A 57,671-nucleotide genomic window follows, 5' to 3' on the forward strand; every position below is an offset into this window, starting at 1 on the left:
TTTCACCACCGTCTTTATCACACAAGGAAATGTCGGGAAAGCCATCTGCTTTCTCACCCGTGATCATCACATAAGGCACATCCAGCGGGAAAATATCGTGAAGTCTCATGTCAACCATGTCCGGATACATGAAGAGCACGCCTAATGGCTGCTGGTCAAGAGCAGCGTTCAGCGTATGTCTGATATCCACGACCTTGTTGGTCTCAGGCACACAAATAGTAACCGCCAATCCTTTTTCACGAGCCTTCTGCTCTATGCCACCAAGCATAAGAGTGGGGCCAAGCTGCGATGAATCGATGGCAATAACTGCGATGGACGGATTGATCTCGCTTGCCAAAGCCTGTGCTATACGACTAGGCCTATAGTGCAATCGGTTTACTGCATCGCCGATTCGCTTGCGATTCGCGCTACTGACATAACCGCCATTGAGAAAGCGGGAGACGGAAGAGATGGAAACATTGGCCATTTCTGCCACGTCCTTTATAGAAGCGCTTTGCTTGTTATGTCTCTTCACAGCCACCTACCATCATCAAGGTCATATCTTGTCTTGCCCTGGCAAAAAGCCGAAAAACAAAGCCAGGAAATGCCACAACCAATGTAACTGGACTTCACCAATTATAGGTTTTTATTGGCAGACCCCTTGCTGATCCGATTTTGAGAATTCAGCAAGGGGCCTCTCTAGTACCGAGAATTACACCAATCTCTACTTGACTGCTCCTCCGGTAATGCCAGAGATTATCTTCTTCTGGGCAACCGCGAAAATAATCAGCAGCGGAAGGCTCATTAAGATAATGTAGGCAAAAATCAAATGCCAATTGTTAAGGTGCAAGCCAGCGCTAGCCACGTTATACAGATTGAGCGGCAGGGTATCTAGCTTCCCTGACAAAATGAACAGGGCATAGAAGACATCATTCCATATATAAAGTATCAACAGTATGGTCGCAGCCGACAAAGTTGGCCCGAGCAACGGCAGAACAATGGTGAAGAAAATTCTCATCGGCGACGCACCGTCCAACCTGGCCGATTCCTCAAGGGATATGGGGATGGTCCTTATGAAGCCGGTAACGAAGAAAATAACCGTCGACAGATAAATGCCGACGTATATGCAGATCATGCCAATCGCGGTACCAGCCAGACCCATCATTTTTAATAACATCATTACCGACACCACTGCCGGAGGTAAAATCAACCCGGAGATGCAGAGTGCGTAAACAATAGACATGGCTTTAGTTGTTCGCCTGGCAAGAATCCAGGAAGCCATGGCGCCAAAAATCAAAGCAAGCACCACTGATGGAACAGTCACCAGAATACTACCGAAGAAGGCGGGGATCATTTTCCCCTCAGTGATGACCGTTCTGAAATTATCAATAAGGTACCAATGGGTGGGCAATGACAAAGAAAGCTTCAAGGCCTCGGCCTGATTCTTCCCTGCAGTGATAATCAGCAGATAGAACGGCAGCCCAAGAGCCAAAACCACTAGCACGACGAGCATGATCGTATGCAGCAGGTGCCTGCCTTTAACCTGTTTGCTCTTATTAGGCACACCTTTAGATGGCTCCTTGCGCAACCCCTGCGAACCATATGATGCCATGGTCATAATATCTTCTCCTCACGCTTGCGAAGATAGGTGATTACGGGAACGGCCATAATCATCACCACAAGGAATAGAATCAGACTCATCGTCGTTGACTGGGCATAGGTACCTTGGCCAAATGTCCTCCAAACGAAGAGATTGAAAATCTCAGTCGAACCGCCCGGGCCACCATCGGTCATAGCCTGGATAGTGTCGAAACCGTTCATGGATCCCAGCAGTGCAGTTGCCGCATTGAAGGTGACCGCAGGCGCAAGCAACGGAAACTTGATCTTCCAGAACATTTGAAAAGAGTTTGCACCGTCTACTGTGGCAGCTTCCAATACTTCAGGGTCAATTGTCTTCAGACCGGCGAGATAAATAATCATGGCCAAGCCTGCCCATTTCCATCCTTGAATCGCCGAGACAAGAACAATGGTCCAAGTAGTGCTACCTAGCCAAGCGATACTGATTGCGTGACCTGAGATAGCTCCCAAAAGTTGGTTCAACGCTCCATGAGGTTGAAGGATGGCCTGCCAAACATAACCGACTGCAAGAGCCGACATCAGCACAGGAATGAAAAAGAGCACCCGGGCAATCTTGTTCTGGACAGTATCTTCTTCCAAGAAGACGGCGAGAGCCAAACCAAAGACATTTTGGAAGAAAGCCTCGCATATAGCAAAAACAAGCGTGGTCCTCAAGTCTCTTAGAAGCATGCCATTTTTGAAAAGAGCAGCAAAATTATCAAAGCCGTTAAAGGATATAGACGGATTAAAAGACGACCAGTTAGTAAAGGCAAGAACAAAATTCACCAAAGTGGGCAGCAAAAAGAACACCAGGAGCATGATTCCAGCCGGTGCCAGGAACCGCAAGGGATAGTTCTGACGAAGCAATGTCAGTCTGTTGTGTCGCACCTGGGAGGTACCAATACGACCCGTGTGCCACGTCTTGTGTAACTGCATGATAGAAACCTCTTAAGCCAGGTAATACGGGAAACGGTGACGGACAAAGCTACCTATTTTCTTGGGCACTATGCCCGCCACCATGTGTTAAGGAACATCAATCAGAACCCACTGACCCCCTGGGCCTTGGCGACCTCATCAAACTGGTCCTGCGTGGTCTGCGCCACTTGCTGTGCACTCATTGTGCCATTGACCATATTGGCCAAGTTGATGTATAGGTCAGGATTCGCCAAAGCAAGCGACTGCATAGAACCGACACTGTTGCTTATGGAGTCATTGGCATCAATCAAAGCCTGCGGCACGGATCCCGGCGTCTTTACCGTGGAGAGTATGGAAGTGGTGTTCTGGCTGTTGATGAAGTCACTATACCCGTCTCCCATCAGATAAGCCAGGAACTGACGTGACGCCGCTTCACGCTTGGCATCGCCGGTCTTGAAGGTAACAAGTCCATTGGTCTCCTCAGGGACCACAGTAGCTATTGTTCCCTTTTTGGAAATGGGGAAGAAACCGATTTTCTGATCCAGGACCTGTTTACTGTTGCCTGCCATAGCCGCAACACCAAGGAAGAGGCTGAGGTTACCGAAGATCATGCCTGTCTTGCCATTCAATAGGGCTTGCTCTTCCATCACATCAGTTGCAGAACCGATATCAGCGTTGAACAGCTTCCTCTTCTCGATCATATCGCGATATTCCTCGATGGCTGACATCACGTTGGTATCGGTGAATTTCTCTTTGCGAGTATTGATGCGGTTCCAAAGTCCTTTCTTGGCGGCTTCCGCCAGTTGAACTTGAACAGCCCACTGCGTACCCCATTGGGCTCCACCCATGTCATAGAAAGGCGATTCGACCCCTGCAGGCGGATTCTGTTTTATTTTCTCAGCTGTGTCTATCAGTTCATCCCAATTCTTGGGCAGCTTATCGACACCCGCAGCTTTGAACACCTCTTTGTTGTAATAGACTCCTAATACCGAAGGTGCAGTGAATAACACGGAATACCGTGACTTCTTATAGACACCTGCCGCATTAGCAAATCCCTTTTTATAATTCTTGACGAATGGAGCGCTATCTAGTTTTTGGATCTTGTTCTGCGATACCAAACCTGCCAACATTGAAGCAGTTGGCTGCCAGACACCGATATCGGGTACATCCCCAGTGGCAATTTTCGTCTGTGCATTATTTTTGTACACATCGGCGATGACGGAGATCTTTACCTGAGCACCTGTCTTGGCTTCAAAGTTTTTAACTACCTTATCGAAAGTGGTCTTCGAGTTGGGGGACACCCACAAAACCAGCTTTGTGCCATCCAATTTAGTGCTAGCAGCCGGCCAGTCACCTTCGTTATCAGAATCTGAACCTTTGGCTGCCGTCGGATTGGAACAGCCTGATCCCAAAAGCAACATAGAGCACGCTAATGCTCCTATCAAGGCGATTTTGCCTTTCTTAAAGAGGGAATTTTGAGATATCATCATTGATTTCCTTTCTTTTAATCTTGTCCGCGGCAATTCCCCCGAATGCTGCTTGCGGCTCGAATAAGCAACGATGCTGCTGCACCGTTGAATTCCTCACTGTGAAAGATCGATCGAAAAAAGTCGCGCCGCATACTGGCGGGAAGGTAGAGAAATCGACAATGTGCCGGATTCTACATTCCAGGAATAACGCCATGGTCTGTTATCCAAGGAAGTCGGGAAAATGATCCGAACATTTCCTTTTCGGCCAGCGCCATTAGGAATCGGCAACGTGATATTTGAACGTTCTGTTCCCCTGACCCAGACTGCAAGCAGACAAACTTCACCATCCATCATCCCCAGTGTCACTATGTCATCGGTCCACTGCGGCAATCCCAACGGCCAGCAGGGCGAGGAGTTGATCAGATGAGGCCTCACCGCAGTCTTATAGACATCAATGGATTGTCGAATCAGCGCTTTTTGAGACGCTGTAAACGTGTTGAGATATCCAGACAGAAAATAATGACCAAGCATAGTGTTCATCAATGCGAAGGCAAAGTTTTCATCATCCATGGACTGCTCAGGATAAGCCCAATTGCCTGCCTGTTCTGGCAACATAGTCATTGGCGCTGCCGTAGAAATTGTCGGGTATAGCCGATAATCCTGCTGATCCGATGTGGACAAGAGCTGAAAGTGTGAAGCCTGGGCAAAGTCAGTACGCATACCTCCAGCGGAGCAGCTTTCCAGAATCAGCTTCGGATGCCGTCTGTACAAGCCATCTATCCAGCGCAGATAAGCCCTGTTATGCTCCAGGAGCCCATCACCTGAGCTATCCGAATCATAAGTCGTGCCAGAGCCTGGACGGATGTTAAAATCAAATTTGAAATAACCTATATCGTAGTCTTCAATTAGACGGTCAATTACATCATCCATTCGTTTCACAACTGCAGGGTTTCTGTAATCGAGCATTAATCTTTTCTGCTCTATAAGCCGTTTGCCATCGTGTTGAAAGAAACAGGAGTCCGACAATTCGGAGGCTATCGGGCTATCGATGCCGACGGATTCGGGCTCAAGCCACAGCCCAGGAATCATTCCACGATCACGTATGGCATCGACAACCTGATGCAAGCCATTGGGAAAACGTTTCAAGGAAGGCACCCACTCGCCTACAGAGGGCCACCAATCACCAGAGTCGTCATACCATCCGCAATCGATGCAAAACACATCGATATCCAGAGATCCTGCCTCCTCGATCAAGGGCATCAGTTTTTCTGTGGTCGGATCCCCGTTGATGGTATTCATATAATCATTAAAAATAATGAGCGATTGGGATGCTCTCCCCATCTGCTTCCTGATAATGCGCCGATAACTTGTCAGTGCTTCGATTGCGGAGTCGAAGGAATCCCCCAATGTGACAGACACAGGGACCGATGTGAACTGTTCACCACTCCGCAGGCACTTAGACCATGTATGGTTCTTCCAATTGGGGCCTGAAAGAGCAAAATATCCATCTTCCCTGTCTTGACCGATCTCCCATCTCCAAGCGCCGTTATGCTCGATCTGAAAAGCCCAGCACATATGCAGCTTCTTTGATTCCAATACACCAACAGGAGATGAGGTACCCGTCGAAAAGGTTCCTTCGGATATGACGGCATGACAGCCTTGTGGATCACGTTTTGCGAGCGAGGCATGCAAATCAGGGCAGTAATGGCGGACGGGGGTGCGAGTCCATCTACCCTCGCCAGTACACTCATTGGTACATTCGTAAACCGCCCAAGATGATAAGTCAGTAATTCCGCTGTCGTCCGTAGTCCCGAAAGATGCGCTCCACGGCACAACGGATTCCAATATCAAAGAGTCGTCACCAATATTGGTCACATCCACTATGGACCGTACGGTCCGTTGACCTCGAGGAACAAACAAATGCAGATGGACAGCAATATCAAAACTGGGACTATTCATGTCCAGATAACAGTGACTTCCGTCCGATTCCTCAAGGCACTTGCATGATGTATACCGTAGAGACTGGCCAAGAGTAGTTTGCACTGATCGAGTATTGGTGATCCAGTGCCCTGTACCACGTCCAGAAGCCATGATTTCAACTAGAGGAATGGCATGAGGCAAGGTTACCGACAAGCTCCGTTCAGCATCTTTCCTGCTTTCCACTTCTACATGAGCCAAAGATATAGGGAACGAATCGCCATACACAAATGTCAGCGAAATGCGACCTGCCTGCCATTCGATTTGTTGTTTCATGTTCTGACCTTCCGGATAGCCTGCCTGTTCCCTTAGCAACATTGGCGGGATTACTGTCTACATGCTCGATATAAAGGAAACGCTTCCATATAGAGGACGTTTCCCAGTTATTAAACTTCTCTTACATTTACTAATGTTTCATACTCTTTATCAGCTCTCCTTTGTAGCACTAACTACAATAAACTGGAAGCGCTTCCATGTCAAATCCAGCTATTCGTGCCTTCACCCGGATTAAAAACACCGATTGGGCGCCTCAGACGGTTTGCAAGCCGTGGTGGCGACCATATATTGTCACTTAACGAGACCAATCAATATCGAGCTGCACTCTGACATCGGCAAGAAAAGCAAGACTGCATCTCTGCTCAGGAGTGATTTAATATATGCGGCGATCGACTCTAAGTGCGCCGAACGCTATTCTGTGCATTTCTGTATGATCTCGACTCTTATTCAGCATTTTTCAACGAAATTCAACAGACCGGAGCCATATCTCGGATATTCGCGCATCATGTATGCCTACAGCACATATATTCTGCCCCAGCAAATCAAACATCTAGTTTTTTACTCCTATCAATCTTGCAAAAGATAAATAACTTCGATTATTCAAGCTCCTGATATTGACCTGACCAAGCCAAGCAAACCAAGTGAAAAAGGCTGGGGATTGAATTCGGTTTACTGAATATATCGTGTCGTTTGCAAGAATGCCGACTTATTAGAAGACGGTGTCAGAGCCAACATGTAAAGCCCATCATCAACCTAAAATTTATTATACCCGGAAAGAAGAGATCAACAAATGCGTTGACAGCTCTCGAACAGACGAGGCTTTATTCGATGACCCAATGCAAAAACGAGTCATCAGAGTTCGCGGCTCTCCATATCAAAGAACACAGCTAGAAGATTTACTCCCCCCAATTTGAGCAAACAGCTACAAATAGCATATATACAGACAAGATCTAAAAGGCTCTTAGTCCGTGTCCCTAAGCATAGCGAAGCGCCGACAATAAGTCAGCACTTTTGGACGTAGAAAGTACTGAATGGGCTTTCCTCATCTACAATTCTGCCAATGATCATCCCCACAGAAGTGAGGAGCGCAGTCCAGCAGGCGGAGACTCTGAGAGGAGAAAATGAATGACGGATATCAGCTTTGATGCCATGATGGCAGATGCCCGCCAATGCCTGGAAATAATCCGAGGCATCGATCAATTGATGGAGGACGACGCGGAGGATGCCCTCACAGCAGGCGAGCCGCTGGCAGCCATCGAGAGCGTGCTTGACGTCGCATATGGCCACCCCGAGCTGGTACGGCTTTTCCCGCCCGAAGTCAGGAAAATGGCCAACGACCCCGAGTTTATCGAGCTTGAACCCTTTAGGGAGTATCTGAATACATGAGCTCCAACTAACCCACTTGCACCTGATGAACATTGGGAAGTCCTCATTGGTCTTTTCACGTTCGTAGTGTGGGCGTAAAGCCGCAACCACTGCAAACGTGAAGCTGATCGCGCACAGGCGGCATCCAGCAGAACGCGTGCTAAATGCCAATAATGAGGCACAATGGAAACACAACAGCAATCAAGAATTGCCTATCGTCTCAAATGCGAGAAGCACTTATATCTCCCGTCAGCGATAGGGCTCGGAATTATCCCTGCTAATGCGGGGAGTCTTAATAGCTGGCAGCCCAGACCCTGGTACACCGGATCATCCCCGCGGATGCGGGGAACACATGATGCATTGTCTCGTAGACTCAATGGATCCGGGATCATCCCCGCGGATGCGAGGAGCACGACTGCTGGTCCGTGGACACCTAGAGACGATAAGGATCATCCCCGCGGATGCGGGGAGCACGACGCGAATACGTACAAGCAGAATTCAAGCCAGGGATCATCCCCGCGGATGCGGGCAGCACTCTTTTTCCTGCACCACCAGGGAATAGGCCCGATAATCATCCCCGCGGATGCGGGGAACACATGTCCCTTTTCAGATAGGTTCGATGGTGAGCAGGATCACCCCCCGCGGATGCGGGGAGCACATCATCCAGCACACCAGGGAGGCATAGCATGGGGGATCATCCCCGCGGATGCAGGGAGCACAGAAGAAGGAAACATACACAGCCGATGATTTGAGGATCATCCCCGCGGATGCGGGGAACACCCAAATCCATCATAATTGAGTTGACTGATTCGGGATCATCCCCGCGGATGCGGAGAACACGTTTTGCCGAGACCCCTTGCTCCCATGATGAAGGGATCATCCCCGCGGATGCGGAGAACACGTACTGCTGTGGGGTAAGCTGAGTGAATTCCAGGGATCATCCCCCGCGGATGCGGGGAACACACGGGTGATGGACGTCCCAGCCTGATATTTGTAGGATCATCCCCGCGGATGCGGGGAGCACTGTTGAGGAGAGCTCCTTGGGGGTGCCATGCTGGGATCATCCCCGCGGATGCGGGGAGCACTTCATGACACCGTTCCGGGCAGCCGTAAAGACGGGATCATCCCCGCGGATGCGGGGAGCACGCGAGTTCTTACGCTTTATGGCGTCGTCCATCCGGATCATCCCCGCGGATGCGGGGAGCACCTGTTGGTAAACGCAATCTTGCCATTCCGACCCAAATCATCCCCGCGGATGCGGAGAGCACTAGTGTACTTTGAGCGTGCACGTCCCGATCGCAGGATCATCCCCGCGGATGCGGAGAGCACTCCACGGACGTACCCCCCAACCGGCCCAAACAGGGATCATCCCCGCGAATGCGGGGAGCACATCGTCGTTCTGATTGTCCTCGCCCTCAGCGGAGGATCATCCCCGCGGATGCGGGGAGCACGTCGCTTCCACGTTGTTGTGCAAGCCACGAAAGGGATCATCCCCGCGAATGCGGGGAGCACATACCACGCGCCCTCAAGGATTGAATAGTTGAAGGATCATCCCCGCGGATGCGGGGAGCACTGCTCGCAGACTTTGAGCCCCAGCTCTGTAGCGGGATCATCCCCGCGGATGCGGGGAGCACGCGGCTCGGATGACCTTGGCAGGCAGCTCACGAGGATCATCCCCGCGGATGCGGGGAGCACATGGTCTCCTCCGGCAAGATCGACTTCCAGACCGGATCATCCCCGCAGATGCGGGGAGCACAGTCAGCCGACCAAGCTCAACTTTACCGGCTACGGATCATCCCCGCAGATGCGGGGAGCACGCTCCGGTCTCCCGAAGCGAGGGCGATTCTGCAGGATCATCCCCGCGGATGCAGGGAGCACTGTGTCGAGGACGAAATCGACGGGCTGGCGGCGGGATCATCCCCGCGGATGCGGGGAGCACCTTACTACACGCGGGTAGGTGTGCGAACTGGTAGGATCATCCCCGCGGATGCGGGGAGCACGTTTTTCTGTTCCATATTATGGCTCCTAGAATTTAATCATCCCCGCGGATGCGGGGAGCAGGTATCGCCAGTCTGCCGGTCTTTGCGCAACGGAGGATCATCCCCGCGGATGCGGGGAGCACCGCAGGAACACGGTCTGTCCGTCCTCCCACTGTGGATCATCCCCGCGGATGCGGGGAGCACCCTTTGACCGCAGCCATCGACGGAGCGAAGCGGGGATCATCCCCGCGGATGCGGGGAGCACCTGATCGTGCCGGTCAGGCCGCGTTTGCCCAGAGGATCATCCCCGCGGATGCGGGGAGCACTGTCCATTGATCTGCACACCGGTGTCAAGGGTGGGATCATCCCCGCGGATGCGGGGAGCACTGTGGATGACTATGGGCGTCCCGGTGAGACATGGGATCATCCCCGCGGATGCGGGGAGCACCTACTTCGGCGTGGCCGCCGACGATTACGGCGCGGATCATCCCCGCAGATGCGGGGAGCACACGGATTCAGGCGTGCGAGTGAGCGGTTACCAGGGATCATCCCCGCGGATGCGGGGAGCACTCATCATCCGACGCGGGTGTGTAGCCGGGGTGGGGATCATCCCCGCGGATGCGGGGAGCACGGCGAAGAAGAAGATAGCGGTCAAAGCCAGCTAGGATCATCCCCGCGGATGCGGGGAGCACAATGCTTTGAACGCGGCCAATAGCCTGACCGAGGGATCATCCCCGCGGATGCGGGGAGCACTAGAGGTGAGCAGGTGAGTGTTCGTCTGCCCCGGGATCATCCCCGCGGATGCGGGGAGCACGATCACTAAGAACTATCGAGGGGCTAACAGGAAGGATCATCCCCGCGGATGCGGGGAGCACGATAAGGAAGAATGGCAGAAAAGGTGCGAACAAGGATCATCCCCGCGGATGCGGGGAGCACATGGTGTGCTTGGTATTTATGTCCAATGCTTCGGGATCATCCCCGCGGATGCGGGGAGCACTCACCAGCAGCTGATCCAGATGGCCGGATAGGCGGATCATCCCCGCGGATGCGGGGAGCACCTTTTCAGGGCGATCTGGCCGAATATGCCGGTGGGATCATCCCCGCGGATGCGGGGAGCACAATGAATCCTGGACGACCCGGTCACAGTCAGGAGGATCATCCCCGCGGATGCGGGGAGCACACCTTTTTGCCAGTAGCTTGTTTGATTTGTGTCATATCATCCCCGCGGATGCGGGGAGCACCTGGGCCAACCCTTTAGCGTCGTCCTTTTCACTGGATCATCCCCGCGGATGCGGGGAGCACCTAGATAGTTCATGCTCAAGAATTTGCCGAATAGGATCATCCCCGCGGATGCGGGGAGCACAAAGAGAGATAGACAGTCGTGGTGACGCGGTCAGGATCATCCCCGCGGATGCGGGGAGCACCGCATCCGGTGAGGCGAAGACCTCCATGCAGGAGGATCATCCCCGCGGATGCGGGGAGCACTTGTAATCCACGCGCATGCTCAACACCGCCTGGGGATCATCCCCGCGGATGCGGGGAGCACGGAGCACGGGTCGCTGCGCTACCCACGGCATAAGGATCATCCCCGCGGATGCGGGGAGCACCTGGTGACGGTGCTTTTGATCTGGCCGACCGTGGGATCATCCCCGCGGATGCGGGGAGCACGTCATTTTCTTCCCTTACGTTTGATGTTTTTGAGGATCATCCCCGCGGATGCGGGGAGCACTGATGGCTGCCATTGATGGTCTCAAGTGCCGCGGGATCATCCCCGCGGATGCGGGGAGCACGGCTGGAGCCGACTATGGGCTCTGGGTGGCTGGGGATCATCCCCGCGGATGCGGGGAGCACCCGGACAGCTCATGCAAGCTCTGGCACCACTCAGGATCATCCCCGCGGATGCGGGGAGCACTATCTCAGATGGAACGGAGAAGACGACATGCCAGGATCATCCCCGCGGATGCGGGGAGCACGGTCGTCCACACTGGCCCAGCTTTGGATCGTCAGGATCATCCCCGCGGATGCGGGGAGCACATTTTGGCTGTACATTACTCTGTCTCTCACTAAGGATCATCCCCGCGGATGCGGGGAGCACTTGACGATCTGTTTCAGCAGCCGCCATGTCGGAGGATCATCCCCGCGGATGCGGGGAGCACCCCTGATGGCAATCTATGGTCCGCCGGGGTCGAGGATCATCCCCGCGGATGCGGGGAGCACGAATACCGGGACATGTACGGATACGGGGAGTACGGATCATCCCCGCGGATGCGGGGAGCACAGTGATCTGTTGCTAGACTTGTCGTGAAAGGAGGGATCATCCCCGCGGATGCGGGGAGCACCCGCCGACGGCATGGCTTTCCCGGGCTTTGACAGGATCATCCCCGCGGATGCGGGGAGCACCGCATAACCCACCATTGATTCGGCCAGACCCTGGGATCATCCCCGCGGATGCGGGGAGCACTATTTAATAGATAGATAGCTAATGTATAATAAAGGATCATCCCCGCGGATGCGGGGAGCACCGACAGCCAGGGCAACTTCGTCGGTCTGGCGAAGGATCATCCCCGCGGATGCGGGGAGCACTATGGCTCATGGGGGTTCCGGCCATGTTGTTGAGGATCATCCCCGCGGATGCGGGGAGCACATCGCAGTGAAACATATGTTGCAAGGTGAATCAGGATCATCCCCGCGGATGCGGGGAGCACGTGAATCAGACCTCGCTCCTGAATCGTATAGAAGGATCATCCCCGCGGATGCGGGGAGCACTCCGCCGAGATCGGCGTGCCTCCCTCCTCCCCGGGATCATCCCCGCGGATGCGGGGAGCACACAGATAATAGACTCTGCCTATCGACATAATGAGGATCATCCCCGCGGATGCGGGGAGCACCGACGACCTGATGATCGATACAATCATTAGAAAGGATCATCCCCGCGGATGCGGGGAGCACTTTCGTATGCTCAGTAGATTCTTATTTCGTCAAGGATCATCCCCGCGGATGCGGGGAGCACGGGTGCCGACAAAGCCAACGGCGTATTGTACAAGGATCATCCCCGCGGATGCGGGGAGCACTTGAAGTGAGCTTTGGACTGAACGACTCGTTGGGGATCATCCCCGCGGATGCGGGGAGCACCTCGCCAACAGACCGGGTAGGCTCAGATATTTGGGATCATCCCCGCGGATGCGGGGAGCACACGAGGCTCATGCGGATGAATACATCGATGATAGGATCATCCCCGCGGATGCGGGGAGCACACACCATCAATCGCACCGGCCGGATTCCCACAAGGATCATCCCCGCGGATGCGGGGAGCACTGGTGCAAACCGCAAAGGGGGGTTATCAGACCCGGATCATCCCCGCGGATGCGGGGAGCACATTTCATCGATGAGTACCCGGGCGCCCATGACGGGATCATCCCCGCGGATGCGGGGAGCACACACTGTGAAGATGACCCATAGAAGCTATATAGGGATCATCCCCGCGGATGCGGGGAGCACTATATGTAACCATTTGGCTAAAACCAGCCCCATGGATCATCCCCGCGGATGCGGGGAGCACCGCACCATCGCAGTCGTCAACTTGGCGGGTGCCAGGATCATCCCCGCGGATGCGGGGAGCACTTATTATATCGGGGTAATCGTCAAGGGCGAATGGGATCATCCCCGCGGATGCGGGGAGCACCGCGTACTTGCTCAGTCGGCTTTCCCATGTTCAGGATCATCCCCGCGGATGCGGGGAGCACTAGCCATAGAGATTGCATTTGTAGTCACGTTCAGGATCATCCCCGCGGATGCGGGGAGCACGCCGATCACCCGACCGGTTGCCTCTTTCATCACGGATCATCCCCGCGGATGCGGGGAGCACTAGTGGAGCTTACCAAGCCCAATGGATTATATGGGATCATCCCCGCGGATGCGGGGAGCACAATAGCCTAGGACGATAACGCATAAGAATAGGAGGATCATCCCCGCGGATGCGGGGAGCACTCCGCGCTCATCGTCGGCTTGCCTTTGATGACGGGATCATCCCCGCGGATGCGGGGAGCACTGTGGTGAATGCCTCAGCAGCCAGAAGTATAGGGGATCATCCCCGCGGATGCGGGGAGCACGATGATTTTTCGCGTTTTGCCAACGCTTGCGAGGGATCATCCCCGCGGATGCGGGGAGCACTTGATCACCTGCTGGTAGACAGTACCGTAGCTGGGATCATCCCCGCGGATGCGGGGAGCACTGTTGAGGACCGTTTTGGTCATGAGATTATCAGGGATCATCCCCGCGGATGCGGGGAGCACTGATGATGCTTTTTATGCGCCTTCTGACAGTCAGGATCATCCCCGCGGATGCGGGGAGCACACACCCTTGTAGCCTGCTACTTTGATCGGTCGGGGATCATCCCCGCGGATGCGGGGAGCACTAACCGTGGCTGCTTGGATGTGCGGGTGCGTGAGGATCATCCCCGCGGATGCGGGGAGCACTCCTGCGGGAGCTTGGCGAGATTATCCCAGTCCGGATCATCCCCGCGGATGCGGGGAGCACTGTCGGCCTGCCTGCCGACATGTCGGAGGCTGAGGATCATCCCCGCGGATGCGGGGAGCACGTACGCTATCTTTGGCGACAGTGATAGTGAGTCGGGATCATCCCCGCGGATGCGGGGAGCACCACAGTTAAACAAACAAAACAGTCACTACTCAAGGATCATCCCCGCGGATGCGGGGAGCACGCAAGGGTCTCAATGTCGATTCCGACAAGGTGAGGATCATCCCCGCGGATGCGGGGAGCACATCGCCGGGCTTTCCGTGGACGGCGACAATAAAGGATCATCCCCGCGGATGCGGGGAGCACACTGGAACGATACGACTGATGAATTCCTTAGAGGGATCATCCCCGCGGATGCGGGGAGCACTTGAGCAGTGTGTTGGCATCCTTCATGATGTCGGGATCATCCCCGCGGATGCGGGGAGCACTGCTTCGTGCCCGTCAGCCCAGGCAACAGCCTGGGATCATCCCCGCGGATGCGGGGAGCACTCATCGACATTGATGGTGGTCGGGTGATAGTGAGGATCATCCCCGCGGATGCGGGGAGCACGTTCACATTTAGTCAATCTACTACTCTTTCAAGGGATCATCCCCGCGGATGCGGGGAGCACTCGGGCACACCCATGCCGCTAGCCAGCCTATTGGGATCATCCCCGCGGATGCGGGGAGCACATGGTCGGCCATGCTCTGGATAGACCGGGATGAGGATCATCCCCGCGGATGCGGGGAGCACGTTGTCCAGACACTGGTAAAACAGATAGCCGCCGGATCATCCCCGCGGATGCGGGGAGCACCCGCAGCTTGACCATGCTCGCCTGACCGATTGAGGATCATCCCCGCGGATGCGGGGAGCACTCGGCTGATAGGCAATCATCATGATCCTCCCAGGGATCATCCCCGCGGATGCGGGGAGCACTTTCAAGGATAGGAGCGTGGATGAAGCCACCAGGGATCATCCCCGCGGATGCGGGGAGCACATAACCCGCAAATTTGTTACTGAGCCAACGCAGGGATCATCCCCGCGGATGCGGGGAGCACCCGTAGATTCCACGTATCTGTTCAAGTTAATGGGGATCATCCCCGCGGATGCGGGGAGCACGTGACGTGGCTCCCCGGCTGTTATCAGGTACGAGGATCATCCCCGCGGATGCGGGGAGCACAGTCCGAGTGCTCTCTTGATACTCTGCACAAAAGGATCATCCCCGCGGATGCGGGGAGCACATTGACGACTGTAAACCAACGGTGCAAGTCAAGGGATCATCCCCGCGGATGCGGGGAGCACGTTATGGGCGCTTTTGGATCGATCGGTGGCTGGGGATCATCCCCGCGGATGCGGGGAGCACCGAGTACAAGGGTGAGACCTTGACCATCGTCGGGGATCATCCCCGCGGATGCGGGGAGCACTTCATGGTTCCCAAAACCGCAACACTTTTCTGAGGATCATCCCCGCGGATGCGGGGAGCACGTATCACGGTGGATAATGTGCAAGACGGAACCGGGATCATCCCCGCGGATGCGGGGAGCACAAAGGGTTCCGTGTCCGATGGGGAATGCGGTGGGGATCATCCCCGCGGATGCGGGGAGCACACGTGTTCAAGAACACCGGACACGACATGCAGAGGATCATCCCCGCGGATGCGGGGAGCACATGTTTTGAACGACCTGGTTAATGTTGTCCAAGTGGATCATCCCCGCGGATGCGGGGAGCACTGTAATATGTTGCGATGTTTGTTTCGTATCCGGGGATCATCCCCGCGGATGCGGGGAGCACTGATGGCCCGTTTGGTGCTTATCTGCATGGCTGGGATCATCCCCGCGGATGCGGGGAGCACGGTACGTATCCATCGTTGGCGAAAGAACCGGCGGGATCATCCCCGCGGATGCGGGGAGCACAGATATGGAATGTTGCGCGACAAGCTGACCATGGGATCATCCCCGCGGATGCGGGGAGCACTCACCATGCGCGACGGCATGAGCTATCTGGAGAGGATCATCCCCGCGGATGCGGGGAGCACCATCTTCATCCGGTTCTCGACTAGTGAGACACAGGATCATCCCCGCGGATGCGGGGAGCACCTATCAATATCCACTAATGCCGTGCCAATGCTGGGATCATCCCCGCGGATGCGGGGAGCACCTGCAGGGGCGTGTATCGTCTCTTGCTGAGGCAGGATCATCCCCGCGGATGCGGGGAGCACGTGAGTGGTCAATCAATGAACGCAACCAGCGGGGGATCATCCCCGCGGATGCGGGGAGCACTTTTCTATAAAAATTCTCTCGGCTTGTTGCGCGGGATCATCCCCGCGGATGCGGGGAGCACCCCATAACCTAACCCGCCAGTGATCCGATCAAGGGATCATCCCCGCGGATGCGGGGAGCACATCGTTACGATCAGCTCAGGCACGGCCCCGTTGGGATCATCCCCGCGGATGCGGGGAGCACCTGGGGTTTCCGGTGCGCCGAATGTCGCCACGAGGATCATCCCCGCGGATGCGGGGAGCACAGACGATAGCACCCCGCCATACTGAGAGGATAAGGATCATCCCCGCGGATGCGGGGAGCACTCGGGCTGGCCCCAGGTGATGGTGCCGTCGCTGGGATCATCCCCGCGGATGCGGGGAGCACATTCTAACACTATGATTCGGACTTGTCAATCCGGGATCATCCCCGCGGATGCGGGGAGCACTTTGGAATTCCTCGTCTTCCTGATTCGTATCGCGGATCATCCCCGCGGATGCGGGGAGCACTAAGACCCGGTGGGCCGGTGTGAATGTCTTTGAGGATCATCCCCGCGGATGCGGGGAGCACATGGTATCATCTCCTGTGTATCGTAGGTAACAAGGATCATCCCCGCGGATGCGGGGAGCACTCGCTGACAAACTTTTGAATGCCAAAGCCCAGGGGATCATCCCCGCGGATGCGGGGAGCACACTTAAAGATCCTTGCAATCCCAACAATATGATAGACAAGATCTCTGATTTTTAATGAGTTTGCATTTCGACCCCCTCTATTTCCCGTCTCAACCACTGCAATTTAGACTATCTACACTCAGCCCTTTAACCATGCACTTACCCAGTAACTAGTGCTTGGCCCTCATCGGCAAAGCTCATCTGAAAAGTGCAGGTCCAGTTGTATTCAGTCAGAACGCGAACGCCTGAACTTTGCCGCTCGCCTGTACTTGCTGGCATTGCTCCAACCGGTCCGGCGGTATCGGTTTCCGCCTCCTGCAGATCTGCCGTCGCCGCCATCAGCAGGCTTCTCCATAAGGGCCAATCCTTCACAGTCAACTGGGTTCCAATCCGAGCGATGCACCTTGAAACCCAGATGCTGCTCATTGCGGGCGGAATAGACCATAATGGCCTTGCCTGTTCGGATTTGCCCTGTGATGCGTTCCCAAAGTCGATCCCGAACCCTAGCGGTGACGTGGCCCACGAAAACCCCAGATGCTATTTCTAGGAGCCATCGAGTCAAATCCCCACGCAGGCCCACTGGGCATGCCGTCAAAACGACGACCACCATCAGCTCATCCCCTCATCTTCATCTGCATAGGATCTCCCAGCTGGAACCGCACCAACCTTCTCATCCCAAAGCTCCAAGGTCTCGCCATCTTCATCAGAAGACGAAGAGACAGGCGCTCCAAGCAGTCTTGGAATGTCGCGAGCCATCCGTCGCATGAGCGAGAGGTCATAGACAGCATCGCGCATGGCATGCCGGGTGGCTGATCCGATGTCGTCGGGCTGCTTTGCAGCAGTCTTGAAGGCTACAGGAATCGATATTTCGGCCTTGTACAGATCAGCCACATCATAAACAAAGGAGCGCTCATGGCCCACATGGACGAACCCCAAGCCCGGAGAACAGCCAAGCGCAACGATTACCGAGTGAGCGATTCCGTACAAGCAGGTATGAGCAGCCGACAGAGCCTTGTTGATCTCGTTACCGGCATTGAAATCCTCATGATCATAGGTTCGCTTGTCCCACGGGACACCAGTCAGTTCCGACCAATGACGGTAGACCTGTCGAATTCGAGCGCCTTCACGCCCACGCAGCTGCTGCATGGTACAAGAACTGACATCTTCGTTAAGAAAGCGCATCTGATACATGGCCCTCGCCACAGCCAAACGCTTACGGGTGTTGGAGACCAGCGCCGCCTGCCTTTGCAGAAGAGCAGCCGAATGCGTCAGAGGACGACCGAAGGCATACATCCTCACACCGCGCTCCCCCACCCATACCACGCTGGCACCGTTGTCACCGATAACCACCATGGCCTGATGACTGACGGTGGTGCCAGGACCCAGCATGAGCACACCCAGATTGGCTGCAGGCAACCGTATAGTCCCGGTATCCCTGGTGACTGCGATGGCATTGTCCTCGCGAGTGATAACGCAGTGCTCGAAATAGGCGAACGAGAGCCTATCCTCGGCCCGCACCAAATCACCCAATTCAGGAGGGGGACTGCCGGGAATCTCGGTTCTCCCGGCAGCCCCCATGGACTGGTCCCTAGTCATCGGATCGGAGCCACCGTCAGCAGTCCGCAGCCGAAGCTCTTGGCCCTGCCGATGCCCTGCCGCAGGCAACGTTGAAAAGCTTGAGCATCAGTTACACGGAGCTGTCCATCGAATTGGGCTGTGACCAAGGTGACCTTGCTGCTCCCATGAGCGAACTGCTCCTTGCGGCGCTCGGAAACAAGGCAGGACGGCCCGTGATTCTCTTCCGAGCTTCCCAAGAGGGCGAATCCGTTGCGTTCACTGCGCTTCTCCAGCCAAGACAGCTGATAATCCGCAGTGACATGCCCCATCACCTTGCCGACTACTGCATGATCGGACCGTCGCCCCTTGTCCATATGAACCTGTCTGGCAGGATTGGCCCGAAGTCTGAAGGCCCACTCCTGCCCCTTGGCTATATGGCTGATCAGGGGCTCGTAGTCCTTCACTTCCCACTCTGCGCGGGTCGGCCAACCAGCCTGCTCAACAATATGGGTGAAGTCAGGACGCTCGGGACTCACCACATACAGCCAGGTCGAATCCCCATCACGGGAGAAATCCAATCGCCACAGGATGCGCCCCTCATCGCCACTGCGTACAGCACACGGAGGGAAAGACTTCTCAACGGCGGCATGAAGCCGGTAAGGCGAGGCGATCAGTTGCTTGGCTGCATACCGCGCAGTGTTCAACGGCATTCTGGATATATACATGCCTGCCTCCTAGAAAAACGACATTGGATCATGATCCGGAACTGCTTTAGTCCGCCGCTCGTCAGGGCCGGGACCATCCGGATTGGGTATTCTGTATCGGCTAACAGTTCTGACCGCATATCTGCGAGCAGCACCGAAACTCAGCGGAACATCTGCTTGGGAAGAGACAACCCCGTTGTCTTCGTCCTTGACACAGTCCGCATCACAGACGACCTCCAGTCGGCAGCCCTGATGGCGTTTCTTGTACCAGAAAGCAGCAATCCAGGGATGGGTGCGCAGAGCCTGATCCACACGGTCCTCCTGAACCAACCCAAGCGAGACCGGATAATCCGGCGGGCAAGCCCGGCGACCCAAATATAATGGCCACCGGGGATGACGCAGAGCCTGGTCCAGACCTTCCAGAAGCGCAGAATCAGCACCTAAAGCCACCAGGAATTTCGCATCGGATAAATAGTACCGATTGGTCAATGGCATGGCTTTGACATTGGCACCATGCTCTGTCTGCATGTCATTGACCAAGATGCCCGGTTGGTCGATGCGGACTCCGAAGCTTAGATGCAGCAGGTCCTCAATGTCGTCACCGCGTTGGCGCCCTTGCGCCGAAGCAAGCAGACCAATCACCGCGCTCTTGGTGGGCTCCCGTTGCGTAGTGCGAATCGTAAAACGCGAGGAGCTTCCCCAGGACTGCAAAGGACCCGACAATCGCAACAGCAGTATGCTCATGACTACTCCTGCTGACCCAGCACTTGCATAGTCTCAGCATCCACCTGGCTGGTCAGATCCTTGAGACCGACAGACTCAGCCACCGGAGCCAAGTCCTGCGTCGACAAATCCGTGCTGATCGCCCAAGCGCGCACAGGCTGCTCATCATAGGCATCCTGAATCCTGCGTAGCTCCTCAACCAGTCTGCGTCCAGCGACTTGTGAGATAGGCTGATCATGCTCGGCCGCAACCGGACGTTCAAAGGCTTCCACGGCATTAATAGGCTGGCTGTCACGGAAGGCCACAATGCAGGTCTCGGGCAGAGTCCTGTTGGCGTAGGAATTCTGCTTGCCGGTCGGCATGGATCGGATGAAGGCCTCTACGAAGACCGAAGCCACTCTCGCAGTCGCCTCCACATTGCCAATCTGCTCCTGCAAGGCATCCAGGTTCACGGTCGCGTAGCGATAGAGCGTGGATGAGTTGAAACCTACGGAGTCGATCATGGCTGCACCGGCATTATCTGCTTCCGTGAAGTCATCAGCGGCGGTGAAATAGTCGTACTCAGGCTTAATGGCATCCACGGAGATAGCGTGAGCCACCTGAGCGCTGGCATCCGTATTCAGGTCAGGGGCATCAGCCAGCATACGGCCGAACAGGGCGATGTCGACCGCCTGCTCACCGTGGAAGACCCCCGACACTTCCTTCTTCATAGCCGAATCTGGTGCCTTGGCCGGATCCTTTCCCTGATCCATCCATTCCAGAGCAATATTGGCCAGCCTCCCGATCTCGGTATTGCCGATGAAGATCAGGTACTGAGTGACTGGTTTGCCACTGGCCGCCCCTGCACGAGTGGAAGCGACAACCTTCACTCCAGTAGCCTGCAAAACCAAGGAGGCGTAGCTTTCAGCCTGATCCTCTGACTCGGGCCGTTGATCGACCATGGCCTTCACGATCAGCTCGACTGCGTTCTTCGTCCGCACCCCCAGCTGCTTCTCGTCCAGCAACGATTTGAAGGTCTCACGCATGGCACGCTTCCAGGCCTGGCTGGAGACACGCGAGCGCAAGACACCGCCATACTGAGCGGTCTTGGGATTGCCCGTCTCGTCACGATTGATGTTGCTCGGAGGGACGTTCTGTACTGCGTAAATATCCATAAACATGGCATATTCTCCTTAATATTTATTTTGAAAATTGGTGATCTTGTGTATGTGTATCTGCTCGATGACGAATTGTTCGAGACGACCTGTCATCATTGACCGTTCTGCTAGACCTCAGCTATTCTATTAGCCTTTTCGCCCTCTTTCGCCTCTGCGGCCTTGTGCACGGCGTAATACTGCCGAGCCCAACGGTGAAAGACAGAAGCCCTCCGACCCGGCAGCTGCAGCAGATAAAGATCCTGGGCGAAAGCCTGATAGTCCAGCTTCACATCCTGATTCCTCATCATCCTTATCAGCGAATACAGCTGATGCCGGATACCATCGAAATCAGGAGCATCCTCCATGATTTGTAGCCTTCGAAGAACCGGAGTGGCCTTGGAACCGTCCTGGTCGGCATCAATGATGCGGCATGCGTGGCCGAAACTGTAGCGGAAGCGCTCAGATTGAGCCCGCTGCTTATGATCAGGCAACCAGGCCATACCCTGAGATTTCGACTGCTGATGAAGCGCATACATCTGCAAGGCAACAGCAATAGCCCGTGTTTCAGTGACGATATTGGGGTCGTTATCGAGGGCTGGATTTCCCAGGGTATCCTGCGGCCAATCCTCATATAGATCAAACCCGACATTCATCCACCGCACCCTGCCATCGTCAATGCCTCGGCGCAGCAGAGCCAGATGAGCCCTGGCCACGCTGCTGGCCTGAACCGTGTAGGCGTACTGCAACTTCCCGATCCGGTAGTTGGCATATCGCCCGACGGCCTGTTTGCGGTCGTCGACCGACAAGACATGATCGTTCGTCATAGTGGCTGTAGTCATCATTGAACCTCCTTTTCATTTGCGGTCTCGCCCTCACGCGAGGGAAGAGGACCTAGATATTTATTCAATTGGCTCAGGAATCTATCAAAGATCTGCTCGGAAGATCGGGCACCATTGGCCTTGGGCAGGAAAGATGGCGCCGGAGACTGATCGCGGTACTCACCTGCTACGCCGATCAAATCCCGATGAATGGCCTGGAACCAGTCATTCCGGTAGCGTTCGATGTCTTCTGAAGGACCGAACTCCGCAATCCGCTGTCTGAACAGCTGATCCAGGGAAGCATATGCGCGCTCCTTGACGCGGTCCACTGCGGCATAGAAGCGGTCCTTCTGCGCTTTGTCGCCTGCGGATTGGTTCAACTGGGCAACCATGGAGTCCAATGCCTTGACGGAATCCTCAGTACGCTCAACAACCTGAACCACCACATCCACGGCAGCAGTATTCAAATGAAGCAGTTGAAGGTTTGCATCCAGCGAATCATCAATGGCATCCGAGAAGAAGCTGTTCTGCGGACCATAGATCATACTCTGGGTATGGATGCGAGCCATCTGCATTACTTTTCCTGACCCGGCATCATCCTGATCCCAGTTCAACAGAGTCTCAACCCATCGAATAACGCCGGGACGGGTGTCGTCAGTCTGACCTGCACCGTTGCTTCCCGCGCTGATCAAAGGCTGCAGCTGCCGCCATATGGCCTTGTCAGAAGTGAATGTGACTGGCATGCGAGGAGCCGTCGGCAGCCCCAGTTTCTTACGCAGGTTCTCGCTGCCGTAACGCCAGGCTGTCATAGGCTCATAAGCATCCATGTTGTCAGCGCTGATGACATCGCCGTAGCAAACGATGATGCCGACCACACGGGAACCTGAACTATCGGGCACGAGCCTCACCCTGCGTGATTGCAGAGTGAGCATGTCCACAATGCCTGCAGGGTGATAGTCGGGATTCATGTCAGGACCGGCCGGCTCACGCTCCCAAGGAGCCAAATCACCGGGCTTACCGAACCAGATATCATCATCCCCACGGCCTCGTGGATTGATCAAGCACCAGTTAAGCATCAGGGTGGCGAACAGATTGTCCTGTTCCAGATAGACATTGCCCAGAGCACCCAACCAGCCAGTTCCCACCTTGGACTTGGGCGGGTAAACCTTGTTGTTCCGCACATGGGTCTCCCCATCTACCGGCGATTTGATGCCTGCAGGGTCATAGGCCTGGAGAAAGACCAGCCATCGGGCTGCTTCAGGCAAAGTAAGTGAGTCCAAGTCGTTCTTGGCGCGCATGGAGAAAAGAAACTTCTTGGGCTTAGGCACGTCAGCTTGAAGTTCGCCAATGCTGTCATAATCTTTATCCTCGGACGAGTAGGTCAATCCCGGCGTCTGATAAAAGGGATGCTCTGGATTGAACAAATCGAACCTGTCGTGATAGCGCTCAAGGTAGTCATCAATTACTTGAGGGTCGAACTGCCCAGTCTGCCAGAGTGTCCACCACAGCTGCAACAAGGCCGTCGGATTATCACCCCCGATCATGGGTAGATACCGCTGAGCGTATGCCTTGTAGAGCACAGCTTCGGTCATCCTTAGTATGGGCAGGGTCTGTTGAGGCATGTCACTGGAAATCTCACGGATTCGATGGGCCTCAACCAAAAGGTCGCGCAGGGAGACCAGGTCGACACGTCCTTCCAGATAGGTAACCCTGATCCAAGGCTGGTCCAAGAGATTGAACGACGGCCGACCTCTGCCGGTCGCTCCAATATCATTCATTATCATTGTCCTTTCTAATTGTTCGGTTATTCATAAGTGGAAAATGCCTGCAACTAGCGAGGCATGCAAATTCAGCTCTCCCCGCCCTTGTCGGCTTTCACACAGGTCAGCCCATCCTCACGGGTGTATCCGATAAGGAAGCCATGCACAGTGGTGACGAATCTGCGGCGATCCGAATCGGATTCCTCCTCATCCAAGACCAGCGGCAAACAGCCATCCAGCCAAGGAGATTGATGCCATGCATCAACGCAATCACCAGCTCGAATCTCGAGTTCATTGATCAGAGCATCAATATCATGACAGATACGATCAGGCAGATTTACCGCACAACGCAACACCACTTGCGCCAGATGGTTCTCAGGTTCGGTTTTTGTGGGCACAGGAGCCCCGCAAGGTACTGTATCGCCTCCGATCCATGGCAGAAGCGCATACTCATCGCCGCACCGGCGCAGAAGCACCACCTCCACCGAATCATGAGTATCTCTGACGGCCTGTCTGGCTTTGGCTTCCGACCTGGCGTCCACAGTGCTTGTAAATAGGTCCACCAAGGTGTGAGACTGGCGCAGCAGATGCGCCGAATCTTTCATCAAATAGACTTGGGCCTTATTGATCTCTTCCGCATCCTTTTCAGCACGCTTGTGCGCATCCAGCCGATACCGTTCTTGCCAGGCTTTGGGTATCAGCTGTGCAACTGCATCAGAGTCATAAGCCGTGCGGACCAACGGAGCGATGTCATCAGGAAGCTGCAGCAAGCGGTGGGTGCCGTCTCCTTGCAGACCAAGCACAGCAAGGGCTTCAAGCAGGGATGCCGGCGGATAGACGCTGTCTACATAGTTAGGAAATACCGGGCCATCTGCGTTCCAGGAGGCCATGCCCCGCAGATAGCAGAAGGCTTTCCGCAGACCAGCTGGACGGTCGCTCTCACCTCGTCCACGGCGATGGCGATGCAGACGACCCATGCGCTGAAACAGCAAATCGACCGGAGCTATATCGGTGACCATGAGGTCGAAGTCAATGTCCAGGGATTGCTCCAGAACCTGAGTGCCCACGACAATCAGCCGGTGAGGGCGTCCTCCATTGGCTTGGGTTGCATCCGGACCAAGACACTCTCGAAGTTCTCTTTCGTTGTCCATACGATCCCGGTCAATGAAGCGGGAGTGCGTCAGTCTGACCTGATTTGGGCCGAATTCATCGGACAAAGCCGCAGCCGTTTTCTGGGCACGGTCTACAGTGTCGCAGATCACAGCGGCACACCCACCTGCAGCCAGCCGCTCTTTCAGTAAGTCTGCAAGATGCCCCAGATCGTCATCGATGACATGACAATCGATGTCCACCGCACGGCCTGATGGCTGCACCGAACTAGACCGGCAGGTCGTTCCAGACGTGTAAGTAATCAGCGGATAGGCATGCAGATCGTCAGAATCCTTCTCCTCATTAGAGAGCTGCTTGTCACCTGCCTGTGAAGACGCAGAAGTCTTATCAATATGTGGCTTGTAGTAACGATCAGTAAATGCCTCCATGCTTGCAAAACGACGCGGTGCAACCGCGAGGGACTGCTTCGTCTGACTGCCTGATCCTCCAAGCACCGAGGCATACCCTTTAATATAAGCGTCCACCAGCTCATGTCGCAGCGATGCAGGCAGAGTTGCCGACAGGAGGATAACTGGGTTGTGGAATCCTCCCAGCCATTCCAAGGTCCGCTTGAGATATTCACGCATGTAGGTGTCGTAAGCATGACATTCATCGATAATGACAACTTTGTTGGCTAGAGCCAATTGCCGCAGACTGACGTGCTTCATCTGCAAAGCGGCCATGAGCACCTGATCAATAGTACAGATCAGGAAGTTAGCCAACACCCCTTTCTTTCTGCCTCGCAGCCAGTCATTCGCCACTGCCTCCGGATAGGCCGCCTTTTGCGCAGCGGAGCCTTGCGGGACATCTTCATCGAAGACTGACGAGGTGGCCGAATTCTTAGCTGAAGCCATCATTGACATGAATTCCCTGTTGAGAGCAGCTTTGCCATGTCTGAGTGAGGTGGATTTCTCAGAGCGCCCTTCCGGCTGAGGTAATCTATCGATCCAGCTCTTGCAACGCGAGAACATGGCATCGGTGGTGGCCATTGTCGGCAGGGCCACGCAGACTCCTCCCCTGCCTGTTCGTTCCGCCAGAATTTCCGCACAGGCCAGGGCTGCTTCGGTCTTGCCTTCGCCCATGGGCGCTTCGATGACCATAATGCCCGGATTCTTAGTCGTTTCCGCCAAATGCGCAGCCTGCTCCTGGACTGGCCTGGGATTGGCCCCCGTCGGCAGATCAAATCTGGAAGCGAAGCGCTCCCCTATGCTGATTTGTTCATGAATAGGCTGCCACTTCGGAGGCAGGTCGAGATTACGCCATCCGCGCTCCTGACGGGCCTTAAGACCGGCTCGTGTACGCACTGAATTCATCCGGTCCCAGGTCTGCTCGTCATAGTTCGGGGGGTTGAGCGGCACCAGGGGAAAAAGATCGTCGTCGCTGTTGCTGGCGATCCAGTCGGCCATGATGACCAACCCCTCCAGCACCGATTCGGCGTATATATTCAACCGCTTTCCACTCAGCCGAGCGAAGTCATCGTCACTGAGTTCACACTGCTTGGCTACGAATTCAATCAGTTCGTACTGTGCTTTAGTCCAGTCCTCATAACCCCGAGCGGTACCCATGCGTACATCCATATCGGACTTGCTCAGGGCCTGACGAGTAGGAGGCTGACCATGATGCCCCCCAACGACACAGGCATAGGATTCAGCCACCGACTTGCTCCAATGCCTTACCTGCTTCAGATAAGACTCCAGAATCCTTTGGCCCGCTATGGGATGGGTAGGATAATTGGTGTCTGTAATCGGCACATCAGGGAACCGCAGGCCAGCCTGTCTAGGCTTCCATTGCAAAGAGAGATCCTGCATGCCCGGTGCATGTGTCAACGGTTTGCTTTGGAAAACCGGGGTTGCTTTACCGATATCATGGACACCGGTGATAAACATGCAGACTTTGCGAGCCAATTCCGGATCACCAACATCGCGGATGATGATCTCTCGAGTGCCCCAGGGCACCCAGTCACGCCAAAGATATCTAGCCACCGCAGCGGAATCACTCAAATGCGCGAAAACTTGTAGCCAGTCATCCTCGTTAAGCAGATTAGTCTTGCCCCACAAGGACATGGCTAAAGCATCCAGATCCAAGTCTGTTGGTATCACTCGGCTCATTGTTTCCCCGCTCCTAGCTCAGCGATCCTGCTAATTGGACAACTTCGTTGTAACAATTTATGAGCATAGCACAGAGAATCAGAATTTACCAAATTCATACCAAATATATAATTCCTTAATGTCACAAGTTGTTCTATATACCCTGACTATTCAGGGAGCATATAAAATCCTAATGACACAAAGGATCATCCCTACCTAAGCAGGGAACACACCACAAGAAGAAGCTGTATGTAGTTTACACGGGAACCGCAGTCAACCCTTAGAACGACGCGTGTAATACATAGCACTGACTGCATCTGAAGCCTCGAACACCGAATTCGACTTCTTCTTCGACAGAGTCAGAGCATCGCCTCATATACCGAAGACTTCTATTTGGCTGTTTACACGATAACTAGGAATTAACGCCACATGCGTCACGTGTCCTAGCCTAATTTCAGACGCGCCTGCACAAAAGCACGACCGCCGAAACCATCGGTCCGTCATGGCTGAGAGCGATGTGCCAGCATAACTGCACTCGGTCGACCTGACCACCGGTCAGAAGCAGGGAATCGTAAAGCCTGGCTTCTACGGAAGGCTCTAGATTAACGCTCGGCCGACCCCGGCCGTCGTCCAGGATCTCCACCCCGATCCAGGGAAAATCATCAAAGCCATAGGGCGATGGCTCAGGTCCCAGCGCCTGCGACCAGGCCTTGAGCACCGACTCCTTGCCGGCCCAGCGCACCGCCAAGTGCGCGGCTGTGTCGTCATGCTTGAGCAGGGCCCGCTGCTGGGCCTGCCGCCGCTCCCGTGGCGAAAACAAGCTTGTCATGCGCGTGCCTGGCATAGCCAGCTGCTGGCCGAACTCCTCCAGATCGACCAGATCATGTCCCAACCCCAGCACTTGTCCAAACCCGGCATCATCCATAGGCCCGAGTATGCCCCACATCGTCCCTCGCAGCAAATCATCCGGTCGGAAATTGAGGATTCCGCACCCCCCCCCCGCTGTGTCATTGATAGCTAAGTTCCTGAGCGAACGACTGCAGGGGGATGAAGAAGATTTCGCCATATTAGCAGCAGGAGTCACAACGCTGGCATGACGCTGTTGGACAGCTCTGTAGCCACTACCATCCAGCAGTCTCCGCTGTGTAGCCTATCGTGTACCCACTTAGCCCGTAAAGTACCGAATACTAGGGAGAATCTCGCTCAGTCAGGCCCGATCCTGACCACTCCAAGTGGTTGAGAAACCCGTCGAAAATCCCGGAATATCAACGATTATCATGGAGCGGGCGGCGGGAATCGAACCCGCGTAATCAGTTTGGAAGACTGAGGCTCTACCATTGAGCTACGCCCGCAAAGCCGTTGGCTCGGTAAACAGCATAGCACATGGGCCAGCCGGAACATGCGGTCAATTAATCATTGCGTGGTTTTACTCAGTGATAAACCTATGTAGGCATCACTGGGCAGAACCCTTGTGTGACATGGAAACCTGCACTGATTACCCCTCCCCCACGGATAACCATGAAGATCCGCGCAAAAATTCTGATCCCTTGCCGACCGGTCTAGATTCCGGCAGTTCATCCACCTTGAATAAGCAATCGCGCAGTCACCTATATAGCTTCATAGGCATCGGCGGAATTGTTACCCTCCAGGCACACACCGGTTCTGGCAAAGGGCACTGTCCGCTGGATGCGCGATTCAATCGCCCGATACGGCGAAATCAGCAACCAGCACCTCTCCCTTCCTGTAGGAGTCCTGCCCACAGCTGAAGGGAAAAATATCGGCGTGGCTATGGTGATCGGGCTTCTCGCCATGAGTATTATGACAACAAACCGCAGCCGCAGGAATTCCATAACAGCGGCCACTAACACCAACACTTCGTACGAGTAAGCGGTCGGACGACTCCCCAAAGACAAGTCCGGCCATTCGGGTGGCCCAGCAATAACCCCAAGTAAAACCTGGGCCACCCATCTACTTTTTATACCTTTTCATGAACAGGATTCAAACACTGTCAGGTTGCAAAGGTCGCCTGCTCCTCAAGCAGCATTGAAGCAAGACAAGGGATGGGATAGCCAAGCCTGACGTACCCAGGGACATTTCATCCACTCTTCCGCAAAGAAAGCGATCACCCGAGTACGAGCAGCTGATGAGCATCCATCCCATAACAAAAGGGGAGGTGAGCCGTTTGGCCCACCTCCCTGATCAGCGCAGTAATTGAGCTCTTACCGATTTCCCATCTCCCGCTGCAGAGAATAGGAAACCGACCAACTCACGCTGCTCTCAGCCCAGGTCGTAGTAGCCGTCGGCACCCAGACGGGCCTGGGGATCCAGCAGCATGGCCTTCTCGACCTCATGGCCCACATACCCGTGGCCGTCCTCATGGAAGCGGCGGTTGTCGATGGGCTCGTAGAGCGGGGCCCGACCCATGCGGCCCTCCTCCAGGCGACGCTGGCCAGCGGCCAGACGGTCGTTGGCCCGGCGACGCCACTCGTCCAGGGCCTCCTGACCGGAGGTCTGGAACACAGCAGCTTCGAAGGCCCCCGGGCTGACGATGACCCCGATGCCGGAGACATGGCCGAAGCCCAGGGAGGTGACCAGTCCGGCCTTGACCCTGCCCACCTTCAGAGGCTGCTCCAGCCAGACCAGATGGTCGTCACGCCTCAGGACCGGATCCACGCAATCCAGGGAGGCATTGGCCGGGATGACCCCGGACCGGAAGAGCTGGGTGAGCCCGTTGATCTGGAAGATGCAGGCGCCGCCCTTGGCATGGCCGGTCAGGCTTTTCTGGGAGATGACGTAGAGCGGGTTGCCGTCCGTCCGCCCGATGGCGTGGGCCAGGGTGTTGTGCAGCTCGGACTCGTTGGGGTCGTTGGCGTTGGTGGAGGTGTCATGCTTGGAGACCACGGCGATGTCGTCGGGACCCACACCCAGCCTGGCCAGCGAGCGCACCAGGTCCGAGTCCCTGCCGCCCATGCCGGCGGCCAGAGCCCCCAGCCCGGGTGCAGGGATGGAGGTGTGGGCGCCGTCCGCGAAGGAGTGGATGTACCCGACCACACCAGCCACAGGCAGACCCATGCGCAGGGCGATGTCGCCGCGGGTCAGCAGGATGGTCCCGCCGCCCTGGGACTCCAGGAAGCCACCACGACGACGGTCGTTGGCCCGGGAGAAGAACCGAGGCTGGATGCCCTTGGCATACATCTCAGCGGAATCGGCGGTGGCATTCATGTTGCCGAAGCCAATGACCGACTCCACGCCGATGTCGTCGATGGCACCCGTGACCACGAAGTCCGCCTTGCCAAGGGCGATCTTGTCAGCGCCCTCCTCAAGGGAGACCGCAGCAGTGGCGCAGGCCGAAACCGGCTGGACCATGTTGCCATATCCGCCGATGTAGGACTGCATGACGTGCGCGGCCACCACGTTGGGCAGGGCCTCCTGGAGGATATCCGTGGGGATCTCCTTGCCCAGGAATCGGTCCAGGTAGAGCTTGCGCATGGAAGCCATGCCGCCGAAGCCGGTTCCCTGGGTGGATGCCACTTTAGAGGGGTGCACAGCCTGAAGGATCTCCACCGGGGTGAATCCAGCCGACAGGTAGGCATCCACGGTGGTCACGATATTCCAAAGGGCGATCGGGTCCACATCCCCGACCATGGAAGCTGGAATGCCCCACTTGACCGGGTCGAAGCCCTGGGGGAACTGGCCGCCCACTGTCCTGGACATGGTGGCCCGACGCGGCACACGGATGCGGGAGCCGGGCAGACGGGTGACCGTCCACTCGCCGGACTGCTCGTCGCGGGCGATGCTGGTGTGGTCCGGATCCTGGGCCACGTACTCCTGAGCCATATCCTTGGTGGGCACCGAGAAGGCCACGTCGTGATCGAGGAAGACGTCGACCTCCTCTTCGTTGGTGCCCTGTCGGTAGTCGGAACCCATGCCGTCATCGAAGGGACGGATGCCGGAGCGGGCCACCACCTGGTCGTGGTAGCGCTCGGCAATGTCCTGCTCGGGCACCAGCTCGCCGTCGGTGTCGTACCAGCCCGGCTTGGGGCTGTCCTGCCATTCGACCAGACCCATGTTCCAGGCCAGTTCGAGGACGGCGGCCGCACTCAGGTCGACCTGGCCGTCCGAGTGGATGCCCATCTCGGCCTCGAAGCGGGTACGGCCGGAGCCCCAGGGACCCATCTCACCGATGGAGACGATGACGATCTGATCCTCGGGACGAGCGGTCACGCCCTGCCAATCCTGCAGATCCACCGGGGCCTGGGCGGGCACCCGGGGTGTGGGCAGAGCCTTGATGACCCGGCCCGGATCCTTGTCTGCATCTGCGGGAGCATCTCCGGACTTCCCGGTTGGAGCCGGTGTCGACGAATCGCCGTCCTGGGCAGCCTCGGCCTTCAGGGCCTTGAGGTCCAGCGGGCTGGAGCCCAGGCCACCGGTCAGGTCTGCCTTAAGCGGGGCCTGGAGAGCCTGCTGGCGGGCCTGCACAGTGCACAACTCCAGCAGGGAATCGGCCATCTGCCTGGTTGAGTATGTGTGAATGCCGTGACGCTCCACCACCTGGACCAGCGGATCATTGCCGCCCATGAGCCCGGTGCCCCGGACCCAGCCGATCAGCGGGTGGGCGAAGGTTACACGGCCGGACCAGTCCTGTTCGGGGCGGGACCGGTTGACGATGGCATCCAGTGCGGCCTTGACCTCCCCGTAGGCTCCGTCGCCGCCGAACATGCCACGGTTGGGCGAGCCTGGCAGGACCACATGCAGACGGTGGTCGACGTCGGTGTCCGCCCCGATGCCGGCGAACCCGGCAATCTGGCGTTCCAGGCTCCAGAGCATGAGCCGGGCCTGGGACTCGAAGAGCCGGCCCGAGTCGGCCATGGTCCCGTGCATGGCGGGTGCTGCGAAGGGCAACAGCAGGGTGGGCTCGTAGGCGGGCTTGAGCACGGTGGTCGTGGCCCCCGTGGTCTTGCGCTGCTCATTGCCCACCCAGTCGACCAAGGCGTCCACATCCCGGTAGCTGGACAGGTTGGCAGGAACGATCCAGAGACGGGCACCGCCCACGGCATGGCGACGGTATAGGTCACGGGCCCAGATTACGGTCTGCGGCTTCAAGGAGTGGAAGACAGCGATGACCGTCGCCCCACCCTCCAAGAGGCCCGCAGTCAGAGATCCTGCGATGGACTTGGGGGCCACGCCGGTGACCACGGCCACGTCCTTGGCGAATCGTGCTGCGGTCTGGTCCGAGTCGGCAGGGGTCATGGCCTGGTCGGCGATGCCGCTGAAGACCCGGGCCAGATCCTGCTCGCCGCGTTTGTCTGCCTGCTCGGCGTACCAGACGGCCTGATCGTGCACCTCACGTCCGGCTCCTACGAAGCTCAGGCGACTGCGGTCATCATCATGCTCGTGGTAGATGTGAGCCAGATCCTCTCGGGCGCTGGCCCAGCGGTCGTCGAAGAGAACGGCGCGTGAGGCCTCGAACCTCGGCGCCACCTGCTCGGGCCAGTCGCTGCCCAGTTCGGCATCGACGGCGGCCACAACGGCAGCGTCCTCATTCTCGCCAGGCTGGACGGTCGGAGGCTTGAGCCCCAGCTTGTCCAGGAGGAATCGTGCAGTAGAGGCCAGCACACCCTCAGAGCCGGTCACCTGGGCTGCGAAGGCATCCAGGGCGGCGGAGTCGACCACGGCACCGCCGGCAGCACCACCTGCAGAGGGCATGGAGACCGTGACGCCGTGACGCTGGGCCACCTGCTGAACGGCCTGGTCGATCAGCGCATTGGCCGCAGGCACAGTGGAAACGGCTTCGGAGGGCAGGAGCGCCAGGTCGCCGCCACGCGAGGAAGCACCCTCACGGGTGTCCAGGACCAGGCTGGCCACGGTGGCCGAAACCCAGCCCGCACCCAGCTGCCAGACATCGGAGACCCGTTGCTCAACCTGCTGCAGCTTGAGGCCGGAGGGGCCGAAGAGGTCACGGATGCGCTCACGCACGATGTCGGAGAGCACCGGGCCAAAGGGCCGATAGTTAGGAGCCACCTTGTTCACCAAGGCGCTTAGGTCGGTCATACTGGCCTCAGCTGCACCATCCACGCTGGCCACGCCCAGCTCCGAGCTGATGTCCATCAGCAGCTGGTTGCGCCTGGAGGAGACGCCATTGGTCAGGGTGTCGGTGGTATCGGTCTGCCCGATCTGCTCGGGTCGGATCTTGGTGGAGTAGGCCAGCAGGACGGCGATGGCGTCCGAGGCCTTGAAGGGCAGGTCGGCCACCTCGGCACCCGACGGACCGCCGGTCGCCGGGGCAGGAGCAGGAGCCGAATCCTCGGTTGCTGCAGGAGCAGGAGCCGAAGCTGGAGCCGGATTCGATGCCGGGGCGGGCGCAGCAGCCTGAGCAGGTTCAAGGCTGGAATCCTGGGCCGGAGCTGCGGGCTCCTCCTCCACTGTGGCCATGGGATCGGTGTCGGTCAGATAGACCCGGCTCTCGTCCCTGCCCAGGTTGTAGACGCTCACGTGACGCTCGCGGAAGTCAGGCAGCTTCAGGGTCTTGGTACCCAGGTTGGCCAGGGTGGGTGAATGGCCCAGCCCCACCTCAATCAGCTGCTCCACGCCCAGGCCGCCCTGTTCAGGGGCGTCGAACATGATCGCCTGGGTCTCGATCCAGCGCACAGGAGAGGCAAACTGCCAGGAGAGCAGCTCAGTCAGCAGCAGACGACCCAGCTTCTGGTCGTCAGCCGCATACTGGTCCCAAACCTGGGGATCGCCCAGAGCCTGCTTGATGCGCTCGGAGGGAACCACCTCCAGGATGGAGGCCGCGAACTCCTTGGTCATCTGGAAGGGCCGTGCAACCAGGTTGGGTATGTAGCGACCCTCCAGGCGGGAGTAGTCAATGTGCTCGGGCAGCAGGGCGTCCAAAGTATCGCGGAACTCGGGCACCCCCTTGCGCAGCAGGGTGGAGTGGAAGGGCACGTCGATGCCGGGCACGTACATGAAGGCCGGCTTGCCGCCCGCCTCCTTGGCCCGACGGTTGGCATCGGCACGCAGATACTCCAGACCGGCGATGGTCCCGGCCACGGCGTACTGCTGGCCGGCCAGGTTGTAGTTGACGATCTCCAGGAATTCGCCGCACTCCTTAGATACGGACGCCACATACTGCTTGACGCCGGAGTCGCCCACGCCGAACTGGTTTGGACGCAGGGCGCCCATCCGGTAGTTGCTGCGCCCCTGGTCGTCGCGTTCGATCAGGGAGTGCATGGTGGACCCACGGTGAAAGACCAGCTCCAGAACCGTCTCCAGGGACATGACCCCGGCGAAGGAGCTCAGGGCGTTGTACTCGCCCAGGGAGTGGCCGGCGAAGTAGGCGGGCCAGATGTCCATGCCGGACTCGCGCAGGCGGGCGGTCTGGGCGAAGGCCACGGTGGCCAGGGCCACCTGGGTGAACTGGGTCAGGTTGAGCAGACCCTCAGGATGGTGGTAGGTGACCCCCTTGGCTGTAAGGGTATGCGGGTTGTCACGCACCACGGCCAGGATGGAGAACCCCAGCTTGCTACGGGTCAGGGCATCGGCCCGCTCCCAGGTCTCACGGGCGGCCGGGGACTTGGCACGCTCATCCAGGACCATGCCCTGCTGCTGGATCCCCTGGCCTGGGTAGACGTAGGCGGTCCTCGGGGCCCGAGCTATTGCCGTGCCGCGGGAGACCAGCTGGCCGTCGATCCTGCAGGTGACCTCCAGGACCAGGCCGCCATGGCGAACCTTGCCCACACGCTCCAGGCTGATCTCCACCTTGTCGCCCAGCTGGACCATGCCGTACATGTTGTAGGTCCATCCGGCGATCTCGTAGTGGACGCCCTGCTCGTCAGTGGCCTGGGCCGCGTACTGGGCGGTGGCCGACAGCCACATGCCGTGCACCAGCGGCGCAGACAGACCGGAGACCGCCGCTCCTCGCTTGGACGTGTGGATGGGATTGAAGTCACCGGAAGTGCGTGCGAAAGCGGTCATGTCCTTGGGGGCGGTGACGGTGACGCGACGCAACAGCCTACGGGGTGTGTCCACCGTGTCGGCTCGGATGCCGCCATATTCGGGAGCCTCCTGGGGCAGCTGGTCGCTGTAGGCGCGGCCACGGATGGCGAAGCGCTCGACCTCGCGGGCCAGCACGGTTCCGTCCTGGGCGGAGTGGACCACATGGATGGTCACCACCCGACCGGAGGCTGACTCCTGGTAGGGCTCGGCCCAGCTGGTCAGTTCAATCCGCTGGCCGGTGTGCTCCAGCAGGCGCTTCTCGCTGACCTCCAGCTCGATCAGATGGTCCAGATGGACCGCGTTGAGCAGTCCCTCGATGATGGGGAAGCCATCCACATAGACGGATCCCAGGGCTGCGTAGATGGCCGGCCAGGCCGGACCCACCAGAGCGTCGGGAGCGAAGCCGGAGGGGATCAGCGCATCGGGCAGGGCGCCTCCGGTGGCCGCCTCATGGTCGAAGCCCAGGTTGGCCGCCAGTGTGTAGCCGCTGTGGGCCAGACCGAAGGGGTGGTCCTGGTCGTCATCATCCTTCTCGATGACAGGCATGGCCTCCAGCTTGTCGCCGGTGATGGAGGTATTGCCGATGCCGGCTGTGTCGGCCAGCATTGCGTAGACGTCCTTGGGCAGGCGGCTGCGGTCAACCACCGGGAAGAGGCCGACCTGGTCGCTCTTGAGGGTCAGCGGCACGACGATGTCGCGCACCGCATGCCGGTCCAGACCGCCGTCGGGATCATCGTCCCAGTAGGTGTCCAGATGGATGTCCAGGTCGTAGTGCTCACCCTGGTCGTCCTGGCCGGTGGCGGTGATGGTGTAATTGGGGTCGTCCATGGCCGTGCCGTAGGCCGGATTGGCCATCAGGTGGCCCACCCAGGAGATGTTGGGGCTGCGACGGATGAACTCCTGCGCGTCAGCAGCGCCTGCCAGCTGGCTATAGGCCTTGACGGGATTGCTGTCCAGATCGCGCACCCGGTCTATGGCCGCCTGCTCAAACCGTCCCAGGATGGAGGCCACCGGCTCGTCCACCGTGGTAATGCCCGCCACGGAGATGGGTCCGGGGATGGCCCTGACCGAGTCGGCACCGTAGCGGGGATCCTCGGACTGCCAGAGCTGATCCTGGCCCCACCAGCGCAGCAGATCATTGTCGATGACCGGCACGAAAGGCATGGGCTTGGGGTACTCGCGCACCAGGACGGGGAACCAGGCCACGTCGGTGGGCACCACCTTGAGCTCGGCTGCCTGGGGATAGGCCGCGTGCAGTCGGCGAAGGGCCTGCTCGGGCTCGGCCACATCCTGCCTGGAGGCGAAGATGGAGTCGAACTCGCCGCTCTGACGCTCGCAGACACGGGCCTCAATCCGCCGCAGCAAGTGCAGGAAGCGGTCGATGTAGGTGTCATCGGCCCAGGGGTAGGCCAGGTCGGCGAAACGTTGGGCCCAGTCCTGGTAGGTCATGGTCTCCAGATCGCCGAAGTAGGGCTTGGCGGTCTTGTTCAGGGCCTCGATGATCTCTGCGCGGCGGGTCTCCAGCTCCTCGGGGTGCTTCATGACCCGGACCAGCAGGCGGCCGCACTCGGCGGAGGAGTTCTCCATCTCGTAGATGTCGGCGTGCAGATGGCTCAGGCCGGAGCCCACACCTCCCACGGACTTGCCGCTGGGCACCCACTTCTCGCCCATGGGGGCGAAGGGATCCGGATCGGGGGTGGAGCTGTCGATGCCAGGGGTGGCCACCAGAGCCCGCTTGATCTCAGGATTGGTGTGGGCCTCCTTGGCGGTCATGGCCGCTGTACCGATCATGACGCCGTCCACGGGCATGTCCGGCAGGTGGTAGGCGCGGGACCACTGACCACTGATGTAGTCAGCCGCCCGCTCAGGGGTGCCGATGCCGCCGCCAGCCACCAGAACGATGTTGGGGCAGGCACGAACCTCGGCGTAGGTGGTTGAGAGCAGGTCGTCCAGGGACTCCCAGGAGTGGTGGCCTCCTGCGGCGCCGCCCTCGACCTCCATCAAAATGTGGGTGGGTGCGACCTTGCGGGCGATGGCCACGACCTGACGGATCTGGTCCACCGTACCGGGCTTGAAGGCCACGTAGGGGAAGCCTTCCTCGTTGAGCTGACGGATCAGGGTCACGGCCTCGTCCAGCTCGGGGATGCCGGCAGAGATGACCACACCGTCGATGGGGGTGCCGGAAGCGCGCTTCTTGGGCACGATGTGCTGGCTGCCGAACTGGAGGTTCCACAGGTAGCGGTCCATGAACATGGCATTGAACTCGACCGTGCGGCCCTCCTGCAGCTGGTCCTCCAGCTGGGACACATGGCGGTCGAAGACCTCGGCGGTCACCTGACCGCCGCCGGCAAGTTCGGCCCAGTAGCCTGCGTTGGCGGCTGCAGCCACGATTTCAGGCTCCACAGTGGTCGGGGTCATGCCGGCCAGCATGACCGGGGGCTTGCCGGTCAACCGGCTGAAAGCAGTCTCCACCCGGGGGCCAGCCGGGGTCTCAAGCAGACGGGGGGCCAGCTTGGACCAGTCCTGGGTTCGGGCCGGGTCCTCCTCCATGGTGGACAGCTGTGCACGCCGGGCCTGGTTGGAGGCCTCGACCACGCCGACACCGGTGCCCTGGACCAGGTTGTCCACCAGCTTGCCCAGGGTCTCGCCCGGGCCCAGATCCACCAGCCACAGGGATGCGGCATCCTGCTGGTCCATGACCTCGGCGATTCGGCCGGCCCAGTCGGCGTGGTTGAGCAGGACCTCCTGAGCCAGAACCCGGGCACGGTCGGTGTCCAGACCGCAGCGGGAGGCCCAGTCCACGCTCAGGTCCACGGCTTCCTTCATGAGCGGGGAGTGGAAGGGCAGGGTCACATCCAGGTACTCCAGAACCGGCGAGAAGGCGGTTCCGCCACGGACTTTGTCTTCGCGCAGCTGGCGCTGGTGCTCGCTCTCCTTGCCCGCCTCGATGGCAAAGGCGGCCAGATCCTCCGGATAGCCGGACAGGACCAGGTTGCGATCCGAGTTGGTCACGGCCACACTGATGGGGCCGCGAGCGCCAGGCACCCGGTCGACCAGAACCTCCACCTGATGGCGGGTGGCCCCGCGCACCGAAAGCATAGGAGTGGCCTCACCCTGGCGGTGGATGCCCAGACGACGGGCCTGACGAGTGCCAGCCGTTCCAATCAGCATGGCGGTGGCCAGAATCTGGTCAATGGCACCCTGGGCAGCCTTGAGGGATCCGGCAGCTTGGATCTCCTGAACCATGTGAACGCCGATGATGCCCTGGGAGTGCCCCAGCAGGGCCACCGGACGGGCCTGAGCCGCGTCGTAGCCCAGCTGGTCCATATCCATGAGGGCGCCCAGCTGCACCAGGGCGATGCCGGGCACGCTGACCGCCGCGTCGGCGGCCGGCCCCAGCCTGACCGGGTCGGGCCTGTAGCCGAACATATCCAGCTGACGACCGTTGGTGGCCAGCAGGTCGGGCTTGACTGCCCTGAGCAGGTCGGTGGCCGCCGCCATGCGCTCCTTCAGGGCCTTGTCGATGTCAGGATCGCCCTGCAGATCGGCCAGGGCCACGGTCCAGGGGTTGGACTGGCCGGCGAACATAAGCGCGTGCGGCTGCTCAGCGAGACGGTTGATGAAGAATGTACTGGTCATGATGTCCTATTCATAGAGAGTTGGGGATTGCTGATAATGACGAGGGGAAGTTCACAGAGGCTGGTTGCCGTGGTGCTTGTCGTTGACCCTGACGCGTTGCTTGTCTGCCAGGAGGTCTATGGCCTGGACCAGGACCGGCCTGGTCTGCTCGGGGTCGATCATGCCGTCCAGCTCGCCCATCTCCAGGGAGAGATTGGCGTTGACGGTGCTGGTTTCGTACTCCTGGGCCAGCCTGTTTCGCAGCTCATCCACGTCCCGGCCGGCCTCCTTGGCCTCCTGCAGGTCGCGCCGGTGGATGATGTTGACCGCGCCCTGGGCTCCCAGCACGGCGATCTGCGAGGAGGGCCAGGCATAGTTGAGGTCCGCGCCGATGGCCTTGGAGCCCATGACGATGTAGGAGCCGCCGAAGGCCTTGCGCAGCACAATGGTGACCATGGGCACCTGGGCGTTGGCATAGGCGTAGATGACCTTGGCACCCCGGCGGATGATGCCGGCATGCTCCTGGTCCGAACCCGGCTTGTAGCCAGGGGTGTCCACCAGGGTGATGACCGGCAGGTTGAAGGCATCGCAGAGGCAGACGAAGCGGGCCAGTTTCTCGGAGGACTCCACATCCAGGCTGCCCGCGTCCACCATGGGCTGGTTGGCCACGATCCCCACCGGCCGGCCCTCCAGGCAGGCGAAGCCCACCACGATGGACCGTGCGTAGAGCTCCTGGACCTGAACCAGCTCGCCGTAGTCGACGATGGCATGGATGACATCCAGCACGTCGTAGGGCTGCCGGTCGTTCTCGGGGATGACCGTGGCCAGGCGTTTGGCGGCCTGGCGCTCGGCATGGCCGGAGATGAAAGCGTACCGGGGTGGCTCCTGTCCGCTGTTGGCAGGCAGGTAGGCCAGGACGGTCCTGGCGTAGTCGATGGCGTCGGCCTCGTCCTCACCCAGGTAGTGGGCCACGCCGGAACGGGTGTTGTGCACGTAGCCGCCGCCCAGCTGGTCCATGCTGATGGTCTCGCCGGTGGCCGCCTTGACAACATCAGGACCAGTGACGAACATGTCGGAGTTCTCCTTGGTCATGATGATCAGGTCTGTCAGAGCCGGGCAGTAGACAGCACCGCCTGCGCAGGGCCCCAGGATCAGAGAAATCTGCGGGACAAAGCCGCTGGCCTGGCAGGTCTTGCGAAAGATGCGTCCGTACTGGGTCAGGGCAGCCACACCCTCCTGGATGCGGGCGCCGCCCGAGTCGATCATGGCCACGATGGGGACCTTGATCCGCAGGGCCATGTCCATGAGCCGGCAGATCTTCTCACCCTCGGCCCGGCCCAGGGTGCCACCTCTAACGGAGAAGTCCTGGGCGTAGACGCCGACCTTGCGCCCGTAGACCAGGCCAAAGCCGGTGATGACCGCAGAGCCCGCCCGGTCCCCGGCGATGTCGCCGCCGGCGAAGCGGCCCACCTCCTCGAAGGTGTCCTTGTCGAAAAGCAGATCCAGGCGCTCCCGGGCAGTCTGCTTGCCCTTGGCATGCTGACGGTCGCGGGCGTGCTCCTCGGCCTGCTTGGCCAGGGCGGCGGCCCGGTGGATGCCCTGGCGCACCGGCTGGGAACCCAAGGTGGATTCGGTGACGCTCATGCCTGCTCCTCCCCGCCCAGATCCAGGGTGACCAGGGTCTGGCCCGGATCCACCCCTTGTGCCACGGACACATCGATGGTCTTCACACGCCCCTTGGCCGGGGCATAGACGTAGTTCTCCATCTTCATGGACTCCAGAACCACCAGCAGGTCGCCCTTCTCCACCTCCTGGTCGGGGGCCACGTTGATGCGGGTGACCACAGCCTGCATGGTGGCTACGATGATGCCGGACCGGGCCGCATCCTGCCGGGGGGCGCCAGGCTCCTGATCGCGCAGCCCGCGCCCGCGCAGGGGCTGCCGGGGCCGGGAAATGCCGCCATGGCCGCCGACGCCGCCCATGCCTCCCAGCAGTGACTGGGGCAGGGCCAACCTGACCCGCTTGTCGTCGATCTCCACGTTGTAGGTCTCCATGGGATCGCTGTCCCGGTCCTGTTCCTGGGCGGAGACGCCGGAGACCGAGGCTGGCTGGCCGCTGCCGTTGGAGGCGGGCTCCACATTCAGGTAGACCCGTTCCAGCCACTTGGTGGACACATCGAAGGAGTGCCCGTCCTCGGCGGTGAACTCGGGGTTGGTGAAAATCTTCTGGAAGAGGCCGGCCGGGGTGGGGACCCCGCTGATGCTCATCTCGCGCAGGGCCCGGCGAACCCTGGCCACGGCGGCTGGTCGGTCCTGGGCGGTCACAATCAACTTGCCCATCATGGAGTCGTCCCTGGGCGAGACCGTGTCGCCCACCTCGACACCCGAGTCCACGCGGATGCCGGGGCCGGAAGGCCACTGAATCGACTCGATGGTCCCTGAGCTGGGGGTCAGGTTGGTGGCCGGGTCCTCGCTGGTGATGCGCAACTCGAAGCTGTGGCCTCGGGGCGGAGGCGCCACATTCAGGGAGCCGCCGTCGGCGATCCGTAGCTGCTCGCGGACCAGGTCCAGTCCGCAGACCTGCTCGCTGACCGTATGCTCCACCTGCAGCCGGGGGTTGACCTCCATGAAGTAGACGTCGTCCCTGGGGGTGACCAGAAACTCGCAGGTGCCCAGGCCCACGTAGCCCACCGTGTCGAACAGACGGCGGGAGAACCCCTCCAGCTGGGCGATCACATCGTCGGACAGGAAGGGAGCCGGGGCTTCCTCCACCAGCTTCTGGTTGCGGCGCTGAACCGAGCAGTCCCTGGTGGAATAGACGGTGAACTGGCCGTGGCTGTCCCTGCCGGACTGGGTCTCCACATGTCGGGCGCGGTCCACGAACTTCTCGATGAAGTAGTCGCCCAGGTCGCCGCCCTGAAGAGCATCATGGTTCATGTAGAAGGTGCGCAGCTCGTCGCTGTCATTGATCAGGGTTATCCCCCGGCCGCCGCCGCCGTCAGCCTTCTTCATCATGACCGGATAGCCGTGCTCGTCGGCGAAGTCCAGCAGGGGGCGCATATCGGTGACGGGCTCGCTCAGGCCCGGCACCACAGGCACCCTGGCCCGCTCGGCCACCTTGCAGGCGGTGATTTTGTCGCCCAGCTCGTCCAGGACCTCTGGATCCGGCCCCACCCAGGTGATGCCCGCATCAAGCACCTTGCGGGCGAAAGAGGAGAACTCGGACAGGAAGCCGTATCCCGGGTGAAGGGCATCAGCGCCGGCCCGGCGGGCGATGGAGACGATCAGATCCTCGTTCAGGTAGGTCTCCATGTTGGTGTCCCCAGGCAGGAGGTAGGCCTCATCCGCCATCTGGGCATAGGGGGCATCCCGATCCTGGTCGGCATAGACGGCCACGGTGGCGATGCCCATCTCCTGGGCTGTGCGCACAACCCGCAGGGCTATCTCGCCGCGGTTGGCGATCAGCAGTTTTTTCATTCCCCTCTCCTCACTGGTTGCTCAAGAGTGGTTGGATTGACGGAAAGCATGAACAGGGTGGGGATTAGGCCCCCACAGCGGCCACTTCAGGCAGGACACCCACGTCTGCCGTAGATACGTTAACCTGGTCGCCATCCGACAGCTGCACCCGCAGGGAGGCATCCGGGTTGATCTCCAGAGCACGGCCCTCCACGGGCTCACCGGCCACGGGGACGACCCTGACCCGCTTGCCCAGCGTCCAGCTGAGCGCGGCAATCCGCGAGCGCAGCCCCTGGGGCCCGTTCAAGGTCCTGTCCAGCGACCCGTCAAGGCCAAGAGGGGCCATCTCCCCGCTCAGGTGCCAGCTGATGGCATCGACCAGGTCGTCGCGAAGGGTCTGATAGTCGGGCAGCTCCTGGTAATGCAGCTGCAAGGATGTGGACTCCGCAATGGGCAGCGCCTGCCTTGGCAGGAACAGGTTGATGCCGATGCCGACAACCAAGGCAGACCAGTCCTGATCCACCCGGACCAGTTCGCAGAGGATGCCCCCCAGCTTGGCTCCGCGGCAAAACAGATCATTGGGCCATTTGAGGGTCAGGACCCTTTCAGAATCGCCGCCGTCAGCCAGCGGGCAGCCGTGGTACTCAAGCACATCCTGCAGGCCTTCCAGAGCAGCCAGCCCCGCCACCATGGGCATCCATCCGCCAAAGGGTCCGGTCAGCAGTCCGGTGGGCAGCGGCAGGGCCCAGGTGGCCAGCAGGGAGCATCGGGCCTGATTGACCCAGGTTCGGGCAAGACGACCGCGGCACCGGGATTGCGCATCGGCAACCGCTACGCTCAGCGGCATGGTGCTCTTCCCGGCGCCCGGCCATCGCCGAATACCCCTACTTGCGACTCTTCCCTCGTACCGTGTAGTCGTAGAAACACCCTGACGGGCATTTTTTCGAGGCGTATCTTCGGCTTTTCCCCTTGTGCCAGAGGCCAGTCCCTTCACGGTCTCCGTGCTCGTTGTCGATTCACCGCCCCCAAACAGCCGCTCGACCCGGTCGCGCGCATCCGAATACGTCGAGGCTTCCAGAGCATGAGCCACGAGCGTATTGGTCGAATCGACGGTGTCGAGCACCACGATCGAGGAGAGTACGCCACTGTCCAGCGATGCCGAAGGCTGCCACTTGATATTCTGATGAGGCACGCGTTCCACTATACGGCACAAGGGGTCAGCCCCGGTAGCGAACCACCCACAAAAGCGACGGCCGGTTTTTGTATCTTTTCACAGGCGACCATTGGATAGCTCAGAGCGCATCCTCGGACAGGCACTGGATAAAATGGGGAAGCCGTACACCAGGCATGACCCGCGAAAGGGGTTCTTTTGAGCGCAGACAGCGGACGGGCGCAAGCGAGAGAGGCGGGCGAACAACCTGTGCAAACATCTGCCTTGCAGACCGGGAGACCTGGGTCTCGTGCATCCCGGACCGTCGGCCTGGTCCTGGCCTTGCTGGCCTGCCTCTGGATTGCCTTCTGCACTGGACTGGGCCCTATCTACCGTCAGCAGGGTTCGCTGACACAGGTGGGCCTGCCCCAGATGCTGATCATGCTGGGAACCCTGGCCATCTGCCTGGCACTGGTCCTGGTCTGCCGCCGAATTCTGCTGGGTTGCGAACCCCTTCGGATGCCGCAACGGCTGACCGCCCTGGCGCAGCGCCCACGGATGCGTGCCTACGCGGCCTTCATCACCAGACAAACCAGCGGCTGGCGACCCATCATGCGTCTGCTCCTGCTGGGCTGGGCCTGGGCCTTTCTTACCCTGCTGGCCGCCTACGGGGCCGACCTGTATGCACAGGCCCAGGAATGCGCCAACTTCCTGGCTCAGCTGCAGGGCGATCAGCCCCCCTACGGCGGCAATGCCTTCACCCAGATGGACGTCTACCCCATCGGTCATTACCTGTGGCCGGGTCACCCGGCCTTCCTGACCGACCAGCACAACATAGTGCTGACCCTGTTTTACGGGATGACCATCATGGCCTCCAACCATCTGACCGGATCCTATGACGCGGGCATTGTGCTCCTATCGGGGCTGCAGGTGATCTTTGCGGCCTTCTGCTGCGCCGTCACTGCCGACCGCTTCCTGCGTGGCAGCGAAACCGAACATTTCGGGGCCCTGGCCCGCACCCTGGTCATGCTCTTCTTCCTCTTCTCCCCCTTTGTAGTCTTCAGCACCTTCAGCCTGACCAAATCCCCACTCTTCGCCTTCGCCTTCGTCTGGTGGTTCGGCATCTGGCACCAGCTGGAGTCAGAGGACAAGAACTCGCCACTGTACGCCAACCAGGCGGCCCGACTGCGGCCTGCCCTCGCCTTGAGCACCCTGACCATGCTGATCAGCGCCAAGTATGGCCTTTACATCGTCCTGGCCCAGCTGGTTCTGGCTCTGATCATCCACCGTCGCCAGTGGGCCACCATCCTGATAGGTCTCCTGCTACCCCTGGTCCTGTTCACAGGGGTGACCGGCGCCCTGACGGCCACAGGGACGGTCATCAAGGGTGACCCCGTGGAGAGCCGCAGCATCCAGCTGCAGCAGATCGCCCGGGTGGCCCAGCGCAATCCCCAGGGAATTCCGGCCCAGGCAAGGGCCGACCTTGAGCCCATCATGGACCTGGACAATGCCGCCATCCAGTACACCCCCTGGGAGGCAGACCGAGTCAAGTCCTCGGGCAACCAGCCCAAACTGATTGTCTATCGATGGAGAACCGTCACGCCCGAGCAGCTGTCCCGGCTGAATCGGGCCTGGCTCCAGGTGGGACGGCGCAACCCGATGATCTACCTGGATGCATTCATGGCCGAATCCTACGGGTACTTCGACCCCGGCGACCCTGCCTACGTGGCCATGTCCTACTACATCAACAACGGCTACGTGCAGAACTCGGGCTCCTGGCTGGCGGCCTGGTGCCATGACTGGCGCAACGGGGTGACGGGATTCGTCAGAACCTGGGCCGATACCCCCCTGCTGGGCCTGGTGGCACGTGCCAACTTCTGGGTGGTGGCCGCCCTGCTGCTGATTGTCGCCCGCCTGTCTGCCGGCCACTGGCGCGGGGCCCTGTGCTGGTTCCCCCTCCTGCTGATCATGGGGGTCATGATCACTGCCCCAGCCAACAACTTCGAACGGCACATGCTGCCGGTGGACATGGCAGTGCCCTTCCTGATCCTGGACATGGTCCGGCAGAGCCGCCGTGCCCACGCCGAAAACCTGATGGACCGGCCGACATGATCGGCAAGTCGAAGCGGTCCAGACCGAAGGACGATGAACCTGCCGAGGCGCAGCAAGCTCACCGGGCACCTACTGCCTCCGATGCCGCCATGGAGCAGATTCTCTTGAAGACACTGGATCATCTGCAGGAGGCGTTGCCCTGGGCCAGGTCCGTGCCCGCTGATGGGCGCAGAACCTTGGAGGGGGCCATTCAAACGGCTCTGAACGACCTGCTGTCCCGACTTGATTCCCAGGGCACAGAAGACAGCGAAGTCCCCTCACCCGTACCAGCCGAGCTCTCCCGGAGCCTGGGTCCGCACAGAGCCATGGAGCTGACCCAGGTCATTCTGGACATGCTTGAGGAGGCTGGCCGGACCATGGGATCCGAAGAGGAACGAGCCACGCTGGTCTACACCCGCCAAGCCGCCACTGCAGCAGCCGAGCTCTACGCCGACCTGGCCGAAACGCGGAGCGGCCGCAAGGCAGTAACGGAGTCGAGGATCATTCGGCATCTGATCGAGAAAACGGCAGACACACGGACGGTGGATGATCTGGCCCGTTTAGGCTGGCCGACCGAATTCGACTGCTTCGCTGTCGTCGGCGAGGCCCAGGGCAACGATGACGGGCAGGGCATGGAGAACGCCCGCCAGCCCATACACACCACGGTGGTCCGTCAAGGTGGCAGGGCTCTGGTGGGCGAGAGCGAGGGGCTCATGGTGGTCCTGATCAATCCCGACCGGTCAGGCACCCCAGCCGACTTCTGCGCATCCATCCTGCGGTTCTTCACCGACGAATCAGCTGTCTGCCTGGGACCTCTCCGCCATGGAATCTCCGGTGCGGAAGACTCCATCCGAGCTGCCCTGAGCACTCATGCGGCGGCTCCAGCAGTGGCTGACCCCATCACTGCCGCCCTGTCCAGACCACTGCACGCCGACGACCTGCTGCCCGAACGAGCCCTGAACGGGGACACGGACGCTGCCGATCAGCTCTACCAAGAGGTCTATATGAGCCTGGCCGGACAGGACCCGGACGGGCCTCTGCCGACCACGCTGCTCACCTTTCTGCGCTCGGGCAACTCGCTGGAAGTCACCGCCAAGAAGCTAGGCATCCATCCCAACACCGTGCGCTACCGGCTGAGGCGCTGTGTGGAGGTGACTGGCTGGGATGCTATGGACCCGCGAGAATCCTTCGTCCTCCAGGCGGCCCTGATCATCGGCAGAATCCGCAGATCGCATCCGGGCGCCGACTGACTGGTGCCGGACCAACTGCCGTAAGACCAAGATATAAAAAGGGCGGGAACCCGAAGGTCTCCCGCCCTGGAAGTAAACAGTCGAACTGACTCAGAGCACCGCGGTGTCCAGAGGAACGCCTGGGCCCATGGTGGTGGTGACAGTGGCCTTGGTGATGTAGCGACCCTTGACCGTGGCCGGCTTCAGACGCTTGATCTCCTCGTCGACCGCGTGGAAGTTCTCCTCTAGAGCCTGCTGCTCGAAGGAAACCTTGCCCACCGGGAAGCTCAGGTTGCCGTTCTTGTCCACACGGAACTCGATACGTCCGGCCTTGATCTCGGTGACCGCCTTGGCCACATCCATGGTCACGGTGCCTGTCTTGGGGTTGGGCATGAGGCCACGGGGACCCAACACGCGGCCCAGGCGACCGACCTTGCCCATCATGTCGGGGGTGGCCACCACGGCATCAAAGTCCAGATAGCCGCCGGCGACCTTGGTTACCAGCTCGTCGTCGCCAACCTCGTCGGCTCCGGCCTCGGCGGCTGCAGTCGCCTGAGGACCACGGGCGAAGACCAGGACGCGCACGGTCTTGCCGGTGCCGTTGGGCAGGCTGACGGTGCCGCGAACCAGCTGGTCGGCCTTGCGGGGATCGACGTTCAGGCGGTAGACGGCCTCTACGGTCTCGTCAAACCCGCGCTTGGGCATGCTCTTGAGCAGGGCGATGCCCTCCTCGGGGGTGTACAGGTTGGTGCGATCGACTTTCTCGGCCGCTTCGCGGTACTTCTTGGAACGCTTGGTCATCTGCTTCTCCTATCAGCAGTCGCGGTGCGGGCAAGCGTATGCCCTACCGCTCACAACAAAAATGTCAGTCGGTGACGGTGATGCCCATGGATCGGGCGGTGCCTTCGATGATCTTCATTCCGGCCTCAACGTCACGGGCCGACAGATCCTCCATCTTGGTCTGGGCGATCTCGCGGACCTGGGCTTTGGTGACGGATCCCACCTTGGTGGTCAGCGGGTTGCCGGCACCCTTGGAGACGCCGGCCGCCTTGCGCAGGAGGTCTGCTGCCGGCGGGGTCTTGGTGATGAAGGTAAAGGAACGATCCTCGTAGACAGTGATGATGCAGGGGATGACCTGGCCCATCTTGTCCTTGGTGGCATCGTTGTACTGCTTGCAGAAGTCCATGATGTTCACGCCATGGGAACCCAGTGCGGGGCCCAGCGGGGGCGCGGGGTTGGCCTTGCCGGCCTCTATCTGCACCTTGATCAGCGCGGTGACTTTCTTCTTTGCAGCCATATGCTGGTTCTTCTTTCTACGAAGCGGTGATGTCGGAGACCATAGGCCCCCTCCCGCAACCTGTTCTTTCCAAATGCTCTCCACAAGGGAGCACAAGCTTGACGATTATCTCATCGACCGGGGACCGGCCGACAGCGCTCAGACGATCTTTTCGACCTGGTCGAAGCCCAACTCAACAGGGGTGTCCCTGCCAAAGATTGAGACCAGAACAGTCAACTTCTGCGTGGTGGGCTCGACATCAGAGACTACGGCGGCCATGGTGGCAAAGGGTCCTTCAGTGACGGTGACCTGATCGCCGACGGCGTAGGAGACCTCCACAGTGCGCTTCTTGGCAGCCTCGGGTTTGTCTCCAGCGGCTTTTAAGGCCTCGGAAGCAATCATGGGGGCCATCATCTGGACGACCTCCTTGCGGGTCAGCGGAGCCGGCTCCTTGCTGGGACCGACGAACCCGGTGACGCCCTCGGTGTCGCGGATGATGCGGCGGGCGTTCTCATCTGGCCACATGCGAATCAGCACATAGCCGGGCACACGCACGCGGGTGACGACCTTCTTGCCCTTGTCGGTGTGCTTTTCGACCTCCTCCATGGGAATCTCCACCTGGAAGACCTTGTCCTCCAAGCCGAAGGAGGCCACGCGGGACTCCACGTTGGCCTTGACGCGCTTCTCGTAGCCGGAGTAAGTGTGCAGAACGTACCACTTACCCTCGAGTGTGCGCAGCTTCTTGGAGAACTCGTCCACAGCACGCTGACCGGGATCCTCCTGGTCGGTCTGGTCGTCGGAATCGGAAGAATCTACCTGGGTGTCCTTGGCCTGGGCAGATTCGGCGGATGCCTTGTCCTGCTCAACCTGCTCCGAAGAGGTTCCGAGCTGCTGATCCTGGACCTGGGCATCCTCCTGCGCGGGGGCGTCGACGGATGCCGACGGGACCGACTCAGTTGCCTGATCGGGGTCCAGTCCCTCTCTGGTCAGATCATCACTCATGGATCACTCCACCTTCTACCTTGTCACGGCTCAGCCGAATATCAGGAGGGCTAGTTTGCCCAGTCCGAAGTCCATCGCAGTCACGAAAATCATCAGCAACAGCACAAAGATGAAGACGGCCACGGACCAGCCCACCAGTTCCTTGCCCGTGGGGGTCACGACCTTGCGAATCTCATCGATGACCTGCTTGATGAAGAGCCCGATACGCATGAAGAAGTTCGGCTTGGCTTCCTCAGCCCCATCCTTCTGTGCCATGGTCATCCATCCTTCGTTTGTTCTGCATCATCTGCTGCAAGCCTTGGCAGGGAAGGCGGGACTCGAACCCACAACCTACGGTTTTGGAGACCGTTGCGCTACCAATTGCGCCACTTCCCTATCGGAACTTCCCACCAGCCTACTCGACAGGGAGGAAAAACCGCCAAATGGCAAGTCTAGCCTAAAGGATGGATTGCGTCCAACCGTGTTGCCACCATAGCATTTCGCTCAGGAGCCGGATCAGGCGCTGATCCAGTCCCCAAGGCGCCGCATGCCCTCGGCCAGGTCGTCATCGGCCAGCGCATAGGAGAAGCGCAGGCAGCCGGGCGCGCCGAAGGCCTCGCCTGGCACGGCCGCCACCTGGATCTGCTCCAGGATGACCTCGGCCAGCTCACCCGAGGTGGCACAGACCGTACCTTGTGGACCCACTGGCTGATTCAGCAGGCCAGTCACGTCGGCAAAGGCGTAGAAGGCACCCAGGGGTTCAGGGCAGGTCACACCCTGCATGGCGTTCAAGGCATCCACGATGGCCCGCCGACGCAGGGCGAAGGCCGACCGCATGGCCTCCACGTCCTCCAAACCGCCGGTCAGGGCCGCCAGGGCCGCCTGCTGGGAGACGTTGGCCACGTTGGAGGTCATATGTCCCTGAAGCTTGGCGGCCGCCTTGGCCACCGGCAGGGGGGCAATCAGCCAGCCCACCCGCCAGCCGGTCATGGCATAGGTCTTGGCCACACCGTTGACCACAATCAGCTGATCGCGCACCTGGGGCACCAGAGCGCCCGGATAGGGGGTGTGCGCTTCCTGGTAGGTCAAATGCTCGTAGATCTCGTCGCTGATCACCCAGATCCGGTGCTCCACAGCCCAACGGCCCACGGCTGCCACCAGGTCGTCGTCCCAGACCGTCCCGGTTGGATTGGCGGGCACGTTGAGAATGATGGCACGCGTGCGCTCGGTCCGGGCCGCCTCCAGCTGCTCCAGGCTGGGGATATAGCCCTGGTCGGCTCCGCTGAGCACCGGGACCGGCCGACCGCCGGCCAGCAGAACCATCTGTGGATAACTGGTCCAGTAGGGTGCGGGGATGATGACCTCATCGCCAGGATTCAGCAGGATCTGGAAAGTCTCATAGACGGCCTGCTTGCCACCGTTGGTAACCACCACCTGATCCGGGTCGATCCGGTAACCCGAGTCACGCAGGGTCTTGTCGGCGATGGCCTGCTTCAGTTGGGGCAGGCCCGCCGTGGGCGTATAACGGTGGTTGCGCGGATCCAGGCAGGCGCGGGCCGCCGCCTGCACGATGTGGTCAGGCGTGGGAAAGTTGGGTTCGCCGGCACCGAAGCTGATCACATTCATACCTTGGGCCTTCATGGCCTTGGCTTTCGAATCCACGGCCAGAGTGGCACTGGGGGCCACCGCATCTATGCGTCTGCTCAGGGTCTGCCATTGCGCCATAGTCATGCTGTCATGCTACCGCCCGCCACCCCCAGGGCTGCGCTCAGACCAGGACCAGAGAGTCCCGATGCACCAGCGGGTGGGCATAGTGAGCACCCAGTCGGCGGCGGAGCTCCTTGGTGTTTAGGCCCAGCATGTCCTGAGCCTCCTCGGAATCGTAGCCGGACAGACCCTTGGCCACCTGGTGACCGGACTCATCATGAATCCAGACCGGATCCCCGGCCGAGAACTCACCCTGGACCGATCTGGCACCAGCTGCCAGCAGGCTGGCCCGACCACCGCGCAGAGCTTTGACGGCCCCCTGATCCACCAGATAGCCGCCCCGGGGACGGGATGCGAACTTGATCCAGAGCCGGTGCGAGGAGCCCCGCGGACGGATGGGGGCGAAGAGGGTGCCCACCCGGTCGCCGGCCAGGGCAGGACCTGCAAGATCGGCGCGAGTCAAGACCACGGGCATGCCGGAGGCCGCAGCAATCCGCGCCGCCTCCAGCTTAGTGGACATGCCCCCGGTTCCCAGCCCAGAGACGGACCCCTGGGCATCCACTTGATCCATGATGGCCGCCACGTCCGGCACAAAGCCGATCCTGTGGGCCCCTGGCTGGGACGGGGGTTCAGTGTAGAGGGCATCCACATCAGTCAGCAGGACCAGGGCATCGGCACTGACAATGTTGGCGATCAGGGCCGAAAGATGGTCGTTGTCGCCGAAACGAATCTCGTTGCTGGCCAGGGCATCGTTCTCATTGACGATGGGGATGACCCCCAGATCCAACAGACGGCAGAGGGTGCGCCGGGCGTTGCGGTACTGGACTGCATGGGTGGTGTCACGAGCGGTGATCAGGATCTGGCCAACCCGTAGGTCATAGCGGGCGAAGGCGGTCTCGTACTGAGCCATGAGCAGACCCTGGCCCACTGAGGCCGTAGCCTGCTGGGTGGCCACATCACCGGGGCGTTCGTCGAATCCCAGGGTGCCAAAACCAGCTGCAATGGCCCCGGAAGTGACCAGGACCAGGCGAGCGCCATTCACGGCAGCCGAGGCCAGGGCGCCCACCAGCGAACGCAGGCGGCCAAGGTCCAAGTGCCCATGGAAATCGGTCAGAGAGCTGGATCCTACCTTGACCACCATGGTACGGGCCTGAGCCACTCGGGAGCGGATCTCAGCCTCATCAGATCCTTCCCGTTCGGTCATTGCCCAGCCTCCTCCGAACTGGCAGCATCCGCGTCCCCGCGCCCCAGTAGGCCCTGCCTGTCGTGGGGATCGTCGTCCACGGAGGGGTCGGCCCAGTGCCCCTGGCGCCGTTCCTGCTCCATGACCTGTCGCACCGCCTGCCGGGCATCCATCATCTGGTGGTACTGGCGGCGGCGTTCGCTGTTGGTGCGGCGACGGTTGAGCCCCTGGCTCTCCTCCAGGCGCAGGTCACGACCCCGGGCCACCCGGGGGGTGCCATCCAGCATTTCGGCGCCGGCCGCCACACTCGGATCCCAGTCGAAGGCCACCGCATCGTCGCCAGGACCGATGCGGACCTCGTCACCTGGCCTGGCTCCGGCCTTGCGCAGAGCATCCTCCACACCCATCCGGGCCAGGCAGTCAGCCAGATAGCCCACGGCCTCCTCGTTGTCGAAGTTGGTCTGGCGGACCCAACGCTCGGGCTTGGCTCCGCATACCCTGAACCAGGTCTGTCCGGAACGGGTCTGATGCCGTTCAAGGGTGAAGTCCCCAGACTGGTCGCTGCTCCTGCGCCGCCGCTCAAGAGGGCGGATGACCACGCGCTCCTCCCGCCTGGCCTCTTCCTGCTGACGCAGCTGCCCGCGCAGGCGGTCCACCAGACCGGCCAAGTAGTAACCCAGTTCCTTGAGCCCCTGATGCGAGGCTGTGGAGACCACAAAGACCTTAAGACCCAGGGCCTCGAAGTCAGGCCTAACGAATTCGGCCAGTTCGCGGGCCTCCGGCAGGTCAGCCTTGTTGAGGATGATCACCCTGGGTCGCTCGGCCATGGGGATGACCCCCAGCGGAAGCTCCAGGCGGTCGGCATAATGGGAAAGCTCCTCTTCCAGGGCCCGGTAGTCGCTCATGGGGTCCCGATCAGGCTCCAAGGTGGCACAATCGATGACGTGGGCGATAATCTCGGTACGCTCGATGTGCCGCAGAAACTCCAGCCCAAGACCCTTGCCTTGGGAGGCTCCTGGAATCAGCCCTGGCACATCGGCCATAGTAAAGCGGCTTTCCCCTGCCTGGACCACGCCCAGGTTGGGCACCAGGGTAGTGAATGGATAGTCGGCGATCTTGGGCCGGGCCGCGCTCATGGCCGCCACCAGGCTGGACTTGCCCGCGCTAGGGAAACCCACCAGGGCCACGTCGGCGATGGATTTGAGCTCCAGCACCAGGTCGCGCTCCTGCCCGGGGTCCCCGAGCAGTGCGAAGCCAGGAGCCCGCCTGGCCTTGGTGGCCAGGGAGCGGTTGCCCAGGCCGCCCACGCCGCCTTGGGCTGCAACGAACCGGTCTCCCACGTGGGCCAGGTCGGCCAGTCGCTCACCAGGCTGCTTGCGCTCGCCTTGGCCCCCTTTGGCGGTGAAGACCACGGTGCCCACAGGCACCGGCAGAATCAGATCCTGGCCGCGGCTGCCGTCCTTGTCGCCGCCCAGACCCATGGTGCCTGATTCAGCCTGGCGGTGCGGCAGGAAGCGGTAGTCCAGCAGGCTGGTGGCGTTGGCATCGGCCTGAAGAATGACCGAACCGCCCTGGCCGCCGTCACCTCCATCAGGCCCGGCCAGGGGCTTGTACTTCTCGCGGCGGATGGAGGACGCTCCATTGCCGCCGTCGCCACCCTTGACATGGACGGTGACCTGATCCACAAATGCGCTCATAGGGGCCCATGGTACTCAATCCGGCCTGACATGCGGCCCCTGAGAGCTGAATGCCCTGCATCTTCATACATATATGCAAAAAGGCCACCCCCACGACAGGGATGGCCTTGGCTGATGCCGATAAAGGGCAATCAGGCGGTAAGCACGTCAACGACCTTGCGGTCACGCCGGTTGGCGAACCGAACGGTTCCGTCCGTCAGGGCGAAGAGGGTGTGGTCCTTGCCCAGGCCGACGTTCTGGCCAGGATGGAACTTGGTACCACGCTGGCGAACGATGATGTTGCCGGCCACTACGGCCTCGCCGCCGAACTTCTTGACGCCCAGGTACTGTGCATTCGAATCGCGCCCGTTGCGTGAGCTGGACGCACCCTTCTTATGTGCCATGTCTGGTTCCTTTCCTACCTCGACCTAGGCCCTCAGGCGATGGCCGTGATCTTGACCACGGTCTGCTTCTGGCGGTGGCCCTTGCGGCGCGCCACGCCGGTCTTGTTCTTGAACTTCTGGATGTTGATCTTGGGGCCCTTGGCCTCGTCGTCCACGACCTCGCCCTTGACGGAGATCTTTGCCAGATCCTTGGCGGCCATGGTCACCTTGGATCCATCGACGACCAGCGCGACCGGAAACTCGACCGACTCGCCCTTCCTGGCAGCCAGACGGTTGACCGTGATCTGGTCACCGACCTCGACCTTCTCCTGATGGCCTCCGGCCTTCACAATCGCGTACATAGCCCTACCTTGCCTGTTGTCCAAAGCTGTATGCGCCCGGCATCCGGGTCTCGCCATGCGATTGACGGACCCGTCCAGACACCAGCTAACCAGTATAGAAGCAAACACACCGCGTCGTCAAATGTGCCTGCTCCGCCGACAAAACGAATTCAGTTTATGACTCCTTGGCGACATCCGCCGTCTCAGCCTGGGCATCGTCCTCGTCCGACGCCGCCTGGGCCGCCGCAGCGATCCTGGCCAATTTGGCCTTGACTGCAGGGGTCGAGCCGGTGGACAAGGTCTCCTTGGAAGAGGAGCCATGCCCATGCTTGTTGGTCTTGACGAAGGGGTCGCCGCCCTTGACTGCATATGGGTCAGCGTAAGAGGCTGAGATGGTCGGCTTGTCGTGGAGGATGAAGCCTCGGCCATGGCAGGTGGGGCACTCCTCGGAGAAGGCTTCGACCAGACCCTGGCCCACCCGCTTGCGGGTCATCTGCACCAGACCCAGGGAGGTGACCTCGGCCACCTGGTGCTTGGTGCGGTCCCGGGCCAGGCACTCGACCAAGCGGCGCAGGACCAGGTCGCGATTGGCCGGCATGACCATATCCACGTAGTCGATCATGATCATGCCGCCGATGTCGCGCAGGCGCAACTGACGGGCGATCTCCTCGGAAGCCTCCAGGTTGCAACGGGTCACCGTCTCCTCCAGCGACTTGCCCTTACCGATGAAGCGGCCCGTGTTCACGTCGATGGTGGTCATAGCCTCGGTGCGGTCGATGACCAGGGAGCCGCCGGAGGGCAGGTAGACCTGGCGCTCCATGCCCTTGCGCAGTTGGCTGTCGATGCTCCAGCGATCGAAAACATCCTTGCCCTGGTGCTCGGCCGGGTCCCAGTGCTCAAGTTTCTCCTCCAGGTCGGGGGCCATGGTCTCCAGGTAGTTGCGGACCCTCTCGTAGACCCCCTCGCCCTGGACCACCAGCTTGGCGAAGTCGTCGTTGAAGATGTCTCGAACCACACGGATAGCCACGTCCGGCTCGCCCTGCAGAAGCTTGGGACGCTTGCCGTGCAGGAACTCCTTGCGCTTGTCCTCGATCTTGCCCCACTGACGCTGCAGGTTCTCCAGGTCCTTGGTCAGGGCCTCCTCGCTGGCCCCCTCTGCCGCGGTGCGAATGATGACGCCCATGTCCTTGGGGGCCACCTTGGAGACGATGCTCTTGAGGCGGGAACGCTCGCGGTCGGGCAGCTTGCGGCTGACGCCGGTCATGCCGCCCGAAGGCACCAGGACCAGGAAACGGCCGGCCAGCGTGACCTGCGAGGTCAGCCGTGCACCCTTGTGGCCAATGGGGTCCTTGGTGACCTGGACCAGCACAGGGTCGCCGGATTTGAAGGCCAGTTCGATCCGGCGGGGCTGACCCTCCAGACGGGTGGAGTCCCAGTTGACCTCGCCGGCATAGAGCACGCCGTTGCGGGCCTGGCCGATGTCCACGAAGGCGGCCTCCATGCTGGGCAGGACGTTCTGAACCCGGCCCAGGTAGATGTTGCCTACAGTGGAGACCTCCTGGATGTCGGAGACGTAGTGCTCGACCAGGATATCGTCCTCGATGACCGAGATCTGGGTGTGGTGCTCCTTCTCGCGCACCACCATCAGGCGGTTGACGTTTTCACGGCGGGCCAGGAAGTCCTGCTCGACCAGCTGGGACTGACGCGAGCGTTCGCGGCGGTTGTCCCGTCGGCGCTGCTTTTTGGCCTCCAAGCGGGTAGAGCCCTCCACGTCGGTGATCTCGTCAATATATTGCTGTTTGCGCGAACGGCGGGTACTGGACTCCTCTGACTCGCCCTCAGCGGACTTGGAACCCCTGCGACGGCGACGGCGACGGGTCAGTGGGGCCTCGTCCTCGTCATCCTTGTCCTTCTCCTGCTCGTGCCCGCGACGGCGACGAGTGGAAACGGACTTCTCAGAGCCCTCATCATCGCTCTTGGCACGGCGACGGCGACGAGTGCGAGTGCCGGTCTCCTGCTGGTCCTCGTCCTGTTCCTGGTCCTCGTCAACCACGAAGGTTATGCCCTCGTGATCCAGATCCTCCTCGATGCGCTCCACCTCGTCGGCGGCCCTGCGCTCCTCGGCATTGAGCCTGCGGGAACGGCGTGAACCGCCCTCCGAGGTGCTCCTGGATTTGCTGCGGCGGGAGGGCTTGGATGACTGTTCGGCATCCTCGTCCTCCTCATCCCGTTCGTCGCGCTCATTCTGCTCAGGCCTGGAGACGGGTATAACGGGCTCCTGGAAGAGCAACGACGTCATAGGACGGGGACGGGCGGTGCGGGCGGCACGCGGACGCTCATCCTGCTCCTCAGCCTTCCGGTCTGTCCTCTGGCTGAGCCCCGATGTCAGAGCCTCCACAGCCTCAAGGGCACGTTCCTGACGGTCTTGATCAGGTTCGCCCTCCTGGGCATGCTCCTCGGTGCGTCGGCGGGCAGTAGTACGGCTGCGACGACGAGTAGTCGTCCTGGCAGGCTTGGACTCGCTCTCGTCTTCCTGGGCATCCTGGCTGGAGTGGTCCTGCACGCTCTGATCGGCAGCCTGATCCTCCTTGGACTTGCGGGTGCGGCGGCGACGGGTGGCGGAGGGCTTGGACTCGTCGCCCTCCTCCTTGGCCTTGCGGGAGGTCTTGCGCTTCTCGGCCTCGACCTTCACAGGCACGTCGGCACCGGCCGCGCCGGCCACCCTTACCACACGCCGTCCGGAGCGGCGACGAGTGCCGGAACTTGCAGTCTCTTCAACCTGCCGCCCCTGCCCATCACTGATGGCGGACCGATTATCCTTGGTATCCTCATTCGTATTTTCGGGCACAATGCTCCTTGCGGCACGCCGCCTCGCGCCGCTCTCACGGTCCCGATCCGTCCTCACGCTGCACTCTCACTGCAACCGCGCACCTGCGTACGCCCGATCGAAACGCCTTGGCAAAAAGTCTTCCTGACGCAGGCGGACACCGACGCCCACACGGGTCACTGGGTCTCCGTCCGGGGGGATCAACGCCTACGCTGCAAGTGGTCAGGCAGAACCACCGTCATCTAGTATGTCACAGATCAGCGGTCTTCAGGTCCATTGAGCCATTCGACCAGTATTGCTTCCAGCCGGACCAGGTCATCCAGGGGCACCTGTTCGTCGGCCTTGTGGGCCAGCAGGGGGTCCCCTGCGCCCAGGTTGACGGCTGGTAGGCCAAGGGCTGAAAATCGGGCCACATCGGTCCACCCCAACTTGGCACGAGGCTGCTGGCCCGTGGTCTGGGCAACCAGGTCCGCCAGTGAACGCGCCCAGGGCGAATCCAGTCCAGGACGGGCCGCTGGCGATTCGTCGCACATGCGTACCGAGAACCCCTGGAAGACCCCGCCGCGGGCCATATGCTCGCCATTGCCCAGCTCAGCGCCTGTCCCTTGGCCCATCATCAACTCCTTGGCCTGGGCCAGACTCTTGTCGGGGGCGAACCGGTAGTTGACATGCACCCGGCAGCGGTCGGGAATGACGTTGGTGCCCAGGCCGCCCTCGATCATGGTGGCGTTGAGCCCCTCCCGATAGTCCAGGCCGTCCACCCGCACCGTGGCCGGACGGTACTGCTCCAGCCGATCCAG

At 59.9% G+C, this 57,671-nt stretch carries 33 protein-coding genes, 2 tRNA genes and 2 CRISPR repeat arrays (2 of these 37 cut by a window edge); of the genes, 4 read left to right on the forward strand and 31 right to left on the reverse strand.

From position 1 onward, the window contains the following. The 5 genes from ACVWNW_RS03245 to ACVWNW_RS03265 all read right to left on the reverse strand — a co-directional run. Window positions 1-514, reverse strand: partial view of a LacI family DNA-binding transcriptional regulator gene (locus ACVWNW_RS03245; RefSeq protein ID WP_461196314.1) — the 5' end (the start) only. It extends 527 nt beyond the left edge of the window; only the first 514 of its 1,041 coding nucleotides appear in the window; it begins with the start codon at window positions 512-514; its stop codon lies beyond the left edge, outside the window. Between the two features lie 189 nt (window positions 515-703). Then, the gene (locus tag ACVWNW_RS03250; protein WP_219997525.1) at window positions 704-1,597 is read right to left on the reverse strand and encodes a carbohydrate ABC transporter permease; all 894 of its coding nucleotides are present in this window, start codon (window positions 1,595-1,597) and stop codon (window positions 704-706) included. Further along, window positions 1,594-2,532, reverse strand: a complete 939-nt coding sequence (locus tag ACVWNW_RS03255) for a carbohydrate ABC transporter permease (RefSeq protein WP_198229670.1) — start codon at window positions 2,530-2,532, stop codon at window positions 1,594-1,596. The genes ACVWNW_RS03250 and ACVWNW_RS03255 overlap by 4 nt, the downstream gene beginning before the upstream one ends. A 101-nt stretch (window positions 2,533-2,633) precedes the next feature. Further along, the gene (locus ACVWNW_RS03260) at window positions 2,634-4,001 is read right to left on the reverse strand and encodes an ABC transporter substrate-binding protein (protein WP_454483012.1); all 1,368 of its coding nucleotides are present in this window, start codon (window positions 3,999-4,001) and stop codon (window positions 2,634-2,636) included. A 93-nt stretch (window positions 4,002-4,094) separates the two neighbouring features. Then, window positions 4,095-6,233 carry a glycoside hydrolase family 36 protein gene (locus ACVWNW_RS03265; protein WP_454483014.1) on the reverse strand — a complete coding sequence of 713 codons (2,139 nt, stop codon included), beginning with the start codon at window positions 6,231-6,233 and terminating at the stop codon, window positions 4,095-4,097. Window positions 6,234-7,358: 1,125 nt separating this feature from the next. Here ACVWNW_RS03265 and ACVWNW_RS03270 point away from each other — a divergent pair. Beyond that, on the forward strand, window positions 7,359-7,619 hold the full coding sequence (locus ACVWNW_RS03270; RefSeq protein ID WP_454483016.1) for a hypothetical protein: 261 nt from the start codon (window positions 7,359-7,361) through the stop codon (window positions 7,617-7,619). Window positions 7,620-7,922: 303 nt separating this feature from the next. After that, window positions 7,923-8,195: a CRISPR direct-repeat array (repeat unit 28 nt; unit sequence GGATCATCCCCGCGGATGCGGGGAGCAC). Between the two features lie 399 nt (window positions 8,196-8,594). Further along, window positions 8,595-17,043: a CRISPR direct-repeat array (repeat unit 28 nt; unit sequence GGATCATCCCCGCGGATGCGGGGAGCAC). Window positions 17,044-17,248: 205 nt separating this feature from the next. Here ACVWNW_RS03270 and cas2e read toward each other — a convergent pair. The 10 genes from cas2e to ACVWNW_RS03320 all read right to left on the reverse strand — a co-directional run bounded on the left by cas2e (window position 17,249) and on the right by ACVWNW_RS03320 (window position 28,308). Beyond that, window positions 17,249-17,632: a type I-E CRISPR-associated endoribonuclease Cas2e gene (gene cas2e, locus ACVWNW_RS03275; RefSeq protein ID WP_211120585.1), complete on the reverse strand. Its 384-nt coding sequence runs from the start codon at window positions 17,630-17,632 to the stop codon at window positions 17,249-17,251. After that, complete coding sequence (gene cas1e / locus ACVWNW_RS03280; RefSeq protein ID WP_454483018.1) at window positions 17,632-18,618, reverse strand: type I-E CRISPR-associated endonuclease Cas1e; 987 nt, start codon at window positions 18,616-18,618, stop codon at window positions 17,632-17,634. Before cas1e ends, cas2e begins: the two co-directional genes overlap by 1 nt. Continuing rightward, complete coding sequence (cas6e, locus tag ACVWNW_RS03285; RefSeq protein ID WP_454483020.1) at window positions 18,615-19,304, reverse strand: type I-E CRISPR-associated protein Cas6/Cse3/CasE; 690 nt, start codon at window positions 19,302-19,304, stop codon at window positions 18,615-18,617. Before cas6e ends, cas1e begins: the two co-directional genes overlap by 4 nt. 9 nt (window positions 19,305-19,313) lie before the next feature. Continuing rightward, window positions 19,314-20,027 (reverse strand): type I-E CRISPR-associated protein Cas5/CasD, encoded by a 714-nt coding sequence (gene cas5e / locus ACVWNW_RS03290; protein WP_454483022.1) that lies wholly within the window; start codon window positions 20,025-20,027, stop codon window positions 19,314-19,316. Window positions 20,028-20,029: 2 nt separating this feature from the next. Beyond that, the gene (gene cas7e / locus ACVWNW_RS03295) at window positions 20,030-21,166 is read right to left on the reverse strand and encodes a type I-E CRISPR-associated protein Cas7/Cse4/CasC (RefSeq protein WP_454483024.1); all 1,137 of its coding nucleotides are present in this window, start codon (window positions 21,164-21,166) and stop codon (window positions 20,030-20,032) included. 104 nt (window positions 21,167-21,270) lie between these two features. Continuing rightward, window positions 21,271-21,984: a type I-E CRISPR-associated protein Cse2/CasB gene (gene casB / locus ACVWNW_RS03300; RefSeq protein ID WP_454483026.1), complete on the reverse strand. Its 714-nt coding sequence runs from the start codon at window positions 21,982-21,984 to the stop codon at window positions 21,271-21,273. Beyond that, window positions 21,981-23,738: a type I-E CRISPR-associated protein Cse1/CasA gene (casA, locus tag ACVWNW_RS03305; RefSeq protein ID WP_454483028.1), complete on the reverse strand. Its 1,758-nt coding sequence runs from the start codon at window positions 23,736-23,738 to the stop codon at window positions 21,981-21,983. The genes casB and casA overlap by 4 nt, the downstream gene beginning before the upstream one ends. A 71-nt stretch (window positions 23,739-23,809) precedes the next feature. Next, the gene (cas3, locus tag ACVWNW_RS03310; RefSeq protein ID WP_454483030.1) at window positions 23,810-26,977 is read right to left on the reverse strand and encodes a CRISPR-associated helicase Cas3'; all 3,168 of its coding nucleotides are present in this window, start codon (window positions 26,975-26,977) and stop codon (window positions 23,810-23,812) included. A gap of 433 nt (window positions 26,978-27,410) precedes the next feature. Next, the gene (locus tag ACVWNW_RS03315; RefSeq protein ID WP_454483032.1) at window positions 27,411-27,902 is read right to left on the reverse strand and encodes a holo-ACP synthase; all 492 of its coding nucleotides are present in this window, start codon (window positions 27,900-27,902) and stop codon (window positions 27,411-27,413) included. A 332-nt stretch (window positions 27,903-28,234) separates the two neighbouring features. Further along, a tRNA-Gly gene (locus ACVWNW_RS03320) sits at window positions 28,235-28,308 on the reverse strand. Window positions 28,309-28,642: 334 nt separating this feature from the next. On the opposite strand from ACVWNW_RS03320, the gene ACVWNW_RS03325 reads away from it, so the two are divergent. Next, on the forward strand, window positions 28,643-28,843 hold the full coding sequence (locus ACVWNW_RS03325) for a hypothetical protein (protein ID WP_461196315.1): 201 nt from the start codon (window positions 28,643-28,645) through the stop codon (window positions 28,841-28,843). A 390-nt stretch (window positions 28,844-29,233) separates the two neighbouring features. Here the strand turns inward: ACVWNW_RS03325 and ACVWNW_RS03330 are convergent, their stop codons facing one another. The 4 genes from ACVWNW_RS03330 to ACVWNW_RS03345 all read right to left on the reverse strand — a co-directional run bounded on the left by ACVWNW_RS03330 (window position 29,234) and on the right by ACVWNW_RS03345 (window position 43,219). Beyond that, window positions 29,234-38,593, reverse strand: coding sequence for a fatty acid synthase subunit beta domain-containing protein (locus ACVWNW_RS03330; RefSeq protein WP_454483034.1), 9,360 nt, complete (start codon window positions 38,591-38,593; stop codon window positions 29,234-29,236). Window positions 38,594-38,644: 51 nt separating this feature from the next. Then, on the reverse strand, window positions 38,645-40,216 hold the full coding sequence (locus ACVWNW_RS03335; RefSeq protein WP_454483036.1) for an acyl-CoA carboxylase subunit beta: 1,572 nt from the start codon (window positions 40,214-40,216) through the stop codon (window positions 38,645-38,647). After that, window positions 40,213-42,048: an acetyl/propionyl/methylcrotonyl-CoA carboxylase subunit alpha gene (locus tag ACVWNW_RS03340; protein WP_454483038.1), complete on the reverse strand. Its 1,836-nt coding sequence runs from the start codon at window positions 42,046-42,048 to the stop codon at window positions 40,213-40,215. Before ACVWNW_RS03340 ends, ACVWNW_RS03335 begins: the two co-directional genes overlap by 4 nt. 64 nt (window positions 42,049-42,112) lie before the next feature. Continuing rightward, the gene (locus tag ACVWNW_RS03345; RefSeq protein ID WP_198208112.1) at window positions 42,113-43,219 is read right to left on the reverse strand and encodes a biotin--[acetyl-CoA-carboxylase] ligase; all 1,107 of its coding nucleotides are present in this window, start codon (window positions 43,217-43,219) and stop codon (window positions 42,113-42,115) included. A 177-nt stretch (window positions 43,220-43,396) separates the two neighbouring features. Between ACVWNW_RS03345 and ACVWNW_RS03350 the strand changes: the two genes are divergently transcribed. Then, a complete protein-coding gene (locus ACVWNW_RS03350; protein ID WP_198208110.1) occupies window positions 43,397-45,289 on the forward strand; it encodes a DUF6020 family protein in 1,893 nt (630 codons plus the stop codon). Beyond that, complete coding sequence (locus ACVWNW_RS03355) at window positions 45,286-46,518, forward strand: PucR family transcriptional regulator (RefSeq protein WP_454483041.1); 1,233 nt, start codon at window positions 45,286-45,288, stop codon at window positions 46,516-46,518. Before ACVWNW_RS03350 ends, ACVWNW_RS03355 begins: the two co-directional genes overlap by 4 nt. A 90-nt stretch (window positions 46,519-46,608) precedes the next feature. Here the strand turns inward: ACVWNW_RS03355 and rplA are convergent, their stop codons facing one another. The 12 genes from rplA to dapE form a co-directional block, all read right to left on the reverse strand. Next, the gene (rplA, locus tag ACVWNW_RS03360) at window positions 46,609-47,298 is read right to left on the reverse strand and encodes a 50S ribosomal protein L1 (protein ID WP_046323363.1); all 690 of its coding nucleotides are present in this window, start codon (window positions 47,296-47,298) and stop codon (window positions 46,609-46,611) included. Window positions 47,299-47,362: 64 nt separating this feature from the next. Beyond that, on the reverse strand, window positions 47,363-47,794 hold the full coding sequence (gene rplK / locus ACVWNW_RS03365; protein ID WP_015022451.1) for a 50S ribosomal protein L11: 432 nt from the start codon (window positions 47,792-47,794) through the stop codon (window positions 47,363-47,365). 138 nt (window positions 47,795-47,932) lie between these two features. Continuing rightward, window positions 47,933-48,775: a transcription termination/antitermination protein NusG gene (gene nusG / locus ACVWNW_RS03370; protein ID WP_198208108.1), complete on the reverse strand. Its 843-nt coding sequence runs from the start codon at window positions 48,773-48,775 to the stop codon at window positions 47,933-47,935. Window positions 48,776-48,805: 30 nt separating this feature from the next. Further along, on the reverse strand, window positions 48,806-49,030 hold the full coding sequence (gene secE / locus ACVWNW_RS03375) for a preprotein translocase subunit SecE (protein ID WP_046323894.1): 225 nt from the start codon (window positions 49,028-49,030) through the stop codon (window positions 48,806-48,808). Between the two features lie 44 nt (window positions 49,031-49,074). Then, window positions 49,075-49,150: transfer RNA gene (locus tag ACVWNW_RS03380), tRNA-Trp, on the reverse strand. A gap of 120 nt (window positions 49,151-49,270) precedes the next feature. Beyond that, window positions 49,271-50,479, reverse strand: coding sequence for a pyridoxal phosphate-dependent aminotransferase (locus ACVWNW_RS03385; RefSeq protein WP_454483357.1), 1,209 nt, complete (start codon window positions 50,477-50,479; stop codon window positions 49,271-49,273). Window positions 50,480-50,522: 43 nt separating this feature from the next. Then, window positions 50,523-51,665 carry a glutamate 5-kinase gene (gene proB, locus ACVWNW_RS03390; RefSeq protein WP_454483044.1) on the reverse strand — a complete coding sequence of 381 codons (1,143 nt, stop codon included), beginning with the start codon at window positions 51,663-51,665 and terminating at the stop codon, window positions 50,523-50,525. Continuing rightward, window positions 51,662-53,341, reverse strand: coding sequence for a GTPase ObgE (gene obgE / locus ACVWNW_RS03395; RefSeq protein WP_454483046.1), 1,680 nt, complete (start codon window positions 53,339-53,341; stop codon window positions 51,662-51,664). The genes proB and obgE overlap by 4 nt, the downstream gene beginning before the upstream one ends. A 131-nt stretch (window positions 53,342-53,472) precedes the next feature. Beyond that, window positions 53,473-53,724, reverse strand: a complete 252-nt coding sequence (gene rpmA, locus ACVWNW_RS03400; protein WP_015022457.1) for a 50S ribosomal protein L27 — start codon at window positions 53,722-53,724, stop codon at window positions 53,473-53,475. A 32-nt stretch (window positions 53,725-53,756) separates the two neighbouring features. Continuing rightward, a complete protein-coding gene (gene rplU, locus ACVWNW_RS03405) occupies window positions 53,757-54,065 on the reverse strand; it encodes a 50S ribosomal protein L21 (protein ID WP_024626855.1) in 309 nt (102 codons plus the stop codon). Window positions 54,066-54,219: 154 nt separating this feature from the next. Then, window positions 54,220-56,892, reverse strand: coding sequence for an Rne/Rng family ribonuclease (locus tag ACVWNW_RS03410; protein WP_454483049.1), 2,673 nt, complete (start codon window positions 56,890-56,892; stop codon window positions 54,220-54,222). A 236-nt stretch (window positions 56,893-57,128) separates the two neighbouring features. Then, window positions 57,129-57,671: the final stretch of a succinyl-diaminopimelate desuccinylase gene (gene dapE, locus ACVWNW_RS03415; protein ID WP_198208100.1), read on the reverse strand. 687 nt of this gene lie beyond the right edge of the window; 543 of the gene's 1,230 nt are visible here — the last part of the coding sequence; its start codon lies beyond the right edge, outside the window; its stop codon occupies window positions 57,129-57,131.

The organism is Bifidobacterium sp. JNUCC 75 (assembly GCF_054819865.1).

Coding starts and splice junctions, on each gene's coding strand:
- ACVWNW_RS03250 (WP_219997525.1), bottom strand. CDS start 1,597: ATGACCATGGCATCATATGGTTCGCAGGGGTTGCGCAAGGAGCCATCT.
- ACVWNW_RS03255 (WP_198229670.1), bottom strand. CDS start 2,532: ATGCAGTTACACAAGACGTGGCACACGGGTCGTATTGGTACCTCCCAG.
- ACVWNW_RS03260 (WP_454483012.1), bottom strand. CDS start 4,001: ATGATGATATCTCAAAATTCCCTCTTTAAGAAAGGCAAAATCGCCTTG.
- ACVWNW_RS03265 (WP_454483014.1), bottom strand. CDS start 6,233: ATGAAACAACAAATCGAATGGCAGGCAGGTCGCATTTCGCTGACATTT.
- ACVWNW_RS03270 (WP_454483016.1), top strand. CDS start 7,359: ATGACGGATATCAGCTTTGATGCCATGATGGCAGATGCCCGCCAATGC.
- cas2e (WP_211120585.1), bottom strand. CDS start 17,632: ATGGTGGTCGTCGTTTTGACGGCATGCCCAGTGGGCCTGCGTGGGGAT.
- cas1e (WP_454483018.1), bottom strand. CDS start 18,618: ATGACTAGGGACCAGTCCATGGGGGCTGCCGGGAGAACCGAGATTCCC.
- cas6e (WP_454483020.1), bottom strand. CDS start 19,304: ATGTATATATCCAGAATGCCGTTGAACACTGCGCGGTATGCAGCCAAG.
- cas5e (WP_454483022.1), bottom strand. CDS start 20,027: ATGAGCATACTGCTGTTGCGATTGTCGGGTCCTTTGCAGTCCTGGGGA.
- cas7e (WP_454483024.1), bottom strand. CDS start 21,166: ATGTTTATGGATATTTACGCAGTACAGAACGTCCCTCCGAGCAACATC.
- casB (WP_454483026.1), bottom strand. CDS start 21,984: ATGATGACTACAGCCACTATGACGAACGATCATGTCTTGTCGGTCGAC.
- casA (WP_454483028.1), bottom strand. CDS start 23,738: ATGAATGATATTGGAGCGACCGGCAGAGGTCGGCCGTCGTTCAATCTC.
- cas3 (WP_454483030.1), bottom strand. CDS start 26,977: ATGAGCCGAGTGATACCAACAGACTTGGATCTGGATGCTTTAGCCATG.
- ACVWNW_RS03315 (WP_454483032.1), bottom strand. CDS start 27,902: ATGTGGGGCATACTCGGGCCTATGGATGATGCCGGGTTTGGACAAGTG.
- ACVWNW_RS03325 (WP_461196315.1), top strand. CDS start 28,643: ATGCGCGATTCAATCGCCCGATACGGCGAAATCAGCAACCAGCACCTC.
- ACVWNW_RS03330 (WP_454483034.1), bottom strand. CDS start 38,593: ATGACCAGTACATTCTTCATCAACCGTCTCGCTGAGCAGCCGCACGCG.
- ACVWNW_RS03335 (WP_454483036.1), bottom strand. CDS start 40,216: ATGAGCGTCACCGAATCCACCTTGGGTTCCCAGCCGGTGCGCCAGGGC.
- ACVWNW_RS03340 (WP_454483038.1), bottom strand. CDS start 42,048: ATGAAAAAACTGCTGATCGCCAACCGCGGCGAGATAGCCCTGCGGGTT.
- ACVWNW_RS03355 (WP_454483041.1), top strand. CDS start 45,286: ATGATCGGCAAGTCGAAGCGGTCCAGACCGAAGGACGATGAACCTGCC.
- rplA (WP_046323363.1), bottom strand. CDS start 47,298: ATGACCAAGCGTTCCAAGAAGTACCGCGAAGCGGCCGAGAAAGTCGAT.
- rplK (WP_015022451.1), bottom strand. CDS start 47,794: ATGGCTGCAAAGAAGAAAGTCACCGCGCTGATCAAGGTGCAGATAGAG.
- nusG (WP_198208108.1), bottom strand. CDS start 48,775: ATGAGTGATGATCTGACCAGAGAGGGACTGGACCCCGATCAGGCAACT.
- secE (WP_046323894.1), bottom strand. CDS start 49,030: ATGGCACAGAAGGATGGGGCTGAGGAAGCCAAGCCGAACTTCTTCATG.
- ACVWNW_RS03385 (WP_454483357.1), bottom strand. CDS start 50,479: ATGGCGCAATGGCAGACCCTGAGCAGACGCATAGATGCGGTGGCCCCC.
- proB (WP_454483044.1), bottom strand. CDS start 51,665: ATGACCGAACGGGAAGGATCTGATGAGGCTGAGATCCGCTCCCGAGTG.
- obgE (WP_454483046.1), bottom strand. CDS start 53,341: ATGAGCGCATTTGTGGATCAGGTCACCGTCCATGTCAAGGGTGGCGAC.
- rpmA (WP_015022457.1), bottom strand. CDS start 53,724: ATGGCACATAAGAAGGGTGCGTCCAGCTCACGCAACGGGCGCGATTCG.
- rplU (WP_024626855.1), bottom strand. CDS start 54,065: ATGTACGCGATTGTGAAGGCCGGAGGCCATCAGGAGAAGGTCGAGGTC.